At 70.4% G+C, this 56115-nt stretch carries 57 protein-coding genes, 1 tRNA gene and 1 pseudogene (1 of these 59 only partly in view); 24 read left to right on the plus strand and 35 right to left on the minus strand.

Annotation, left to right across the window (positions count from 1 at the left end; translation table 11 throughout):
* A pseudogene (locus tag GH740_RS13860) lies at positions 1–208 on the plus strand (HNH endonuclease); the annotation flags it as partial.
* A 217-nt stretch (positions 209–425) separates the two neighbouring features.
* Here the strand turns inward: GH740_RS13860 and GH740_RS04810 are convergent.
* Positions 426–1169: a class I SAM-dependent methyltransferase gene (locus tag GH740_RS04810; RefSeq protein WP_153745011.1), complete on the minus strand. Its 744-nt coding sequence runs from the start codon at positions 1167–1169 to the stop codon at positions 426–428.
* Between the two features lie 72 nt (positions 1170–1241).
* Here GH740_RS04810 and GH740_RS04815 point away from each other — a divergent pair, with 72 nt between their 5' ends.
* Positions 1242–1847, plus strand: a complete 606-nt coding sequence (locus GH740_RS04815; RefSeq protein ID WP_367640699.1) for an exonuclease domain-containing protein — start codon at positions 1242–1244, stop codon at positions 1845–1847.
* 8 nt (positions 1848–1855) lie between these two features.
* On the opposite strand, the gene GH740_RS04820 is transcribed toward GH740_RS04815, so the two are convergent.
* Entirely contained in the window at positions 1856–2482 is a 627-nt protein-coding gene (locus GH740_RS04820; RefSeq protein ID WP_367640701.1) for a LysE family transporter, read from the minus strand.
* A gap of 61 nt (positions 2483–2543) precedes the next feature.
* Between GH740_RS04820 and GH740_RS04825 the strand changes: the two genes are divergently transcribed.
* Complete coding sequence (locus GH740_RS04825; RefSeq protein WP_153745012.1) at positions 2544–3857, plus strand: DNA recombination protein RmuC; 1314 nt, start codon at positions 2544–2546, stop codon at positions 3855–3857.
* On the opposite strand, the gene GH740_RS04830 is transcribed toward GH740_RS04825, so the two are convergent.
* Together GH740_RS04830 and glpX are read right to left on the minus strand one after the other, a co-directional pair.
* Positions 3838–4080, minus strand: coding sequence for a UDP-N-acetylmuramyl pentapeptide phosphotransferase (locus GH740_RS04830; RefSeq protein ID WP_153745013.1), 243 nt, complete (start codon positions 4078–4080; stop codon positions 3838–3840). The two genes, GH740_RS04825 and GH740_RS04830, sit on opposite strands and share 20 nt — an antisense overlap.
* Before the next feature lie 207 nt (positions 4081–4287).
* Positions 4288–5304: a class II fructose-bisphosphatase gene (glpX, locus tag GH740_RS04835; protein WP_153745014.1), complete on the minus strand. Its 1017-nt coding sequence runs from the start codon at positions 5302–5304 to the stop codon at positions 4288–4290.
* 182 nt (positions 5305–5486) lie between these two features.
* Here glpX and fbaA point away from each other — a divergent pair, with 182 nt between their 5' ends.
* On the plus strand, positions 5487–6515 hold the full coding sequence (fbaA, locus tag GH740_RS04840) for a class II fructose-bisphosphate aldolase (protein ID WP_153745015.1): 1029 nt from the start codon (positions 5487–5489) through the stop codon (positions 6513–6515).
* Positions 6516–6518: 3 nt separating this feature from the next.
* On the opposite strand, the gene GH740_RS04845 is transcribed toward fbaA, so the two are convergent.
* The 5 genes from GH740_RS04845 to GH740_RS04865 are packed head-to-tail and all read right to left on the minus strand — an operon-like array spanning position 6519 to position 9795.
* Entirely contained in the window at positions 6519–7205 is a 687-nt protein-coding gene (locus tag GH740_RS04845; protein ID WP_153745016.1) for an anti-sigma factor, read from the minus strand.
* On the minus strand, positions 7202–7705 hold the full coding sequence (locus GH740_RS04850) for a sigma-70 family RNA polymerase sigma factor (protein ID WP_153745017.1): 504 nt from the start codon (positions 7703–7705) through the stop codon (positions 7202–7204). Before GH740_RS04850 ends, GH740_RS04845 begins: the two co-directional genes overlap by 4 nt.
* A 57-nt stretch (positions 7706–7762) precedes the next feature.
* Positions 7763–8221, minus strand: coding sequence for a hypothetical protein (locus GH740_RS04855; RefSeq protein ID WP_153745018.1), 459 nt, complete (start codon positions 8219–8221; stop codon positions 7763–7765).
* Between the two features lie 12 nt (positions 8222–8233).
* Positions 8234–8761: a DUF6264 family protein gene (locus GH740_RS04860; protein WP_153745019.1), complete on the minus strand. Its 528-nt coding sequence runs from the start codon at positions 8759–8761 to the stop codon at positions 8234–8236.
* A complete protein-coding gene (locus tag GH740_RS04865) occupies positions 8758–9795 on the minus strand; it encodes a 4-hydroxy-3-methylbut-2-enyl diphosphate reductase (protein WP_153745020.1) in 1038 nt (345 codons plus the stop codon). Before GH740_RS04865 ends, GH740_RS04860 begins: the two co-directional genes overlap by 4 nt.
* A gap of 48 nt (positions 9796–9843) precedes the next feature.
* On the opposite strand from GH740_RS04865, the gene xseA reads away from it, so the two are divergent.
* From xseA to GH740_RS04900, 7 genes are read left to right on the plus strand one after another with little or no spacing between them, the layout of a single operon-like run.
* The gene (gene xseA, locus GH740_RS04870) at positions 9844–11145 is read left to right on the plus strand and encodes an exodeoxyribonuclease VII large subunit (RefSeq protein ID WP_153745021.1); all 1302 of its coding nucleotides are present in this window, start codon (positions 9844–9846) and stop codon (positions 11143–11145) included.
* A 3-nt stretch (positions 11146–11148) separates the two neighbouring features.
* Positions 11149–11379 (plus strand): exodeoxyribonuclease VII small subunit, encoded by a 231-nt coding sequence (locus GH740_RS04875; RefSeq protein ID WP_153745022.1) that lies wholly within the window; start codon positions 11149–11151, stop codon positions 11377–11379.
* On the plus strand, positions 11379–12014 hold the full coding sequence (locus GH740_RS04880) for a DUF4245 family protein (RefSeq protein WP_153745023.1): 636 nt from the start codon (positions 11379–11381) through the stop codon (positions 12012–12014). The genes GH740_RS04875 and GH740_RS04880 overlap by 1 nt, the downstream gene beginning before the upstream one ends.
* Complete coding sequence (locus tag GH740_RS04885) at positions 12011–12667, plus strand: carbonic anhydrase (RefSeq protein ID WP_153745024.1); 657 nt, start codon at positions 12011–12013, stop codon at positions 12665–12667. The genes GH740_RS04880 and GH740_RS04885 overlap by 4 nt, the downstream gene beginning before the upstream one ends.
* 35 nt (positions 12668–12702) lie before the next feature.
* Entirely contained in the window at positions 12703–14097 is a 1395-nt protein-coding gene (locus GH740_RS04890; protein WP_367640707.1) for a class II fumarate hydratase, read from the plus strand.
* A 47-nt stretch (positions 14098–14144) separates the two neighbouring features.
* Positions 14145–15677, plus strand: coding sequence for a sensor histidine kinase (locus GH740_RS14035; RefSeq protein WP_367640709.1), 1533 nt, complete (start codon positions 14145–14147; stop codon positions 15675–15677).
* Complete coding sequence (locus GH740_RS04900; RefSeq protein WP_153745025.1) at positions 15674–16330, plus strand: response regulator transcription factor; 657 nt, start codon at positions 15674–15676, stop codon at positions 16328–16330. The genes GH740_RS14035 and GH740_RS04900 overlap by 4 nt, the downstream gene beginning before the upstream one ends.
* 82 nt (positions 16331–16412) lie before the next feature.
* Here GH740_RS04900 and GH740_RS04905 read toward each other — a convergent pair whose 3' ends face one another.
* From GH740_RS04905 to GH740_RS04920, 4 genes are all read right to left on the minus strand, one after another.
* Positions 16413–17015 (minus strand): hypothetical protein, encoded by a 603-nt coding sequence (locus GH740_RS04905; RefSeq protein WP_153745026.1) that lies wholly within the window; start codon positions 17013–17015, stop codon positions 16413–16415.
* 144 nt (positions 17016–17159) lie between these two features.
* On the minus strand, positions 17160–18497 hold the full coding sequence (locus tag GH740_RS04910; RefSeq protein ID WP_367641044.1) for a PhoH family protein: 1338 nt from the start codon (positions 18495–18497) through the stop codon (positions 17160–17162).
* A gap of 215 nt (positions 18498–18712) precedes the next feature.
* Entirely contained in the window at positions 18713–19837 is a 1125-nt protein-coding gene (locus tag GH740_RS04915) for an aminotransferase class V-fold PLP-dependent enzyme (protein ID WP_367640712.1), read from the minus strand.
* A 42-nt stretch (positions 19838–19879) separates the two neighbouring features.
* Positions 19880–20665, minus strand: coding sequence for an isoprenyl transferase (locus GH740_RS04920; protein WP_367640714.1), 786 nt, complete (start codon positions 20663–20665; stop codon positions 19880–19882).
* A gap of 134 nt (positions 20666–20799) precedes the next feature.
* Here GH740_RS04920 and GH740_RS04925 point away from each other — a divergent pair, with 134 nt between their 5' ends.
* On the plus strand, positions 20800–21492 hold the full coding sequence (locus tag GH740_RS04925) for a hemolysin III family protein (RefSeq protein WP_153745465.1): 693 nt from the start codon (positions 20800–20802) through the stop codon (positions 21490–21492).
* A 4-nt stretch (positions 21493–21496) separates the two neighbouring features.
* Here the strand turns inward: GH740_RS04925 and GH740_RS04930 are convergent, their stop codons facing one another.
* Entirely contained in the window at positions 21497–21760 is a 264-nt protein-coding gene (locus tag GH740_RS04930) for a hypothetical protein (RefSeq protein ID WP_153745027.1), read from the minus strand.
* 77 nt (positions 21761–21837) lie between these two features.
* On the opposite strand from GH740_RS04930, the gene GH740_RS04935 reads away from it, so the two are divergent.
* Both GH740_RS04935 and greA read left to right on the plus strand, forming a co-directional pair.
* A complete protein-coding gene (locus tag GH740_RS04935; protein ID WP_153745028.1) occupies positions 21838–22233 on the plus strand; it encodes a DUF4307 domain-containing protein in 396 nt (131 codons plus the stop codon).
* 75 nt (positions 22234–22308) lie between these two features.
* Complete coding sequence (gene greA / locus GH740_RS04940; RefSeq protein ID WP_367640717.1) at positions 22309–22794, plus strand: transcription elongation factor GreA; 486 nt, start codon at positions 22309–22311, stop codon at positions 22792–22794.
* A gap of 2 nt (positions 22795–22796) precedes the next feature.
* Here greA and ilvA read toward each other — a convergent pair whose 3' ends face one another.
* From ilvA to GH740_RS04980, 8 genes are all read right to left on the minus strand, one after another.
* The gene (ilvA, locus tag GH740_RS04945; RefSeq protein WP_153745030.1) at positions 22797–24023 is read right to left on the minus strand and encodes a threonine ammonia-lyase; all 1227 of its coding nucleotides are present in this window, start codon (positions 24021–24023) and stop codon (positions 22797–22799) included.
* Positions 24020–25207, minus strand: coding sequence for an AI-2E family transporter (locus GH740_RS04950; protein WP_367640719.1), 1188 nt, complete (start codon positions 25205–25207; stop codon positions 24020–24022). The genes ilvA and GH740_RS04950 overlap by 4 nt, the downstream gene beginning before the upstream one ends.
* Positions 25208–25251: 44 nt before the next feature.
* Positions 25252–26148 (minus strand): M48 family metalloprotease, encoded by an 897-nt coding sequence (locus GH740_RS04955; protein ID WP_153745031.1) that lies wholly within the window; start codon positions 26146–26148, stop codon positions 25252–25254.
* Between the two features lie 10 nt (positions 26149–26158).
* Complete coding sequence (locus GH740_RS04960; RefSeq protein ID WP_153745032.1) at positions 26159–26725, minus strand: LemA family protein; 567 nt, start codon at positions 26723–26725, stop codon at positions 26159–26161.
* Between the two features lie 82 nt (positions 26726–26807).
* Positions 26808–28121 (minus strand): D-arabinono-1,4-lactone oxidase, encoded by a 1314-nt coding sequence (locus GH740_RS04965; RefSeq protein WP_367640722.1) that lies wholly within the window; start codon positions 28119–28121, stop codon positions 26808–26810.
* A complete protein-coding gene (locus GH740_RS04970; RefSeq protein ID WP_153745033.1) occupies positions 28118–29353 on the minus strand; it encodes an alanine racemase in 1236 nt (411 codons plus the stop codon). Before GH740_RS04970 ends, GH740_RS04965 begins: the two co-directional genes overlap by 4 nt.
* Positions 29354–29421: 68 nt before the next feature.
* Positions 29422–29709 carry a hypothetical protein gene (locus tag GH740_RS04975; protein ID WP_153745034.1) on the minus strand — a complete coding sequence of 96 codons (288 nt, stop codon included), beginning with the start codon at positions 29707–29709 and terminating at the stop codon, positions 29422–29424.
* 406 nt (positions 29710–30115) lie between these two features.
* Positions 30116–30697 carry a pyridoxamine 5'-phosphate oxidase family protein gene (locus GH740_RS04980; protein ID WP_172978299.1) on the minus strand — a complete coding sequence of 194 codons (582 nt, stop codon included), beginning with the start codon at positions 30695–30697 and terminating at the stop codon, positions 30116–30118.
* Between the two features lie 240 nt (positions 30698–30937).
* Here GH740_RS04980 and GH740_RS04985 point away from each other — a divergent pair, with 240 nt between their 5' ends.
* Both GH740_RS04985 and GH740_RS04990 read left to right on the plus strand, forming a co-directional pair.
* Positions 30938–31141: a hypothetical protein gene (locus GH740_RS04985; RefSeq protein WP_153745036.1), complete on the plus strand. Its 204-nt coding sequence runs from the start codon at positions 30938–30940 to the stop codon at positions 31139–31141.
* 50 nt (positions 31142–31191) lie between these two features.
* Positions 31192–32871, plus strand: coding sequence for an ABC1 kinase family protein (locus GH740_RS04990; protein ID WP_367640725.1), 1680 nt, complete (start codon positions 31192–31194; stop codon positions 32869–32871).
* A 68-nt stretch (positions 32872–32939) separates the two neighbouring features.
* Here the strand turns inward: GH740_RS04990 and GH740_RS04995 are convergent, their stop codons facing one another.
* From GH740_RS04995 to GH740_RS05010, 4 genes are read right to left on the minus strand one after another with little or no spacing between them, the layout of a single operon-like run.
* The gene (locus GH740_RS04995) at positions 32940–35378 is read right to left on the minus strand and encodes an HAD-IC family P-type ATPase (RefSeq protein WP_367640727.1); all 2439 of its coding nucleotides are present in this window, start codon (positions 35376–35378) and stop codon (positions 32940–32942) included.
* Positions 35379–35401: 23 nt separating this feature from the next.
* Positions 35402–36067: a BON domain-containing protein gene (locus GH740_RS05000; protein WP_153745038.1), complete on the minus strand. Its 666-nt coding sequence runs from the start codon at positions 36065–36067 to the stop codon at positions 35402–35404.
* A gap of 2 nt (positions 36068–36069) precedes the next feature.
* Positions 36070–36540, minus strand: coding sequence for a hypothetical protein (locus GH740_RS05005; RefSeq protein ID WP_153745039.1), 471 nt, complete (start codon positions 36538–36540; stop codon positions 36070–36072).
* Positions 36541–36575: 35 nt separating this feature from the next.
* Positions 36576–37988 (minus strand): MBL fold metallo-hydrolase RNA specificity domain-containing protein, encoded by a 1413-nt coding sequence (locus tag GH740_RS05010; RefSeq protein WP_153745040.1) that lies wholly within the window; start codon positions 37986–37988, stop codon positions 36576–36578.
* 186 nt (positions 37989–38174) lie between these two features.
* Between GH740_RS05010 and GH740_RS05015 the strand changes: the two genes are divergently transcribed.
* Positions 38175–39116 carry a 1-phosphofructokinase family hexose kinase gene (locus tag GH740_RS05015; RefSeq protein ID WP_367640730.1) on the plus strand — a complete coding sequence of 314 codons (942 nt, stop codon included), beginning with the start codon at positions 38175–38177 and terminating at the stop codon, positions 39114–39116.
* Positions 39117–39139: 23 nt separating this feature from the next.
* Here the strand turns inward: GH740_RS05015 and GH740_RS05020 are convergent, their stop codons facing one another.
* Both GH740_RS05020 and GH740_RS05025 read right to left on the minus strand, forming a co-directional pair.
* Positions 39140–40837: a GAF domain-containing protein gene (locus GH740_RS05020; protein ID WP_172978300.1), complete on the minus strand. Its 1698-nt coding sequence runs from the start codon at positions 40835–40837 to the stop codon at positions 39140–39142.
* A 179-nt stretch (positions 40838–41016) separates the two neighbouring features.
* The gene (locus GH740_RS05025) at positions 41017–41763 is read right to left on the minus strand and encodes an SDR family NAD(P)-dependent oxidoreductase (protein ID WP_153745042.1); all 747 of its coding nucleotides are present in this window, start codon (positions 41761–41763) and stop codon (positions 41017–41019) included.
* Between the two features lie 140 nt (positions 41764–41903).
* Between GH740_RS05025 and GH740_RS05030 the strand changes: the two genes are divergently transcribed.
* The 5 genes from GH740_RS05030 to GH740_RS14195 all read left to right on the plus strand — a co-directional run bounded on the left by GH740_RS05030 (position 41904) and on the right by GH740_RS14195 (position 48621).
* Positions 41904–42578 (plus strand): response regulator, encoded by a 675-nt coding sequence (locus GH740_RS05030; protein ID WP_367640733.1) that lies wholly within the window; start codon positions 41904–41906, stop codon positions 42576–42578.
* A gap of 136 nt (positions 42579–42714) precedes the next feature.
* A complete protein-coding gene (locus tag GH740_RS05035) occupies positions 42715–43140 on the plus strand; it encodes an Hsp20/alpha crystallin family protein (protein WP_216644903.1) in 426 nt (141 codons plus the stop codon).
* Between the two features lie 24 nt (positions 43141–43164).
* Entirely contained in the window at positions 43165–45072 is a 1908-nt protein-coding gene (locus GH740_RS05040) for a heavy metal translocating P-type ATPase (RefSeq protein WP_153745043.1), read from the plus strand.
* Positions 45069–47696: a magnesium-translocating P-type ATPase gene (gene mgtA / locus GH740_RS05045; RefSeq protein WP_153745044.1), complete on the plus strand. Its 2628-nt coding sequence runs from the start codon at positions 45069–45071 to the stop codon at positions 47694–47696. The genes GH740_RS05040 and mgtA overlap by 4 nt, the downstream gene beginning before the upstream one ends.
* 796 nt (positions 47697–48492) lie before the next feature.
* Positions 48493–48621 carry a hypothetical protein gene (locus tag GH740_RS14195; RefSeq protein ID WP_301538737.1) on the plus strand — a complete coding sequence of 43 codons (129 nt, stop codon included), beginning with the start codon at positions 48493–48495 and terminating at the stop codon, positions 48619–48621.
* A 49-nt stretch (positions 48622–48670) separates the two neighbouring features.
* Here the strand turns inward: GH740_RS14195 and GH740_RS05055 are convergent.
* From GH740_RS05055 to eno, 6 genes are all read right to left on the minus strand, one after another.
* Positions 48671–48743, minus strand: a tRNA-Leu gene (locus tag GH740_RS05055).
* A gap of 74 nt (positions 48744–48817) precedes the next feature.
* Positions 48818–50332: an NAD(P)/FAD-dependent oxidoreductase gene (locus GH740_RS05060; RefSeq protein ID WP_367640736.1), complete on the minus strand. Its 1515-nt coding sequence runs from the start codon at positions 50330–50332 to the stop codon at positions 48818–48820.
* A gap of 14 nt (positions 50333–50346) precedes the next feature.
* Complete coding sequence (locus tag GH740_RS05065) at positions 50347–51654, minus strand: S8 family serine peptidase (RefSeq protein ID WP_153745045.1); 1308 nt, start codon at positions 51652–51654, stop codon at positions 50347–50349.
* Complete coding sequence (locus GH740_RS05070; protein WP_153745470.1) at positions 51651–52133, minus strand: DUF501 domain-containing protein; 483 nt, start codon at positions 52131–52133, stop codon at positions 51651–51653. Before GH740_RS05070 ends, GH740_RS05065 begins: the two co-directional genes overlap by 4 nt.
* Before the next feature lie 81 nt (positions 52134–52214).
* The gene (locus tag GH740_RS05075) at positions 52215–52700 is read right to left on the minus strand and encodes a septum formation initiator family protein (RefSeq protein WP_367640738.1); all 486 of its coding nucleotides are present in this window, start codon (positions 52698–52700) and stop codon (positions 52215–52217) included.
* Positions 52701–52723: 23 nt separating this feature from the next.
* Positions 52724–54004 carry a phosphopyruvate hydratase gene (gene eno, locus GH740_RS05080; RefSeq protein ID WP_367640740.1) on the minus strand — a complete coding sequence of 427 codons (1281 nt, stop codon included), beginning with the start codon at positions 54002–54004 and terminating at the stop codon, positions 52724–52726.
* Between the two features lie 152 nt (positions 54005–54156).
* Between eno and GH740_RS05085 the strand changes: the two genes are divergently transcribed.
* A complete protein-coding gene (locus GH740_RS05085) occupies positions 54157–55524 on the plus strand; it encodes an HNH endonuclease signature motif containing protein (protein ID WP_172978301.1) in 1368 nt (455 codons plus the stop codon).
* Positions 55525–55545: 21 nt separating this feature from the next.
* Here the strand turns inward: GH740_RS05085 and GH740_RS05090 are convergent, their stop codons facing one another.
* On the minus strand, positions 55546–55995 hold the full coding sequence (locus tag GH740_RS05090) for a YdeI/OmpD-associated family protein (protein WP_153745048.1): 450 nt from the start codon (positions 55993–55995) through the stop codon (positions 55546–55548).
* 85 nt (positions 55996–56080) lie between these two features.
* Between GH740_RS05090 and GH740_RS05095 the strand changes: the two genes are divergently transcribed.
* Positions 56081–56115, plus strand: the 5' portion of a protein-coding gene (locus tag GH740_RS05095) for a DUF4442 domain-containing protein (protein ID WP_253941265.1). Its footprint extends 433 nt past the window's final position; the window shows 35 of its 468 coding nt (coding positions 1–35); its start codon is at positions 56081–56083; the stop codon falls past the right edge of the window.

Below are 56115 nucleotides of genomic sequence, written 5' to 3' on the forward strand. Positions count from 1 at the left end.
CGACATCGACCGCGGCATCCTGCTGTGCCGGTTCCACCACATGCACCTGCACCACGGACGCTGGCGAATCACCCGGGACGGGACACGCGACTTCGTGCTGCACCCACCCGGCGGGGCGCCACCCATCGTCCTGACCACCCGGCTGGCCCGCCAATACCTCTGGCGCACGACCCCACCGCCGCCACGCTTCCGACCCGCCGCCGCGTGACCACGGGGTAAAGACGCGACTTCACCGCAAGAGCTCGCCACAATCGACGGACGCGTCCCGGCCGTTGCTTCCTGGCTTCATCGTCAGCCCTCCGTACGACCGGGACGCACGGTACGCGAGAGCGCCAGACGGATCAGCTTCGAACGCCGTCTCAGCAACTGCCGTCCCCGCCGGAGTGAGCCCGCCGGAGCAGCGCCCCAGGCCGTCGGGCCGCGCCTCAGGGCCGGCGCGCGCGGAACGCGGTCGTCACGTACGGCAGCTCGATCACGGCATCCCCGACCGCACCGATCCGGTCGAACACCGCGCTCAGCTCCCGATCGATGCGCTCCCGCTCGTCCTGCTCGGCGGTGATCACGTAGCTGCGCGAATGCACCATGTCCAGCAGTCCGGCACGCGTCATCGCGCGACGCCACGGCCATGACCGCGACTCGAGCCGACCGAACGGCGCCGTCACGGTCGGTCCGCCCGACGCCATCATCACCTCGGCCGCGCTGCCGTGCATGATCGCGCTCATCTCGGCGACCCACTCCACGCTCTCGTCGCGGATGTTCCAGATGAGCCCGAGCACTCCCCCCGGCCGCAGCACGCGCGCCGTCTCGGCGCTCGCCGCCGGTGGGTCCACCCAGTGCCACGCCTGCCCGAACACGACAGCGTCGAATCCGCCGTCCGGCAGCGGCAGCTTCTCCCCCGTGCCCACGAACGTCGGCACATCCGGCAGCGCCACCAGCTCCAGCATCGCCGGGTCCGGATCGATCGCCACCACGTCGGCATCCATCTCCACCAGCACCCGGGTCAGCTTTCCGGTGCCCGCGCCGACGTCCGCCACCCGCGGCCGACGATCCGCACCGCGCACGGGCTCCAGCATCCACGCCACCGCCTGGGCAGGGTACTCGGGTCGCCCCGCGTCGTACACACCGGCGGCGCTGCCGAACGAGCGGGACATCTCTTCGCGTGTGGCCATGCGTCGACCTTACGACCGGCGCTTCCGGCGCGCCTCCCTCCGGCGCCGAGCCCCGCGCGCGAGAGTTGTCGCGTGCCCCTGGATTTCACCGCCATCGACTTCGAGACGGCGAATTCCAGTTCTGCCTCGGCGTGCGCGGTAGGACTCGTCCGCGTCCGGGCCGGGCACGTCGTCGCCCGTGCCGGCTGGCTGATCCGTCCCCCGGACGGATACGACCGCTTCTTCGACGTGAACATCGGCATCCACGGCATCCACCCCGAGGACGTCGTCGATGCGAAGACGTGGAGCGAGCAGCTCGACGACATCGCCGCGTTCGCCGGCGCCGACGTGCTCGTCGCCCACAACGCCGGCTTCGACATGGCAGTGATCCGCCGCGCCTGCGACGCGACCGGCGACGCGTGCCCGCCCTATCGCTACCTGTGCACGCTGCAGCTGGCCCGCAAGGCGTACACGCTCCCCTCGTACCGGCTGCCCGTCGCGGCCGCCGAAGCCGGATTCGGCTCCTTCGCGCATCACGAGGCGACAGCGGATGCCGAGGCCTGCGCGCACATCGTCATCGACACCGCGCGCCGCGCCGGGGCCGCCGACATCCACGACCTCGCCCGCACGCACGGCATCGCCGTCAAGGCGCTCGACGCCGGTGCGGACCTCCACGAACCGGTGTTCACCGCGGCCTGACGGCCGCCTCAGTGCACGAGCAGCAGGAGCCCCGCTACGGCGATGAACAGGCTCCCGAACACCATGTCGAGGATCTTCTGGCCGCGCGGAGTGCGCACGAACCGCCGGAACGGCTTCGCGGCTGCGGCGAAGAAGAACCACATCACGAGCACGTCCACGACGATCACCGTCGCGATGAGGATCAGGTACTGACCCAGCGCTGGACGATCGAGCCGGATGAACTGCGGCACGAACGCGAGGAAGAACACTATCGCCTTCGGGTTGAGAAGGTTCACCCAGAAGCCACGACGCACCATCGACATCGCGCCCTCGCGGCGCCGTGACGGGTCCGCGACATCCGCCGCCACGACGGGGCGGGTGACGATCATCCGCACCCCGAGGAACACCAGGTAGGCCGCGCCCAGGTACCGGATGATCTCGAACAGCACCTCGGACCGCGCCACGAGCAGTCCGACCCCGGCGGCGACGATCGCCACGTGCACGACGAGTGCGAGCTGCTGACCTATCACACCCCAGATCGACCGGCGCCATCCCTCGTTCAGCGCGTTCGACATCGTGTTGATGGCCCCGGCACCCGGGGTGAAGCTGATCACCACGCAGGCGGCGAGCAGAGAGAGCCAGACCGTCCACGTCACCGGAATATCCTATGGGGCGCGTCGCGGGCTCGATGTCGGAGGGTCCCGCCATGCTGGGCGCATGGATGTCATCACCGTGCTCATCGCCATCGTCGCCCTCGCCGCCGGCGCCGCCGCCGGCTGGGTCGTGCGCGGCGCGCGTGCCGCGCAGGCGACCGCCGACCTGGGCTCTCGGGCATCCGCCGCTGAGGCCGCGACGCGTGTGCTGCAGCAGCAGCTGGAGCTGCAGGAGCACCGCCTGGACGAGGCGGCCGACCGTGCCCGGGCCGAGCGGACGGAGCGGGAGGAGCGCGAGCGCCGCGAGCAGGCCGTCCTGCGCGCGCTGGCGCCGGTGCGCGAGTCCCTGCAGGCGATGCAGCGCAAGGTCGAGGACCTCGAGCGCGACCGCCACGTCCAGTTCGGATCCGTCGCCGAGCAGCTGCAGCGCACCGCCGAGACCGGGGAGGCGCTGCGCGCCACGGCTGAGTCCCTCGCCGGGGCGCTCCGCTCGGGCACCACGCGCGGGGTGTGGGGCGAGACGCAGCTGCGGCGGGTCGTGGAGGCGGCGGGCCTCACGCAGCACGTGGACTTCGAGCTGCAGGCCTCGATAGCGACGGATGCCGGAGCCGGACGGCCCGACATGGTGATCCGCCTGCCCGGCGCGAAGTCGCTCGCGGTCGACGCGAAGGTGCCCCTGGACGCCTATCTGGAGGCCGCGGCGATCCCGGTCACGGCCACCGGCGACGAGGCCGCGCGGCGGCAGACGCTCCTGCAGCGGCACGTCAAGGCCGTGCGCACACACATCGACGCCCTGGCCAAGAAGACGTACTGGGCAGGACTGGACTCGAGCCCCGAGTTCGTGATCTGCTTCATCCCCAGCGAGTCGCTGCTGGCCGCGGCGCTCGAGGAGGATCCGGCGCTGCTGGAGTACGCGTTCGGCAAGCGCGTGGCGCTGGCCTCGCCGGTGAACCTCTGGGCGGTGCTGAAGACCGTCGCCTACACGTGGACGCAGCAGGACGTCTCACAGGAGGCACGGCGGCTCTTCGACCTCGGCAACGAGCTGTATGGCCGCCTCGCCTCGCTGGCCGGTCACGCGGACGACCTGCGCCGCGCCATCGAGCGCACTGTCGACAGCTACAACAGGTTCGCCGGATCACTCGAGTCGCGGGTGCTGGTCAGCGCGCGCCGCTTCCCGGGCATCGACCAGACCAAGCTCGACGCGCTGGAAGGCCCTGCGGTCATCGAGAAGGGCACGAAACGGCTGACGGCGCCCGAACTCCTCGGCACCATGTCAGCCGAGGGCGAGTCTCTGCTGGACGATCACGCCCTCACCGCGGACGTGGGCGACGTGCGCGGCCGCGCCGAGGCGCCGGAGGTCAGTGACCGCCGGGGATGAAGCTGAGCAGCGCGATGACACCGCACGAGACAGTCGCGAAAGCACCGATCATCCACCAGGCCGAGATCTGCTCGCCGTCCTCGTGACGCACGCGGAACAGGACGTCCGGGCGACGCGCCGGGTCCAGCTCGACCTTCTTGTGCGCTCCGGTGCGGGACAACGCATCCGCGACAACGGCGTGCGCACCCGTGCGGGGCTGCGTGTCACCGGCCTGTACTGCCATCGTGCGCCTCCTGTTCGGTCGGCGCCCCCGCCCAGGGACAAGAAGCACAACGACCGGCACGATTCTGGCACGACAGACTGAGAATGCGACGCATTTCACGCAACATGGGACCCAATCGTCACATTGGCCACGCCAGTCACGGAGATGAGCGGGCTCTCACGAAGCCGTTGTCGCCCGCTCAGCGTCGGCAGGCGCCCGCCGACGCCCTCAGAGCCACTTGGAGACCAGGTGCTCCGACGAGATCCGCCGCAGCGTGCCGGACGCCCCGCGCAGCACCACGCTCTCGGTGTAGACGTACCCCGCGTCGCGGCGCACACCGGCCACGAGCTCGCCGTTCGTGACACCGGTTGCGACGAAGATCGTGTTGTTTCCGCGCACCAGCTCGTCGGCCTCGTACACATAGCCGTCGAGGTTCAGCCCGGCGTCGACGCCGCGCTGCTTCTCGTCGTCGTCGCGCGGCCACAGCCGCCCCTGGATGTGCCCGCCCAGCGCCTTGATGGCGCACGCGGTGACGATGCCCTCGGGGCTCCCGCCGACGCCGACGCAGATGTCGGTGAGACCGTCGTGCCGTGCCGCGTTGATGCCGCCCGCGACATCCCCGTCGCTCATCAGCCGGGTGCCTGCGCCGGCCTCGCGGATCTCCTCGATCAGCTGATCGTGGCGCGGCCGATGCAGGACCGAGACCACCATCTCCTCGACGGGCTTGCCCAGCGCCTTGGCCAGGCGGCGGATGTTCTCGCCGATCGGGAGCCGGATGTCGACGACGCCGACGCCGGCGGGCCCGGTGACGAGCTTGTCCATGTAGAACACGCTCGACGCGTCGAGCATCGTCCCGTGATCGGACACCGCTATCACCGACAGCGCGTTGTTGCGCCCCGCCGCCGTCAGCGACGTGCCGTCGATCGGGTCGACGGCGACGTCGCACTTCGGCCCGGTGCCGTTGCCGACCCGCTCGCCGTTGAACAGCATGGGCGCGTGATCCTTCTCGCCTTCGCCGATCACTATCGTCCCGTCGAAGCTGACCGTGGTCAGGAACGCCCGCATGGCGTCGACGGCCGCGCCGTCCGCGGCCTCCTTCCGGCCGCGGCCGATGAACGGCACCGCGCGGATGGAGGCGGCCTCCGTCGCCCGCACGAGCTCGAGCGCCATGTTGCGATCGGGGCGCAACGGGGCTCCGGTCGCGCCGTCGGCGTGCGAATTGATGTCGGCCGTGAGACTCACCATGCCGCCACGATATTCGACCCGACGGCAGGATTCCGTCCCATCCGGCCGCTCGTGCGGCGAAGGATGCCGGATTCTTTCGTCCTGGTCATCTCACACCCTCTCGGGGCCCCGTCCCGCGCCTCGCCGGCGCGAAGACCGCTTCGCTAGAGTTGACACGATCCTAACGAGAAGGAGCGCCCGCCATGCCCGTCGCCACCCCCGAACAGTACGCAGAGATGCTCGACCGTGCGAAGGCGGGCGGCTTCGCCTACGCGGCGATCAACGTGTCCAGCTCGCAGACGATCAACGCGGTGCTGCAGGGCCTGACCGACGCCGGCTCCGACGGCATCCTGCAGGTCACCACCGGCGGCGCCGACTACTTCGCCGGCCAGTCTGTGAAGGCCCGCGCGACCGGCGCGCTCGCGTTCGCGCGCTACGCCACCGAGGTGGCCAAGAGCTACCCGATCACGGTGGCCCTGCACACCGACCATTGCCCGAAGCCGGCCCTCGAGGACTTCGTCCTGCCGCTGATCGCCGCCTCCGAGGAGGAGGTCAAGGCCGGGCGCAACCCGATCTTCCAGTCGCACATGTGGGACGGGTCGGCGGTGCCGCTGGATGAGAACATCCAGATCGCCAAGGACCTCCTGCCCCGCATGAAGAACATCAACGCGATCCTCGAGGTCGAGATCGGCGTGGTCGGGGGCGAGGAGGACGGCGTCAAGCACGAGGGCGCCAACGAGGCGCTGTACACGACGGTCGGGGATGTCACGAAGGCGGTCGAGGCGCTCGGTCTCGGCGAGAACGGCCGTTACATCGCCGCGCTGACGTTCGGCAACGTGCACGGCGTGTACAAGCCCGGCAACGTCAAGCTGCGCCCCGACCTGCTCGGCGAGATCCAGGCGGGCATCGCCGAGCGCTTCGGACACGGCCCGAAGCCGCTGGACCTCGTCTTCCACGGCGGCTCCGGCTCCTCCGACGAGGAGATTGCGGTGGCCGTCGGCAACGGCGTCGTGAAGATGAACATCGACACCGACACCCAGTATGCGTTCACCCGGTCGGTCGCCGGCTACATGTTCACGAACTACGACGGCGTCCTGAAGGTCGACGGCGAGGTCGGCAGCAAGAAGCAGTACGACCCGCGCGCGTGGGGCAAGGTCGCCGAGTCGGCGATGGCCGCTCGCGTCGTGGAGGCCACGAAGCAGCTGGGTTCGTTCGGCAAGAGCCAGTCCTAGCCCTCAGCGCCGCAGCGTGTGCTGCATCAGCACGGTGCCGGTGTCGGACCGGATCTCGACGGCGCGGATGTCGCCCATCGGCGTGGCGGTCGCTGCGCTGAGCCGCGCGTCGGTCCCGGGGCCGGCGCTCCACGTGGACACCGTGGTCGCCGTGCCCTGCCCGTCCACCACGGCGAGCGAGTACCGCCGGGCGTACCCCGCAGGTCCGGCCGGGTAGCGGCAGTCCAGGTCGATCCGGGTCCCCCAGTCGGCCGCGCTCAGGCGCACGGATGCCACGAGCGGCACGTCCGCGACGTCCTGCAGCGCGAACGCGGTGACCGGCGCCGAGATCGACGCCATCGTCACGGGCACCGCCACCGCGCCGGCGACCAGGGCGGCCGCCGCGACCGCGGCGACCCATCGGGTGCGCCGGCGGCGTCGCCGCCGGGCGCGGTCGAGCACCGCGAGGCCCGCGGCAATGGCGGCGTCCGCCTGCGCGTCGGATGGCGCCTGTTCGGCGCCGAGGCGCCCGGCGTCCTCTGCGCTGATCCGCGGCAGCAGGGCCACCGTGGACGCGAGCTCGGCGAGAGCCTGCCGGCACGACACGCAACCCTCCAGGTGCGACTCGTATTCACGCCGCTCCCCGGCCGTGAGGGCGCCGATGGCGTACGCGGCATCCCAGTCCGCATACTGCACATGACCGGTGGTCATCGCGTCACCCCCCGCTCCTGCAACGCGAGCCGCAGCGCACGCAGCCCGTAGTGCAGCCGCGACTTCACGGTCCCCTCCGGGATGTCCAGCTCCACGGCGGCTTGCGCGACGCTGCGGCCCCCGTAGTACGCGGTGACGATCACGGCGCGATGCTCGGCGCTCAGCGCCCGCAGCGCCTCCTCGATGAGGATCGCCTCGAACAGCCGCTCCGTGTCGTCGGCCGCCTCGCGCTCAGGCGGGTCGGCGACCGGGTTCTCGTGACGGCGCCGGGCACTGCGGGCCTCGTCGACGACGAGGTGACGGGCGACCGTGATCATCCAGGCGCGGGCGGTAGACGGGTCCTGTTCGAGGATCCGCGGACTGCGCCAGGCGCGCAGCAGCGTCTCCTGCACTATGTCGTCGGCGCCGGCGCGGTCACCGGTGAGGGACACCACGTACCGCCACACCGGTCGGGCGTGGGCGTCATACAGCGCCGTGAGCCGTTCGTCCACCTCCCGCATCCCCACCTCCTCATCAGGGAAACGACACGGGGCCGTGCGGGGTTCACTCGGCGCCGGTCACCGTCCTATCGTGGTCACCCGCTGCCCGTCCGGCGACAGCAGCCACCACACCCCGCCGATCCCCTGCCCCTTGATCATGCCCGCGCCGGTGTCGCCGTCGAAGTAGTACAGCGGCCGGCCGTCCAGGGTGACCTGGTAGCCGCCGCCCTCGGCGGGGATCTCGCCGACGGTCGCGGTCAGGCCCTGCCCCTGCGGCGTCCGGGACACCGTGGTCACCGCCGGCCACGCGGCCAGGCACGATCCGGTGCAGCTGCTGCGCGCCGCGCCCGGTGCGTCCTCCGTGTACAGGTAGACGGCACGGCCGGCGGCATCCACCACCACGTCGCCGGCGCTGGTCGTCACCGCCTTCAGAACCACGGCGGGTCCGTCATCGGGCGCGCATCCGACGACGATGCCGGCGGCTGCGCACAGCAGCGCCGCAAGAGCCAGGGCCGAGAACACACGCGTCACTCTCATGCGACAAGTCTGCTACCTCAGGTAGCCCAGGAACGCGGGATCGGCCATCAGCGGGACCGACACGCACGCCGACACGACGACATACGTGAGGATCGCGCCCACCACCGGGATCCACCACGCCCGGCGTCCGCGGCGCAGCGTGCGCACCGACAGCCACGCGGTGGCCGCGTACCCGAGCAGCAGGACGACCGCCGCGATGACCCCCCACACCCGCGCGGCCGGGGTGTCCGTGAACGTCCCGGCGATGCCCATCATCCGGTACGTCATGTCGGCGACCGCCGGCAGGTCCAGGAACGACACGAGCGACAGCGCGACGTTGACGGCGCCGTAGACCAGCAGCGCGATGGTGACGATGCGGTCGACGGGATGCTGCGTGCGGACGGGCTGCGGGACTCCCGCCGCTCCCCATGTGGGGGCGGGCGGGGCCGCGGTCGGCGCCGGGGCGTCGTGCACGGGATGGCCGATCCGCGCGCGCTGCTCCTCCGGGGTCGCGTACTCGCCGTACCGGGGCTGCTCCCGGTCGGGTCCCTGGCCGCTCATCGGCGTCCGCCTTTCGTGCGCAGCGGACCGGGCAGGGCGAACGAGACGTCCTCCTGCGCGGTGTGCACCTCATGGATGTCGCGGTAGCCGGCGGCGGCGAGGTCGGCGAGCACGCCCTGCACGAGCACCTCGGGAACGGACGCGCCGCTGGTCACGCCCACGGTGGCCACACCGTCCAGCCACTCCTGCCGGATCTCGCCGGCGTCGTCCACGCGGTGCGCCGCGCGCGCCCCCTGCGCGAGGGCCACCTCGACGAGGCGGACGCTGTTGGACGAGTTCGCCGAGCCGACCACGATGACGAGGTCCGCGTCCGCCGCTATCGCCGTGACCGCGGTCTGCCGGTTCTGCGTCGCGTAGCAGATGTCGTCCGAGGGCGGGTCGTGCAGTTCGGGGAACCGGGCCCGCAGGCGCTGCACGGTCTGAAGCGTCTCGTCCACCGACAGCGTCGTCTGCGACAGCCACACGAGCCGCGATGGGTCGCGCACCTGCACGGTGTCGGCCTCGTCCGGCGAGCCCACCACGGTGACGCGCTCCGGCGCCTCCCCGGCGGTGCCCTCCACCTCTTCGTGCCACGCATGGCCGATCAGCAGGATGTCGTATCCGTCGCGCGCGAAGCGGACCGCCTCGCTGTGCACCTTCGTGACCAGCGGGCAGGTGGCGTCGATGGCCTGCAGACCCCGCCGGGCCGCAGCATCCCGCACCGCCGGCGCGACCCCATGCGCGCTGAACACGACGTGCGCGCCCTCCGGCACTTCGTCGACCTCGTCGACGAACACAGCGCCCTTGCCCTCCAGCTCGGCGACGACGTGGAGGTTGTGCACTATCTGCTTGCGCACGTACACGGGGGACCCGAACCGCTCGAGTGCCCGCTCCACGGCGACGACCGCGCGATCGACGCCGGCGCAGTATCCACGGGGCGCGGCCAGCAGCACCCGCTTGTGTCCGGGGACCGGGATATCCTGGAGCGGCTCGCGCCGCTGCGCCCGTGGCACCGGGATCCGGGGCACGGGCAGGCGGACGGCAGAAGCGCTCATCCCACCGATTCTAGGGTCGCGCCCTGGGTACCGCCCCGGAAGGACACCATGACGACGTTCCGCCCCGAGACCGTGCCCGGCCAGGCACCGCCTCCGGACGCCGTCCACCCGCGGGACTCGCGAAGCGAGGCCCCCACGTCGGTGTCGCGTCTGAACGAGACGATCAACGGCTTCGTCCAGCGCTGGGGCTCGGTGTGGGTCGAGGGCGAGGTGACGTCATGGAATCTGCGCGGCGGCGCCGTGTACGGGCGCCTGAAGGACCTCGGCACCGACGCGACGCTGTCGTTCCGGCTCTGGTCGAGCGTGCGCGCGCGGATGTCCGACGCCATCCGGGTCGGGGACCGGGTCGTGGCGTGCGTGAAGGCCGACTATTACGTCAAGGGCGGCGACTTCACTTTCGCGGTGTCGCAGATGCGGCATGCCGGGTTGGGCGACCAGCTCGAGCGGCTGGAGCGCCTGCGCGCGCAGCTGCGCCGCGAGGGCCTTTTCGATCCCTCCCGCAAGAAGCCGATCCCATTCCTGCCGCAGTGCATAGGCCTTGTCACCGGGGAGCGCAGCGACGCGGAGAAGGATGTGCACCGCAACGCCGAGCTGCGCTGGCCGCAGGTGCGGTTCCGCACCGTGCACGCCGCGGTGCAGGGCGACCGCTGCGTGCCCGAAACGCTGGCCGCGCTGAAGAAGCTCGATGCCGACCCCGAGGTGGACGTCATCATCATCGCCCGCGGCGGCGGCGACCCGCAGGCGCTGCTGGGGTTCAGCGACGAGCGGCTGCTGCGCGCGGTGGCGGCGACGCTCACCCCGGTGGTCAGCGCCATCGGCCACGAGAACGACCATCCGCTGCTGGACGACGTGGCGGACCTGCGGGCGTCCACGCCGACCGACGCCGCCAAACGGGTGGTGCCGGATGTCGGCGAGCAGCGGGCCCTCGTCGGCCAGCTGCGTGCGCGCCTGACAATGCGCCTGACCACCCGCGTGGGCCACGACATGGCGCAGCTCGAGCAGCTGCGCTCACGCCCGGTGCTGCGCGAGCCGGAGTCGCTGCTGTCCGGCCGCACGCACGACCTGTTCCTGCTGGCCGCGCGGGGGCGCGAGGTCGTCGACCGCCGGATGGACGTGCAGGCCCGGCGCGTGGCCGAGCTGCGGGCGACGCTGCGGGCGCTCTCCCCCGGCGCGACCCTTGCCCGCGGCTACGCGATAGCGCACACCGGGGATGGGCGGATCCTGCGCGACGCCGGCCAGGCGCCGGCGGGCACCCCGCTCACGGTCACCCTGGAGCGCGGATCGCTCGCGGCGACCTCCGACGGCGAGGTGCCGGAATCGGCGCCGGCGGACGGCGGAACTAAGCTATAAGGCATGACCGAACCCAGCGATGACGTGGCCGACGTCGCGTCTCTGTCGTTCGAGCAGGCGCGCGACGAGCTCGTCCGCGTCGTCACCGAACTCGAGCAGGGCGCGCCCACCCTGGAGCAGTCGCTGACGCTGTGGGAGCGGGGCGAAGCCCTCGCGAACCGCTGTGAGCAGTGGCTGCTGGGCGCCAAGCAGCGCCTGGACGCCGCGCGCAGCCAGGCCGAGGCGGGATCCTGATGGCCGGCACCGGGCGGGTGGTCGCCGAGCTCGGGCGCCCCGAGACCCCCGACGAGGCTGCGGCGCGCAAGGCGGAGTCCTCCCGCGTGTACCGGTCCAGCCAGACCGTCCGCAATCTCGTGGCGGCGCTGCTGGCGACCCTGGCCGTCGTCGCGGTCATCGTGTTCATGGTCCCGCGCGGATCGTTCGCGCCCGACCGCTCCATCGACGTCGCCGCCGTCGCGAAGGACGCCGCCGCGGCGTACGGCCACACCGTCGTCATCCCGCAGGTGCCGTCGGACTGGCACGTCAACTCCGCGGCCGTGGCCGGAGACCAGACCCCCACGTGGACGATCGTGTACGCGACGCACGAAGCGAGCGGCTTCCTCCGCGTCGCGCAGGGCTTCGACGCCGACACCGCGTGGGACGCCCGGCTGCTTCAGGGCGCGGCGCCGCAGGGCACCGTCGACGTGGACGGCATCGCCTGGACCCGGTATGCGACGACCGCGGGCAGCGGCAACATCACGTATGCGATAGCCACCGCCGCCGGCGCCGACCGCATCCTCGTCTACGGCGACACCGATGCCGCCACCGCCGCGAAGGCGGCGGCGGGACTGACCGACCAGATCCGCAGCATGCGGGAGGAGAACAGATGACAACGACGCGCGTACGGCTGACACCGCAGCAGGCGTGGGATCGACTCGCGGAGGGCAACACGCGCTTCGTGGAGGGCACGGTCCTGCACCCTCGCCAGAGCCCCGACCGACGTCGTGAGCTCACCGACGGTCAGCACCCGCACGCGGTCGTCTTCGGCTGCTCCGACTCCCGGCCCGCGTCCGAGATAGTGTTCGACGAGGGCCTGGGCGACATGTTCGTGGTCCGCAACGCCGGGCAGGTCGTCTCCCCCTCGGCGGTGGGCAGCATCGAGTTCGCCGTCGCCGTCCTCGACGTCCCGCTCCTAGTCGTGCTCGGCCATGAGGCCTGCGGCGCCGTGCGCGCCGCGATCGACAGCACCCGTCCCGACGCCCCGGAGCTGCCCGCGCAGATCTGGCGGCTGATAGCCCCGATCGTCCCCACCGTGCACCGCGTCGCCCGCAGCACCCGCAGCGACCCGTCCGGCGTGGATGCCGCCGTCGTCGGCCGCGAGCACCTCAGCGAGACGGTGCAGGAGCTGCTGCAGGCTTCCCCGCTCATCGCCGACGCGGTCGCCGCCGGCCGCCTCGGCATCGTCGGCGCCGTGTACCAGCTCGGCGAGGGCACCGTCGTGCCGCATGTCGTCGAAGGCGCCCTGACCGTCGCCGGCAAGTAGCGACCCGAACCCTGTTTTCCCAGAGGAGCCACACAGTGACCGACACCGAGTACCGCATCGAACACGACACGATGGGCGAGGTGCGTGTGCCCGCCTCCGCCCTGTACGGGGCGCAGACGCAGCGCGCCGTGGACAACTTCCCCATCTCCGGCAAGGGCCTGGAGCCCGCGCAGATCGCCGCGCTGGCGCGGATCAAGAAGGCGGCGGCCCGCGCCAACGCGGAGCTCGGGGTCCTCGACGGCGCCATCGCCGACGCGATCGCCGACGCCGCCGACGAGGTCATCGCCGGCGACCACGACGACCAGTTCCCGGTGGACACGTACCAGACCGGCTCGGGCACCAGTTCGAACATGAACATGAACGAGGTGCTCGCGACCCTCGCCGGCCACCACCTGGGCGCCGCGGTCCACCCGAACGACCACGTGAACGCGTCGCAGTCCTCGAATGACGTGTTCCCCACGTCCGTGCACATCGCCGTCACGCAGGCGCTGATCGACGACCTCATCCCGGCGCTGGACCACCTCGCTGTCGCGTTCGAGGCGAAGGCGGAGCTGTGGAAGGACGCCGTCAAGTCCGGCCGCACGCACCTGATGGACGCGACGCCGGTCACGCTCGGGCAGGAGTTCGGCGGCTACGCCCGCCAGATGCGCCTGGGCATCGAGCGGGTGCGCGCGGCGCTGCCCCGCGTCGCGGAGGTGCCGCTGGGAGGCACCGCCGTGGGCACCGGCATCAACACGCCGGTCGGGTTCCCGCAGAAGGTCCTGGAGCTGCTGGCCGCCGAAACCGAGCTGCCGATCACCGAGGCGAAGAACCACTTCGAGGCGCAGGCGAACCGCGACGGCCTCGTCGAGGCATCCGGCGCCCTGCGCACGATCGCGGTGTCGCTGACGAAGATCAACAACGACCTGCGCTGGATGGGGTCCGGGCCCAACACGGGCCTGGGCGAGCTGCACATCCCCGACCTGCAGCCGGGCTCGTCGATCATGCCCGGCAAGGTGAACCCGGTGATCCCCGAGGCCACGCTCATGGTGTGCGCACGCGTGATCGGCAACGACGCGACCGTCGCGTGGGCCGGCGCCTCCGGCGCGTTCGAGCTGAACGTGGCGATCCCGGTGATGGGCACCGCGCTCCTGGAGTCGGTCCGGCTGCTCGCCAACGCCATGCGGGTCCTCGCCGACAAGACCGTCGACGGCCTCGAGGCGAACCTGGAGCGCACCGCCGCTTTCGCCGGGATGTCGCCGTCGATCGTGACGCCGCTGAACAAGGTCATCGGGTACGAGGCGGCCGCCAAGATCGCCAAGCACGCGGTGGCGGAGGGCATCACCGTGCGCGAGGCCGTGATAGCGCTCGGCTACGTCCAGCGCGGCGAGATCACCGAGGAGCAGCTGGATGCCAAGCTCGACCTGCTGTCGATGACGCACGCGGGGTGACGGGGCGGGATCTCGTGCCGCCCGACGCGTCGGGCGATAATGGCCTCGTGCAGCGCACGCATCGGCCCATCTCGGCTCGCACCCGCATCCTGGGCGCGATCCTCGCCGTGGCGTGCGTCGGCCTGTCCGTCGTGGGCGGCGTGACGTTCCTGGTCCAACGCGAGCGGGTGCTCTCCGGTATCGACGAGCGGCTCGTGGCGCAGGTCTCGATGCTGCGCACGGTGGCCTCCGGATCCCCGCAGGCCACGCCCCCGCCGGGAAGCTCCGACGAGGCGACGACGGCCACCGAGGACATCGACATCGACGACTACACGTCGGTGGCTGACTACCTGCACGCGGCTGTCGCACGCCTGGTCCCCGCGCAGAACGAGGGATCGGTCGCGGTCGTCAACGGCACCCCCCGTTTCCAGCCGGAGACCCTCAGCGGCTTCGACGTGTCGGGCGACACCGACCTCATAGCGCGCGCCGTCGGCGAGGCGCAGACGGCGGGGACGGCGGTGATGGGCACCGCGACGACGTCCTCCGGGTCACTGCGGTACATCGCCGTCCCGGTGACGATGACCGGCGACACCGACACCGGCGTGTACATCCGCGCCGTCGACCTCGACGCGGAGCTCGGCCCGGTGACGGCATCCGTCATCACGTACGGGATAGCGGCGCTCGTGATGCTCCTGGCGATCGGCGGGGTGGGCTGGTTCGTCGCCGGCCGGCTGCTGTCCCCCATCCGCCACCTGCGCGACACCGCGGACGCGATCACCCTCGCCGACCTGGGCGCGCGCATCCCCGCGCAGGGCAACGACGACATCTCCGACCTCACCCGCACCGTGAACTCGATGCTCGACCGGCTGGAGGGCTCGGTCGACGTGCAACGGCAGCTCCTGGACGACGTGCGCCACGAGCTGAAGACGCCGATCACGATCGTGCGCGGACATCTCGAGCTCATGAACACCGGCGACCCGGACGACGTCGCGAACACGCGGGCCCTGGGCATCGCCGAGCTGGACCGGATGACACGGCTCGTCGAGGACATCGACATGCTGGCCACCGTCGAAGGCGGCGAGCAGTTCACGATGCGCGAGGTCGACGTGGCCGCGCTCACCCGCCGGGTCGGCGAGCTCGTGGCGGTAATCCCCGGCCACGCGTGGAGCACCGCCGCGACCGCCGATGTGCGCGTGCAGGGCGAGCCGGACCGGCTGCTGCAGGCGTGGCTGCAGCTGGCCGACAACGCCGCCAAGTACACGCCGCAGGGCGCTCCCGTGGAGGTCGGCAGCACCGCCACCTCCGACGAGGTGCGCCTGTGGGTCCGCGATCACGGCGCCGGCATAGCCCCCGCGGTCCGCCACCGCATCTTCCGCCGGTTCGACCGCGCGGGCGGCAAGCGCGCTGTGGGAGGATCGGGCCTGGGCCTGGCGATTGTGGACGCCATCGTCAAGGCCCACGGCGGCAGGTGCGAGGTGACCGACACGCCCGGAGGGGGCGCCACCTTCATCATCCGGGTGCCCGTGCGTGCCGGAGCAGTGACGCTCCCGATGCCGGTGCGCGCCGGGGATGTCGTGCTCCAACGAGAGGCAGCGGAATGACACGGATTCTCATCGCCGAGGACGAACCCCATATCTCGGCGTTCGTCCGCCGGGGCCTCGAATCGGCGGGGTACGAGGGCGTCATCGTCGAGGACGGCATAGCGGCGTTCGAGGCCGCGCAGGCCGGCGATGTGGATCTGCTGCTGCTGGACATCGGGCTACCCGGCATGGACGGGTTCGAGGTGCTGCGGGCGCTGCGCGACGCCGGCTCCACGCTGCCGGTGATCATGCTCACCGCCCGCACGAGCACCCAGGACACCGTGGAGGGCCTGGAGGCGGGCGCGAACGACTACGTGCCCAAGCCGTTCACGTTCGAGGAGCTGCTGGCCCGCGTGCGGTCACGGCTGCGGGAGGCGTCGCCGCACAGCACCTACCTCCTGTCCCGCGATGATGTCGTGCTGGATCTGCTGGCGCGCCGGGCGACCGTGGGCGATCGCGAGATCGAGCTGTCCGCGCGCGAGTTCACGCTCGCCGAGCAGTTCCTGCGCCACCCGGGCGAGGTGCTCACCCGGGAGTGGCTGCTGAGCGAAGTGTGGGGGCTGAACTTCGATCCCGGCTCGAACGTCGTCGACGTGTACGTGCGGTACCTGCGCGGCAAGCTCGGCCACGGACGCATCACCACGGTCCGCGGCGCCGGCTACCGCTGGGGCTGAGCGCTCCGGGTGCGAGAGAACCCCCGGCGCTGGGGGACGCCGGGGGTTGAGGCGGGAGGCGGCAGATGCCGGCCGGTCCCGGTCAATCGCCTCTGTCCGGGGAACGGTGCGATTGTTCTCTGTCCCATCCGAATCGGGTACGGGGAATATCCAGGCGGGATGGGTCTTCCGCGTCATCCGCGGAAGTCCTGGGGGCGACGCTGCGCTTGAGCTGCGTCTGCACACGGTCGCGCCACTGCTCGATGAGCTTCCGCCACTGACCCCGGTTGCGGGCGCTCTCCCGCAGCGGGTGCTCGAGGTCGGCGGGCGGCGTGACAGCGGGATGCCGGAACGCGGGGTACCGGTTCTCGCCCGCGGCGGGGGTTTGCCCCGGCCCCGGCGCCACCGGCGACGGGGCGGCGGAATCGGAGGTGCGCGTCGCGGTGGACGGCGCCTTCCGCGCGGTAGGCGGGTTGAGCTCCTTGGGCTCGGGGGCCGCGACGGTTTCCGGGGCGGTGGATGCCGGTGCCTGCGCCCGCGGCGCCGGGGATGCCTGCCCCTGCACCACGACGGCGGAGTCGGCGAGCGCGCGACCGGGACGGTCCGTGAGCGCCGCGGCGCTGGTCAGCGCTATCACCGATGCGACGGCCACCGAGGCCGCCACCGCGGTGGTGCTGCCGATCAGCAGTGCCCCTCGCGCGTCCATTCCACCGTCCGTCCTCCCGCTTTCACGCGGGTACCTCCATGGTGCCCCGTGTCCCGGCGCGGATCACCTTGGTGAGACTTTCCTCATTCGCATTCTCATGGCACCGTCATGGGCCGGGACGTCACCATCCCGGCCCATGCGCGGTCAGGACAGTTCGCCGCCTTCGAGCAGATCCGTCACGAGCGCCGCTATCGGCGAGCGCTCGGAGCGGGTCAGCGTGACGTGCGCGAACAGGTCGTGCCCCTTGAGTGACTCGATCACCGATGCGACCCCGTCGTGTCGCCCCACGCGGAGGTTGTCCCGCTGCCCGACGTCGTGCGTGAGGACGACCTTCGAGTTCTGGCCGATCCTGCTGAGCACCGTCAGCAGCACGTTGCGCTCAAGGGACTGCGCCTCGTCGACGATCACGAACGCGTCGTGCAGCGAGCGTCCGCGGATGTGCGTGAGCGGCAGCACCTCCAGCATCCCGCGCGACATCACCTCCTCGAGGACGTTCGCCGAGACGACGGAGCTGAGCGTGTCGAACACCGCCTGCCCCCAGGGGTTCATCTTCTCCTGCTGGTCGCCCGGCAGATATCCGAGCTCCTGCCCGCCGACGGCGAACAGCGGCCGGAACACCATGATCCGCCGCTGCTGCTGACGTTCCAGGACCGACTCGAGCCCCGCGCACAGGGCGAGCGCGGACTTGCCGGTGCCGGCGCGTCCGCCCAGTGACACTATCCCGACGTCCGGGTCCAGGAGCAGGTCGATCGCTATCCGCTGCTCGGCGCTGCGGCCGTGCAGGCCGAACACCTCGCGGTCGCCGCGCACGAGCCGGTACTGGCCGTCCCCGACGACGCGCCCGAGCGCCGAGCCGCGCTCGGAGTGGATGACGAGCCCGGTGTTCACCGGCAGTCCGCGCACGTCGTCGGACAGCGCCAGCTCGGTCTCGTAGAGGTCGCTGATCTCGTCCCCGGAGACATCCAGCTGGGAGATCCCCGTCCATCCCGAGTCCACCGCCTGCTCGGCGAGGTACTCCTCGGCGTTGATGCCGAGGGACGCCGCCTTCACCCGCATCGGCAGGTCCTTGGAGACGACCGTCACCTCCTGGCCGTCCTCCATCAGGTGCATCGCGACGGCGAGGATGCGGGTGTCGTTGTCGCCGAGCCGGAGACCGGCCGGCAGGACGGTGGCGTCGGTGTTGGCGAGCTCGACGCGCAGCGTCCCGCCCTGGCCCACCGGCACCGGGAAGTCCAGGCGGCCGTGCTCGATGCGCAGCTCGTCCAGGTGACGCAGGGCCTGGCGCGCGAAGTAGCCTATCTCCGGGTCGTGGCGCTTGCCCTCCAGCTCCGTGATCACCACGATCGGGATCACGACGGAATGCTCGGCGAAGCGGAAGAAGGCCCGCGGATCGCTGAGCAGGACGGACGTATCCACGACATACGTGCGCAGGTCGGTGTCCGGCTCGTCGATGACCTGCTCGGCGGAGGCCGCGAGGTCGATGTCGCTTCGGTGCTGCGCTGCTCGTGTGGTCACAACCCGCTCCCCGTCCCGGGACATCGTCCCGGCCGTCACGAGTCGACCCAGGGCCACGAGTCGTGATCCGGTTGGCCGACTCGATCGGACGCCTTGTCCGATGCCATGACCGTACGACGCGGGGGTGTCAGCGCCGGCGCTCGACACGCCGACGCTGTGTGAACGCGCGGTGACGACTCGGGTCACCAGGTGCGGGATGCCGCGAACCCGGCCAGCGCGTCGCCGAGCAGCCGCATGGTGTCCTCGCCGGTGCCCGCGTGCGCGGCCAGGCGGATCTGCCCGGATCGGGCCGTGAAGGTGAGCCCGCCGTTGACGAGCGCGGCGGCAAGCGCCGCGGCATCCCGGGCGTCCGGGACGAGCGCGACGATCCCCGCGCGCCGATCCCGCTCACGCGGTGTCAGCAGCGGCACGCCGTAGCGCTCCGCGTAGTAGATGATCTCGTCAGCGCGGTCTGCGACGGCGGCGGCCACCGCCGCCACTCCCACGTCGCGCAGCTCGTCCAGGGCCGTCGCGAGCCGTCCCGCGGCGAGGAAGTCGTCGCCGCTCACCGTGAAGGCGCGGGCGGAGGATGCCGCGGCCGGCACCGCGTCCAGCGGCAGAGACTCGCCGGCGGTGCCGGCGAACCCCGACAGGACGGGGGTGATCCGCTCCAGCGCCCGCGGGCTGTAACGGCCCCACCCGGTGCCACGGCCGGCCCGCAGCCACTTGTAGCCGTTGCCGCAGACGACGTCCGCGGCGGCGTAGTCGGCCTCCACGACGCCGAAGCCCTGCACGGCGTCCACGATCAGGAGGCGGTCGCCGATGACGTCGCGCAACGCCGTGAGGTCGACGGTGTAGCCGGTGCGGAAGTCGACAAGGCTCACCGCGACCGCCGACGTCTGGTCGGTGAGCGCGTCGCGCACGGCCTCGGGGGTCACGAACCCGCCGGGCGGGTCGATCCACTGGGCGTACAGCTCGCCCCGCAGTGCGGCCGCCCGCGTCACCGCGACGGGAAGGCTCGGGAACTCGGCGCGGGACAGGACGATGCCGCCGGACAGCCCGTACACCGCCTGCATGAGGCCGTACGCGGTCGACGGCTGCAGCGCGATCTCCTCGTCGGGGACGTCGAGCAGCTCGGCGAGCGTCGCACGGGCGTGTCCGGCGCGCCCGGCGACGAGGTCTATTCCGGACCGGCGTCCGCTGCCGAGAAGTTCCGCGTCGGCGTGGGCCTCGGAGCGCACCGCCGGGGACAGCGGACCGAAGGCGGCCCAGTCCAGGTAGCCCGGTTCGACGTCGAACGAGGCCAGGTACTGCTCCGGATCGGTCACCGTGACATTCTGGCACGCCCGGTGACCGGGGGACCTGCGGCGTCAGCCCCCGTACCGCCGGTCCCGGCCTGCGTAGTCGCGGATGGCGCGCAGGAAATCGACCTCGCGCAGGTCCGGCCCGAGCGCCTCCACGAAGTAGAACTCGCTGTGCGCGGACTGCCACAGCAGGAAGTCGCTCAGCCGCTGCTCCCCCGATGTGCGGATCACGAGGTCGGGGTCGGGCTGACCACCCGTGTACAGGTGCTCCGCAATCTGCTCGGGGGTGAGGCTCGCGGCCAGCTCCTCGAGCGTGCCGCCGCGCTCATCGTGCTGCTGGATGATGCTGCGCACCGCGTCGACGATCTCGCCGCGCCCGCCGTAGCCCACGGCCAGGTTGACATGCAGTCCGGTGTTGCCGAGAGTGCGCTCCTGGACGTCGGCCAGCACGTGCGACAGCTCCGGCGGCAGTCCCTCGCTGCGGCCGACGTGCTGCACACGCCAGTCACGCACGTGCGAGAGGCTGTCGGCGAGCTCGGCGATGATCTCGATGAGGGCGTCCAGCTCCTGCGTGGGGCGCCGGCGCAGATTGTCCAGCGAGAGCAGGTACAGCGACACGACGCTCACGCCGACGCTGTCGCACCATTCCAGGAACTCGCGCATCTTCGCCGCGCCCGCCCGGTGGCCCTCGGCCGCGGTGGCGTACCCCAGCTGCCGCGCCCACCGGCGGTTGCCGTCGATCATCATGGCGACGTGGCGCGGCACCGACTCGGGCGCTATCTGCCGGCGGAGTCTGCCGATGTACAGCCGATAGAGGGGCCCCTGCCCCTGGGTCGACCGCGCGGACGTCACGTTCTCACGCTACCCCGCCGAGGAGTCCTGACCCTATGTACGCGCCCCGGAATGCCGGCGGGCCTAGGCTCGATGCTGTGAGCCCCCGCGATCCCGCCCACCCCTCCCGCCCGGAACCCGACGCGGGCTCCGAGATGCCGCGGCTCCCGCTGCTGGACGCCGCCGCGCGGGACGCGACCGTGGAGATACGGCCATCGTGGCGCGGCTGGATTCACGCCGGGACGTTCCCGGTCGCCCTTGCGGCCGGCATCGTGCTGATAGTGCTCGCGCACGGGACGCCCGCGAAATGGGCGGCCGCCGTGTTCATGGCGACATCCCTGCTGCTGTTCGGCAACTCCGCCCTGTACCACCGGTTCCAGTGGAAGCCGCGCACGAAAGCCGTCCTGAAGCGCATCGACCACGCGAACATCCTGCTGCTGATAGCAGGCACGTACACCCCGCTGTCGGTGCTGGCCCTGCCGACGTCGCAGACGGTGCTGCTGTTGTCGATCGTGTGGACCGGCGCCATCCTCGGCATCCTGTTCCGGGTGTTCTGGATCAACGCGCCGCGCTGGCTGTACGTGGCGCTGTACGTGGCGCTGGGCTGGGCCGCGGTGATGTACATAGTGCCGCTGTTCCAGGCGAACGCCGCGATGATGGTGCTCGTGTTGATCGGCGGCGTGCTGTACACGCTCGGGGCCGTCGTCTACGCGGTCAAGCGCCCGAATCCGTGGCCGCGGCGCTTCGGCTTCCACGAGATCTTCCACGTGTGCACGGTCCTCGCCTTCCTGTGCCACTGGACCGCGTCGCTGCTGATCTCGCTCGCCCCGGCGTACCACGCCGGCTGATCGATCAGCCCCGCGGGTGGTCGTCGCCGGCGGCGTCCTCCGCCGCCTGCGCATCGAGGTCCTCGCGCACCTGGGCACGGTACCGGCCGCGGCGGATGCGCCGCATCATGTCCCACAGCAGGAGGACGACGGCCAGCGCGATCAGCGCGACGGCGACGAAGCCCCAGGGGCCGGGCGTGACCAACTCGGCCGCGGGCCCGGTGGGGCTCGGACTCGGCGTCGATGTCACGTCGGCGAGGACCGCGGCCGCGGCGATCGCAAGGTGCATTTTCCCTCATTCCACGAAGAGCGCATAACCTGGAGTCCAGCCTATTCCCCCGCCCACCCTGTCCCGATGAAGGCGCGATGACCACCCAGCAGATGCTCGACGAGCGCTACGGGCGCACCCGGTCGCTGCGCAGCCGCGTGACCGCGGGCGTCGCCATCGGCGCGGTCGCCGCCGGGGCCGTGGGGTTCATGGTGTGGTCCTCGTTCGCGTCGTCCGCGGACGCGGTGGATGCCGTGGCCACCGGCTACCAGGTGGTCGACGCCCGCACCGTCCGCCTGGACTTCCAGCTGACCGCGCCGGTGGGCTCGGCGATCGTCTGCGTCCTGGAGGCCGACGACACCGATCACGGCGTCGTGGGCTGGAAGGTGGTCTCCCTGCCCGCATCCACGTCTCACACCCACGCGTATGCGGAGACGATCCCGACGGTGGGCGAGGCCACCACGGGTTTGGTGAACACCTGCTGGGTGTCATAGGCTGACCGCCGGAGTACAGACGCCCTGGCCGGTGCCGGGGCGTCTTGCCTTACCTGCTACACGAAGGGGGATGACGTGTCTGGAGAGGTGACCTTCCTCACCCAGGAGGCCTACGACCGTCTCACTGCCGAGCTCGAGCTGCTCTCGACCACGGGTCGGGAGGAGATCGCGAAGCGCATCGAGGCGGCACGCGAAGAGGGCGATCTGAAGGAGAACGGCGGCTATCACGCCGCGAAGGACGAGCAGGGCAAGCAGGAGGCGCGCATCCGCACGCTGCAATCGCTGCTGAAGAGCGCCGTGGTCGGCGAGGCTCCCGAGAGCAACGGCATCGTGGAGCCCGGCACTGTCGTCACGGCCGTCGTCGCCGGCGGCCAGGAGGTGTTCCTCCTGGGCAGCCGCGAGATTGCCGCCGACAGCGAGCTCGACGTGTACAGCGAGGCGTCACCACTGGGGTCGGCGATCCTCGGCCTGAAGGAGGGCGCGACGACGTCCTACACGGCGCCGAACGGCCGCCAGATCGACGTCGAGGTCGTCAAGGTCGAGACGTACGCGGGCCAGTAGCCTCAGTCCTCGACGACCTCCGGGTCGAAACCGGCGTCGTGCAGCGTCTGCATCACGAGGGCGCGGTGCTCGGCGCCGCGCGTTTCCACGCTCAGCTGCAGGATCACCTCGCTGATCTGCAGTCCCTGCCCGTGCCGGGTGTGCAGCACCTCGATCACGTTCGCGCCGGCCTGCGCGAGCAGCTCGGAGACCTGCGCAAGCTGACCCGGGCGGTCCGGCAGCGGTATCCGCAGCGTCATGTACCGGTCGGATGCCGCCAGCCCGTGCGCGACGACGCGCTGCAGCAGCAGCGGGTCGATGTTGCCGCCGGACAGGACCGTCGCGGTCGTGCCGTGCGCCGTCACCTTGCCCGCGAGGATGGCGGCCACGCCCACCGCGCCGGCCGGCTCGACGACCTGCTTCGCGCGCTCCAGCAGCGTCAGCAGTGCACGCGCGATGTCGTCCTCGGTGACGGTGACCACCTCGTCGACGAGGTCGCGGATGATCTCGAACGGGATGTCGCCGGGCCGGGCCACCGCGATGCCGTCGGCGATCGTGGGCGTCGTCGGGATCTCGAGGGGATGCCCGGCGGCCAGGGATGGCGGGTACGCGGCGGAGTTGGCGGCCTGCACGCCGATCACCCGCACCGTGCGTCCCGCGGCCGCGGCGCGTGCCTTCACGGCCGCGGCGACGCCGGCGATGAGTCCTCCCCCGCCGATGCCGACGATGACGGTGTCCAGGTCCGGGATGGCGTCCCACAGCTCGAGGCCGAGGGTCCCCTGCCCGACGATGACGTCCCGGTGGTCAAACGGAGGGATCAGCACCGCCCCGGTGCGCTGCGCGAACTCGGCGGCCAGCCGCAGCGGCGTCTCGACGGTGGCCCCTTCCAGCACGACGTCCGCGCCATAGCCGCGGGTGGCCAGGAGCTTCGGGACCGGTACACCCAGCGGCATGAAGATCGTCGCGGGGATGCCCAGCTGCTGCGCCGCGAGCGCGACGCCCTGCGCGTGGTTGCCGGCGGACGCCGCCACCACGCCGCGGGCGCGCTCGGCCGCGGTGAGCCGGGACAGCCGGTATGTGGCGCCGCGGATCTTGAACGACCCGGTGCGCTGCAGGTTCTCCAGCTTCAGGTGCACGGGCACGCCGAGCAGCTCCGACAGGTACAGCGACTGGTCGATCGGCGTGCGGGTGATGACCCCGGCAAGGGTCGCGGCGGCATCGTCGAAATCGGCGAGGGTGGGAGTGCTCATGCACCGCCCTTCCTGGTGCGGGGCACCGTATTCCAGATCAGGTCGTCGGGGGCGAACGTCGCCGGGTGCTCCCAGCCGCGCCGGCTCAGATACACCGCGACCACGTTCACGAACGCCGCGAGCGGCACCGCGAACAGGGCGCCGGGGATGCCGGCGATCAGCGCGCCGCCGGCGACCACGAGCACGACGCCCAGCGGGTGCACCTTGACGGCGGATCCCATCAGCAGCGGCTGCAGAACGTGCCCTTCCAGCTGCTGCACGCCCAGGACGACCACCAGCATCCACAGCGCTATCCACCAGCCGTTGTACGCGAGCGCGAGGAACACGGCGACGGCGCCGGTGAGCACAGCGCCCACGATCGGGATGAAGGAGCCGAGGAAGACCAGCACGCCGACGGGGACCGCCAGCGGCACACCGAGCAGGAACGCCCCGACGCCGATCCCGATCGCGTCGATCGTGGCCACCAGCAGCTGCGTGCGGGCGTAGTTGACCACGGTGCGCCATCCGGCGCGGCCGGCGCCGTCGACCGCGGCCCGCGCCTGCAGCGGGAACAGCCGCACCGTCCACCGCCAGATCCCGGCGCCGTCGGCCAGGAGCGTCAGCAGGATGAACACGGCCAGCAGGAACCCGGTGGCGATGTGCCCGACGGTGCTGCCCAGGGCCAGCGCCCCCGACCACAGCAGCTGCGCCTGCTCCTGCACCACGCCGACCGCCTGCTGCAGGAACGCGTCGATCTGCGCCGCGGTCAGGTGCAGCGGCCCGGCGATGAGGTACTCGCGCAGCTGCTGCACGCCCTGTACGGTCTTGTCCCGCACCGACGTCCACTGCAGGCCTATCTGCCACACGGCCAGCCACAGCAGCCCCGTGACGATGGCGAGCGTGCCGACGACCGAGACGATGATGGCGAGCCACCGCGGCACGCGACGGGCGAGCATCCAGGAGAACGCGGGCCACAGCAGCGCCGCGACGAGGACGGCGATCAGCAGCGGGATGACGAGCAGCTTCAGCTGGATGATGAGCCAGACGGCCAGGCCCACCGCCCCGGCCACGACCACAAGCCGCCATGAATAGGCGGTCGCGACGCGCAGCCCGCGCGGGATCGTCGTGCCGATCTCGGTGTCGACGGTGCGCTGGCGGAACGCGTCACGCAGCGACGCGCGAGGCTTGCCGTCGGTCTGTGCCACCCGGCCAGTCTATGGCCGCCGCCTGCGGCACACCGGCGGGATGACTAGAAGGAGCCGCCGATGCGGTGCAGCCGCTCGATCCGGTCCGGGATCGGCGGGTGTGTGGAGAAAAGGCGCGCCAGGGCGTTCGGCCGGAGCGGGTCGGCGATCCACAGGTGCGCCATCGACGTGTTGGCCTTGCGCAGCGGACGGCCCTGCTCCTGCAGCTTGGCCAGCGCCGACGCAAGCCCGTCCGGGTCCCGGGTCGTCAGCGCGCTCGTCGCGTCGGCGAGGTACTCCCGCTGGCGGGAGATGGCCGCCTGCACGATGCCGGCCAGCAGCGGCGCGATGATGGCGGCGACGATCCCGAACACCAGGAACAGGAGCTGCGCCTGCCCGCCGCCGCTGTTGTTGGAGCGGCGCCCGCCGCCGAAGAACGTCATCCGCAGCATGATGTCGGCGACGAGCCCGACCGCGACGACGAGCCCGAACACTATCATCGCGACGCGGATGTCGTAATTGCGGATGTGCCCGAGCTCGTGCGCGAGGACGCCTTCCAGCTCCCGGTCGGTCATCGTTTCGAACAGTCCGGTCGTGACGGTGATGGCGGCGTGGTCGGGGTCGCGTCCGGTCGCGAAGGCGTTGGGTGCGGCGTCCTCGACGACGAAGAGCTTCGGCATCGGTGTGCCGGTGGCTATGCACAGGTTCTCCACGAGCCGGTGATAGCGGGGGGCGGTCTGGTTCGTCACCTCGAAAGCGCCGGACAGGGCCAGCGCCTCGCGGTCCGCGCAGAAGTACTGCACGGCGGCGTAGCCGCCGGCGCCGATCAGGATGAACGCGGTGATCCACCAGTTGCCGGACGCCAGCCATCCTGCCAGCGCCCCCAGGGCGCCCAGCAGCAGCATGAATCCGATCAGGATGAACCAGGTGTTGCGCTTATTGCGCGCGATGGCCGAATACAACGCTCACGCATCAAAACTGCACGCGCGGCGGCTCGGCGATCGCCGCGCCGTCGACGACCTCGAAGAACTCCCGCTCGTGGAAGCCGAGGTTGCGCGCGAAAAGGTTGTTCGGGAACACCTTGATCTTCGTGTTCAGCTCGCGCACGCCGCCGTTGTAGAACCGACGCGAGGCCTGGATCTTGTCCTCGGTGTCGACGATGTTCTGCTGCAGCTGCAGGAAGTTCTGGCTGGCCTGCAACTGCGGGTACGCCTCGGCGACGGCGAACAGCGACTTCAGCGCCTGCTGCATGTGCCCCTCGGCGACACCGGCCGCGGCGGGGCCTCCGGCGCTCAGCGTCTCGGCGCGGGCCTGCGTGACGTTCTCGAAGACGGCCTTCTCATGCGCGGCGTAGCCCTTCACTGCCTCGATGAGATTCGGCAGCAGGTCGGCGCGGCGCTTGAGCTGCACGGTGATATCGCTCCACGCCTCGTCCACGCGCACGTTCAGCTGCACAAGGGAGTTGTACGTGGCCCACAGGTAGATCCCCACAATGAGGACCAGCGCGACCACGACAAGTACCGGGATCAACCATTCCATTGCGCGTGACTCCGTTCGATGATGAAACCATCCTAACCAGCGGGTCCGACGCCGCCGGGGATCAGGCCCGTACTCTCAGGCGTTACCCACCGAGCACGCGGGCCAGGTACGCGTTCTGGAACCGGCGGTCCGGATCGAGGCGGTCGCGCAGCGCCGTGAAGTCGTCGAACCGGGGGTATCGCGGGCGCAGCGCGTCCGCGTCCAGGGTGTGCATCTTGCCCCAGTGCGGGCGTCCGCCCTCCTGGGTCATGATCTGCTCGACGGCCTCGAAGTACTCGGTCGGGTTCTCCCGCCAGTACCGGTGCACGGCGATGTATCCGGTGGCTCGGCCGTGCGCCGTGGACAGCCACAGATCGTCGGCGGCGGCGAAGCGGATCTCGACGGGGAATGACAGCCGCCATCCGCGCTCGTCGATGAGCGCGCGCAGCGCGTCGAAAGCGCGGCGCAGATTCTCGGCGGGCAGTGCATACTCCATCTCGCGGAACCGGACGTCGCGGTTCTGCGTGAACACACGGTCGGAGCGGTCCGTGTACTCGCGGTTGCCGGTGAGGGTCACCGCGAGCCGGGAGAAGGAGGGGACGACGACCGGGAGCACGGTGCCGATGCCGCACACGGCGCGGTAGACGCCGTTGGAGAGGAGCTCCTCGTCGATCCACCGGCCCATTGCGGGCAGGGGATGCCGCGGCGCGTCTGGGGGCAGGCGCGTGTTCGTCTTGGTGAGGGCGACGTCCGTGTGCGGGAACCAGTAGAACTCGAAGTGGTCGGCCTCGGCCGCGGACCGCTCGAGCCCCTCCAGCGTCTCCGCCAGAGGGACCGGCTGGTCGACGGCGTGCAGGACGAACGCGGGCACGCACTGCAGCGTGACCTCCACGATCACGCCCAGGGCGCCCAGGCTCAGCGCGACGGCGGGCAGCAGCGCGCTGTCGTGGTCCTCGTCGACGGTGAGCAGCTCACCGTCCGCGGTCACCAGCGTCATCCCGACGACCTGGGTGGCGAGGCCCCCGAACCGTGCGCCGGTGCCGTGCGTCCCCGTGGAGATGGCGCCGGAGATCGTCTGCCGGTCGATGTCGCCGAGGTTCTGCATGGCGAGCTGGTACGGGGCCAGCAGTGCGGGTATGTGGTGCAGTCGCGTTCCGGCGCGCAGCGTCACCCGGCCGCGCTCGCGGTCCACCCCGACGACGCCGGTGAGGTCGCTCAGGTCCAGCAGAAGCCCCGGTGCCACGGCGATCCCCGAGAAGCTGTGCCCGGCACCGACGGCCTTGACCGCGAGCCCTTTGCGCGCCGCGGCCTGGACGGCGCGCCGCACCGCGTCGGTGCTGGTCGGGTATTCGACCGCCTGCGGCCGCACCCGCGCCGATCGTCCCCAGTTGCGCCATTCCCCGCCGGGTCGTGTCACAGGAACGCCTTCCCCTCACCGCGGTAGGTGGGCGCCTCGCCGATGATGCGGCCGGAGGCGACGAGGCGATACGCGTCGACGCGTTCGGCGAGCTCGCCGCTCTTCGCGTGGCGGAACCAGACCCGGTCGCCGACCCGCAGCACCCGGGCGGCCTCCCCCCGCAGCGGGGTCTGCACCTCGCCGGCGCCCTCGCGCCCGAGCAGGTGCAGGCCCGCTGGCCAGACCGGCAGCGGCTGCCGGGAGGCGACGGGCGGCCCCGACGCCACCCAGCCGCCGCCGAGCACCGTCACGATGTCGTCGGCCGGCTTGCGGACCACCTCGAGCCCGAACGCGGCGGCCGGCGCCGGGTCGAACGCGCGGTAACGGTCGAAAAGGTGGCCGGCCAGCAGCCCGCTGCCGGCGGTGATCTCGGTGACGGACTGGTCGGAGGCGGTGAACTCGAGCGATCCGGTGCCGCCGCCGTTGACGAACTCGAGCGGGGCTATCTCGCGGAGCGCGTCGACGATGCCGGCACGGCGGGTCAGCAGCTCGTCGGCGGAGCGGCGCTGCATCCAGCGGATGACGGGGTCGGACGGGCCTTCCTGGTCGGGCTGGCCCGCGATCTGCGCCTCGTACATCATCAGGCCGACGAGCCGGAAGCCCGCGCGAGCGGTGATCCGCCGGGCGAGCTCGGCGACCTCGGCGACGTCGTGCACCGGGGAGCGCCGGACGCCGACGTGCCCGAGTCCGGGGGCGCGCCACGACGCATCCGCGTCGATGCAGACGCGGATCGTCTCTCGTGCGCCGGGCGCGGCGACGGCGTCGACGAGGTCGAGCTGGTCGATCGAGTCGACCATCAGCGTGATCTGGGCGGCAGCCGCTGAGTCCGCGGCCAGGTCCGCTATCGCGGCGCGGTCCGCGGTCGGGTAGCCGACGACGACGTCGCGGTGGCCGTGCCCGGCGAGCCACAGCGCCTCGGGCAGGGTGAAGGCGAGGATGCCGCGGTATCCCGGGATCGCCAGCGTGGCATCGACGATCTCACGCACGCGCACGGACTTGCTGGCGACCCGGATCGGCACGCCGCCGGCGCGCACGACCATGTCCAGGGCGTTGTGGCGCAGCGCATCCACGTCGATCGCAGCGACGGGTCCGGACACGGCGGCGGTGGCATCCGTCATCGCCTGCCAGTACACGGCCGCGTCGCGCCAGCTCAGTGCGGCGGGTGCGGGCGCGGCCAGAAGGTCGAGACTCATCCGTGCGACTCCTTCGCGCATCGACGAATGCTCTCAGCATAGGGCCGCACTCCGCGCCGGCGATGGGGCTACAGAAAGTCGAACGAGCCGCCGAACGGGGACGTGTCGTCGGTACCCTCCCATGGGTCCAGCGCCACGGTCTCCACCAGGAACACGGCCTGCGTCCGCGCGGTGAACAGCACGCTGATCTGCCGGCTGCCGGCGACGGCGAACTCGACGAAGGCGCCGTCGGCGTGTACGGCGTCGACGATCCGGCGTTTCAGCGCGCCGACATCCTCACCCGGGGCGAGCGAGAACGTGGCGCCGTTCACCGCCACCTGAGTCTGGATCATCGTCTCCACGTCGGCGTCTCCCACGTCTTTCGCGTCTCCCGCACCTGTTTCGCGTTTCTCGTCTTTCGCGTCGGCACTCTACGTGCCGGGTGCCGGTATCGCGAGGGGGTTGCGCGCCGCCGACCGGTGAGGAACCCGTCCGATTGGCCGTTCGTGCGGCGGTCTCGCCTGGTCTCGGGCACGCGGGTGGGGTCACGTCGGTCATGCCCTCCCTGCACGGGGCGGCGCACGGGTCTAGGTTGAGCGTCGGGGCGCGGATCTAGGTCCCGTTTGACGCTGTCGGCGGGATCTGGCTGCTCGTGGACCTGTTCCTGGTCCCGTCGTTGACCCGGAATGCGAACGCTTCGGCGCAGTTTCCGCGGTGAGGTAGGTCAGTCGGCTCGCGGCAATGGTGTGTCGTGCCGTCGCCATCGGTGACCGGCGCAGCTCGTCAGTGGGGTCTGCGCCTGTCATCACCCATCGGCGGAAAGGATGGAATCGTCGTCGGCGGCACGCGACGTTCCGTCGATTTGGACTCATCGACGGATCCTGTGCGATCCACGGCACTACTGACGTCACCGGTCGGTCGCGCCCCGGCGACGATGAGAAATCGCCGACCAGTGATCGACGTCACTGTGAGGCGAATCGATCGCGTCTTGGTCCCGGGGAACCAGGAAGAGCCCGACGAGCGGTGCAGCGGTGAATCCGCGTCGTCCACGATCACTTCGGCCGTTGCGTGGACGATCACACTCCACCGCACTCTGAGGGTGCCGCCGTCGACTTCGATGGCGACGTGAGGACGTGCGGTGATCGCGTGCGCCTTCGTGTCATCGGCCGATCGGATGACGACGGTACCTTGAGCGGTCTGGATGTTCACCGGATAGATCTCGGGGTCGCCGCTCTCATTGACGAATGCCAGGCGGGCGAGAGAGGCCTCTTGCAGCAGCCGCCAGCATTCGTCTGTGTTGAGCTGCTCTACGTGCAATTCCCCTTCGAGGCCGAGCCGACTTCTCGTGCTGTCATTCGAATCCATTGTGGTCCCTCGTAGGTCGATCTCATACGCAACGAGTGCTCGCATCGACTTTGTCGATTTCACAGAAGTGCTTCGCCTCCACATCGTGCCTGAGCCTGCCGCACGACATGCGGGTCCTTAGTCCCGTCGAGGTCAGCCGCCGGCAGCTGTCCGCGGGACTTTGGACCCCATCGGTGCGACGCCATTCGGGCAACCTCTGTGCATGACCTTCCAGCCGACCGCGCCCGCCGGGAGCATCCGATGAGGGAATCTCGCCGCAGCACCAGAGTGGTGGAGAAGGCCGGGCCCTGGGGTTTCTTCTTCCTCCTGGCGTACATCGGTGCGGCGATCTACTTCATCTCGCACTCGGACGGCTCCTTCTGGGGCGTTGTCCTCGGGCTGCTCCAGGCGATCGTCTGGCCCGTGTATGTCATCTACAACACGCTCAGCCTGCTGCTGGCATGACGTCTGGCGGAGGCATCCGCGCCGGCGGGCGGCGGCGTAGGGTCGAGCCCGTGGACGGGGACCCAGAGGGCCGGCGTGGAGGGTCTCACGCCGCACGGTATCTTCAGATCGCGTCCGCGCTGCGCCGGCACGGCTTCAGCTTCGCGATCGGCCTGGTCGGCCTGGACCACGTGATTCCGTGGTGGCGCCGGACGGCGGCGAAAGTACAGCGGCAGCCGTCGGGCGCAGCCTCATCGCACTTGCGCGCCGCGCTGGAGGAGCTCGGCCCGACGTTCATCAAGCTGGGTCAGGTGCTGTCCACAAGGTCGGACCTGCTCCCGCCGGCGTTCATCACCGAACTCGCCAAACTCCAGGACGCCGCTCCCCCGGTCTCGGTCGAGGAGATCCGCGCGGTGATCCGCAGCGAACTCGGCGCGGATCCGGAGGTGGTCTTCGCCTCGTTCGAGGACAAGCCGCTGGCGTCGGCATCCATCGGTCAAGCGCACGCGGCGACGCTCGCTGACGGCACGTCGGTCGTCGTGAAGGTGCGCAAGCCCGGAGCAGTGGCGCAGGTGCACACCGATCTGGAGATCCTCCACACTCTCGCGGTACACGCGACGCGGGCGTGGGCTTTCGCGCGGGACATCGACGCGGTGGGAATGGTCGAGGAGTTCGCCCAGTCCTTGCGGGCCGAACTCGACTATCTGCAGGAGGGCCGGAACGCCGAGAGATTCGCAGACAACTTCCGAGACGACCCGACGATCGTGATGCCCCGGGTCTATTGGCCCCACACCACCCCGCGTGTCCTCACCCTCGAGAGGATGCAGGGTATGAACGTCGCCGACACCCGCGCCCTCGAACGGACAGGGGTGGACCGTGATCTTCTCGCACGGCGTGGTGCCGGCATCGTGCTCAAGATGATCTTCGAGGATCGCTTCTTCCACGCCGACCTGCATCCCGGGAACCTCTTCATCCACCCGGACGGCACGATCGCCCTGATCGATTTCGGTATGGTCGGCGTCGTCTCGGACGAGCTGCGCGGACATCTGAGCCGCCTGTTCATCGCGATCGTGCGCGGCGACGCGGCGCTTCTCACATCGGCCGTGATCGCCGTCTCGCTGACCAGCGGCATGATCGATCGGACGACCCTGCACGACGACCTGCGGGTCTTTCTCGCCCGGTACCGCCTCGGGTCGGTGCGGCAGACGCCCTTCGCCCGCATGATGACCGACCTGTTCGCCATCCTGCGGCGCAACCGCGTTCGGTGGCCCAGCGAGATGACCATGCTGTTGAAGTCGCTTCTGCTCATCGAGTCGCTTGCGATGAGGCTCGACCCCGACTTCCGACTCGGCGAGGCGCTCGAGCCCTATGCCGAGCGTCTCGCCCGGGAGCGGCTGCGGGCATCCGCGATCGCGAAGCGCATCGTGACGTCCTCGGCTGAGGTCGGCGAACTCGCTCTCGAGCTCCCGGGTATCGTCCGACGCCTGATGGACGCCGTGGACACCGCCGGCATCCAGGTGCACGTGCGAGCAGCCGAACTCGAGCCGCTCCTCGGGCGAGCCGAGCGCATCGGGAACCGACTCGTGGCCGGAATGATCGGCGCCGGCCTGATCACCGGTATCGGCGGACTGGTGGCCGCCGAGCGGCGATGGCGCTCCTGGGAGAGCGCGATGGTCGGCGCCGGGCTCACGACGATCGGTGCCTTGGGCGCGTACCTGACGTGGACGGCCCGACGTCGACGACGCGGCTGAGCCCTCGTTGACCTTCGCGCCGGCGTCGACGATCCGCATCCCCCGCGCTCGCCAGGATGAGCCGGCCCTCAGCCATGGGCGTCCGTGCGGCGCACCCATAACCGATGCACCATGAACACGAACCCGATAAGCACCGTTCCGGCGACCGCGATGACCGCGACCAGTGCGAGCAGCTCGGTCGAAAGCGGCTCGAGTTGGAAAAACCACGCGGTGAACGGGAGCCACCAGATGAGAAGACATCCCGCGGTCATGGCCGCCGCGATGAAGGACTTCAGCCATGTGATCGGCAGTGACACGAGGATGAGCACCCACAGCCCGAGGATCGCGACGAGCATCGTCGCCGCGGTGCGCGTCTGACTCATGGGCAACTGCCATGCCCCTCGTCCGATCAGCGCGAGTACCGTCATGCCGATCCCGATGACGGTGCCGGCCGGCACGGCAAGACTCAGTGTGCGGCGCAGGAACCCGGGGCGGCAGCGGCGGGCATCCGGCAGCAGCGCGAGGAAGAACGCCGGGATGCCGATCGTCAGCCCGTCCGTGATCGACAACTGCCGCGGCAGGAACGGGATCTGCACGACGAGCACTCCGAACAGCACGCCGATGACCGCCGCGTAGACCGTCTTCGTGAGGAACAGGACGGAGACCCGCTCGATGTTCGCTATGACGCGACGTCCCTCGTCCACGACGTATGGCAGGTGGGCGAAGCGGCCGTCCAGCAGCACGATCCGGGCCACGGCCTTGGTCGCCGCGGATCCGGAGTCCATCGCGATGCCGATGTCCGCCTGTTTGATGGCAAGGGCGTCGTTGATCCCGTCGCCGGTCATCGCCACGGTGTGTCCGCGGCTCTGCAGGGCGATTACCATCGCCTTCTTCTGTTCGGGCGTCACGCGCCCGAACACGATGCGCGCGTCGACCGCATCGGCCAGCGCGGCCGGGTCGACCGGAAGCGTGCGCGCATCGCAGCCGGTGCCGTCGTCGACTCCGACCTGCCGGGCGATCGCGGCCACTGTCTCGTGGTCGTCACCCGAGATGATCTTGACCGCCACGCCCTGACGGGCGAAGTACGCGAGCGTGGATGCCGCGTCCTCGCGCACGCGCTCACGCAGCGTGAGGAGGGCCACCGGATGGAGCATCGAAGGGAGCCGTTCACCGTCGACGTGGCCGGCGGTGAGTGCGACGTCACTGTGGGCGAGCAGGAGCGTGCGGTGGCCGGTGGAGGCGAGCTCGTGCACGGCGGCTGCCAGGGTCGCCTCCCCGTCGGCTGCAGCATTCCCGCCCCACGGGACGGTGCGGTACGCAGAATCCGGGACCACGAGCCCGGGCGCGCCGAGGACCCACGTCCCGGGCAGCCCCTCGATCGTGACGGCGCTCCACTTCCGGGCCGAGGAGAACGGGATCTCGCGCCCGGCGGTACGAGTCACCGTGTCGGGGTAGGCCGTGGCGAGGCTTCGCGCGGTGGCGTTCGCGTCGGGCACCGCCCCGAACCAGGCCAGCGCGGCGCGCCAGCCGGGTGCGGAGCGCGTGTCGAGGGGATGCTCCGCGTCGAACGCGATGTCGCCGTGAGTGAGGGTCCCCGTCTTGTCAAGGCAGACCACGTCGACGCGGGCGAGGCCCTCGACGGCGGGGAGCTCTTGGACGAGCACCTTGTCGCGCGCGAGGCGGGCGGCGCCCACGGCGAACGCGATGCTCGTGAGCAGGACGAGACCGAGCGGGATCATCGCGGTGATGACGGCGATCGAGTCCACCGCCGCGATCCGCCAGCCGTCGCTGCGCAGCGCGTGCCGCCAGCCGCCGTGGATCTGCACCTGGGCGTTGGTGACGAGGAGTGCGAGCGGGCCGATCCCCCAGGCCACCCACGCGAGGATGCGGTTGACGCTGCGGCGCAGTTCGGAGTGCGCGAGCCGGAACCTCCGGGCTTCGTGGGCGAACCGGTTCGCGTATGACGCGGCGCCGACCCGCACCGTGCGGGCGATGCCGTGGCCGGCGACGACGATCGAGCCCGACAGGACCTCGTCACCGGGATCCTTGTCGACCGCGTCGGCCTCGCCGGTGAGCATGGACTCGTCCACCTCGAGTCCGGAATCCTCGATCACCACGGCATCGGCGGCCACTTGATCGCCGACGCGCAGCACGAGCAGATCATCCAGGACCACGCCCCCGGGCTCGATCTCGGCCTCCACGCCGTCGCGGCGGACCCGCGCGTGCGGCGCGTGCAGCAATGCCAGCCGATCGAGGGCGACCTTGGCTCGGACCTCTTGAAAGCAGCCCACGAGCGTGTTGAAGATCGCGGCGAATCCGAACAGCGCATCCTGCCAACGGCCGAGGACGAGAAGAGCTGCAAAGCATCCGAAGACGATCGCGTTGAAGAGCGTGAACACATTCGCACGGACGATGCTCCACCACGTGCGGCTGGTGTCGGCCGTGAACGCGTTGACGTGGCCGGCGGCCACACGGGCGGCGACCTCTGCCGCGTGCAGCCCGACGGCCCCCGTGGACGCGGCATCCACGGTCGACCGTGTTGGCGGCGGGTTCACCCGGCACGGATCTCGAGGCGATTGTCGACCTCGGCGACGTGCGGCGAGCCCCACGCGGCGCGTTCGGCCTGCCGCTTCGCCGCAAAAGAGTTCACCGTCCCGGTGAGAATGACGGTGCTTCCGACCACCTCCACCACGATCGAGTCCGCCGCCAGCTGGGCGTTGCGCGCGAGGGCCCGCTGTATGCGCCTGTCCGTGTCTGCGGCGGACGGGCGGACGCCGAGCGCGATCTGGTTGTCGACCTCGTACACGCCACGCAAGTAGTGCACGGTCTTCTCTGCGGCCTCCCGCTGAAACGCCCAATCGACATCGCCGAGCAGCCGTACGGTGTGGCCTTCGATCTCGACCTTGACAGTCGCGGGCACGTTCACGGCGCCACGAAGAGCGCGCTCGACCTCTTTGGCGATATCCGTCTCGGTGATCGGGCGGTCGGCTCGCGGATGCACCGTCATGTCGTCGAGGACCGCCCGCACTCCGCGAACGCGCAGCGCGGCTTTCACCGCCGCGACGCGTTGGCCGTAGTTCGCCAGTTCGCCGGACAATGCGACCGTGCCGTGATCAACGGCGACGCCGATGCCCGCAGCATCCACATCCGGAGTCCACTCGAGTTCTTCGCGAACCTCCGTCTGGATCCGGAGATCACGGTCGTTCTCGGCACTCATCGTCAACTCCCCACTCGGGCGCGCCCACGGCGGGCACCTTCCCGACGTCTCAACGGCTCCCGCGGCAGCCAGGCGACGACCCCGGTCAATGCGAGCACGTTGGCCAGCTGCACCGTGCCGGTGAAGAAGAAGAGCCACTGCAGCCACGAAGAACCGGCGATGAGGGCGGTCTCTGCGAAGATCCAGATGACCATTGCGAATCCGGCCACCGCGGACCACACCAGGCCGGACTCTCGCCGGCTCAGCACCAGTGCGGCCGCTACGACCTGTGTCCCGCCGACAACGACCAGGAGGATCAGCGCGGGCGCGACGAACGACCGGAATGGAGCGGACGCGAGCATGGAGGCGGGCATGCCCAGTCCGCCGGTGACGAGCAATGCGACCCCGCCCGCGATCGCGGAAGCCGCCTGGAACACGCTCACAGCGATGAGCCCCCACAGAGCGATCGAATGCAGAGCGCGGTCAGAGCGCATCGGTGGCCTGTCGGTGCCGAACGGGCGGTCGCGCGTCATGATCGCACCGGCGGATCCGCGATCGCCTTCGTCGGCGCGGCCCGACCGCCAACCAGTTCGACCGTCTGTCCGAAGTCCGCGGCCCGCGCGTTCCACCCGAGCGTCCGTTGGATGCGGATGCGGAGGCTGTCGGCCGCGTCGGGCTCTCCGTGTGTGAGGTACACCGCCCCCGGGGGTCGTTCCGCGTGCCTCATCCAGTCCACGATCTGTGCCGCGTCGGCGTGGGCGGACAGGGTGTCGAGCGTGTGCACCTCCGCCCGCACGGGTACATCCTCCCCATGGATCCGCAGCGTTCGCTCGCCTCGCTGCAGCGCCGCACCCCTGGTTCCCCCGGCTTGGTAGCCGGTGAGGACGATCGCGTTGCGGGGGTCGCCGCCGTAGGCGGCGATGTGATGGAGCACACGGCCTCCTTCCAGCATCCCGCTTGCGGAGATGATGACCGCCGGCCCACCGCGGAGGTTCAGAAGCTTCGAATCGTCGACGGTGCGCACGAGGGTCGCCAGCCGGTACATGCTGTGGAACTCGGACGCCGACACCCGGTGCTCTTCGGGGCGCCGCTGATAGATCTCGGTTCCGTCGACGGCCATGGGGCTGTTCAGGAAGACCGGCACGTCCGGGATGGACCCCTTCGAGCGTAGGCGGCTCAGGTGCAGCAGCAGAGTCTCCGCCCGGCCGATCGCGAAGGAGGGGATGATCACGACCCCGCCGCGCCCGCAGACCCGGCTGACGATCTCGGCGAGTGCCTGCGCAGCATCCTGCGTCGCATGGATGCGGTTGCCGTACGTGGACTCGCACACGAGGATGTCAGCGCCCGCGAACGTGCGCGGAGGGCGCATCAGGGGGTCGTCGACTCGCCCCAGGTCACCCGTGAAATGCAGGAGCCGGTGACCGACCGTCAGCTGGATCTGAGCCGCACCGAGGATATGCCCGGCAGGAACGAACCGAGCGGTGATGCCGCCCGCGTCGACGTCGGCGTCGAACGGGTGGCCCTGGAACCGCTCCAGCGCGTTCCACGCGTCCTCCACGGTGTACAACGGGCGCGGTTGAGAATGCCGCGAGAACCCGTGGCGCTGAGCGAACGACGCCTGTTCCTCCTGCAGGTGACCGCTGTCCGGGAGGACCAGCCGGCTCAGGTCGGCTGTGCCATCAGTGGCGTGCACGCGCCCGCGGAACCCGTCACGCACCAGAGCAGGCAGGTAGCCGGTGTGATCGAGATGGGCGTGGGTCACGAAGACCGCGTCGATCGTCTCCGGGGGAACCGGGAAGCGTGCCCAGTTCCGTTCCCGCAGGAGCTTGTATCCCTGAAAGAGGCCGCAGTCCACGAGCACCCTCGTCGTGTCGGTCTCCACCAGATAGCGCGACCCGGTGACGGTGCCGGTGGCTCCGAGGAATCGAAGACGAGCGCTCATGCCGCAATTCTGATTGACTCAGACGACGGGTCACGGGACCTTTGGCCCGCTCGGACGGCGCCGGATGCGTCAGCGTCCTCGCATGACGAACCTCCTCTGGGTCGCGCGCACGTCGGTGGCCGATCTCAGACAAAGCGGCCCGGCACCCGCAGACGCCTCCGCGGCGATCGTTCAAGGGACCATGGCGTGACGGCCCCCATCCTCACGCTGACGATGAACCCGGCGCTCGATCTGTCGACCTCGGTGCCTCGGGTCGCGCCCGAGGAGAAGCTCCGCTGTGCGCCGGCCCGCTTCGACCCCGGCGGCGGCGGGGTGAACGTCTCGCGGGCGATCCGGAGCCTGGGCGGGGACTCACGGGCGATCTACCCTCTCGGCGGCCCCACCGGCGAGGCCTTCCGGAGGCTGGCGGCGGACGAGGGCCTGACCGGTGAGGTGGTCACTATCGCGGAGAGCACTCGCGAGAACCTCGCCGTCACCGACGCGTCCACCGGCCAGCAGTTCCGGTTCGTCCTTCCGGGGCCGCAGCTGAGCGAGTCCGAATGGCGAGCATGCCTGTCCGCGGTGGTCGACAATCTGCCGCGCGGCGGCTACCTCGTCGCCAGCGGCAGCCTCCCTCCCGGAGTGCCCGAGGACTTCTACGGGGTGCTCGCCCGCACAATCGCCGGCGCCGACGTGCGCCTCGTGATCGATGCCGCCGGCCCGGCGCTCGCGCATGCGCTGGATGAGGGTGTGTTCCTGATCAAGCCGAGTCGAGACGAGTTCGCTGAGTTGATCGGCGACGGTCCCGAGATGACGGACGAACAGCGTCTGGACGGCGCGGACGGGATCATCCGGGCGGGACGCGCCGAGGTGGTCGCACTGACCATGGGCGCCGAGGGTGCGCTGCTCGTCTCGGCGGCAGGCGCCATACGTCTTCCGACACCGGCGGTTCCCGTGGCGAGCGCGGTCGGAGCGGGCGATGCGTTCCTCGCCGGGGTCGTGCTCCGCCTCGCGGAGGGCCGATCGCTTGCGGACGCGTTCCGCACCGCTGTCGCCGCCGGGAGCGCGACGGCCATGATTCCCGGGACCGGGCTCTGCCGTGTCGAGGATGTCGCGCGACTCGAGGAATCGCTGTCCGCACGGCGGTGAGGCCGCCGCCGCATCGGACCCGGTCACGTCGGCAGTGGCACGCTCCACTCGAGGCGGGTTCCGCCGCCCTGTCGCGGTTCCAGGGAGAACTCTCCGCCGCGGTTCTCCGCGCGGTGGCGGAGATTGGCAGTGCCTCCGGTCCTGGCCACCCCATCGACGACACCGTCGCCGTCGTCGTCGATCGCGACGGTGATCACCGTCTCACTCACCGTGACGTCGACGACGGCGTGCTCTGCGTGCGCGTGCCGGGCCACGTTGGCCAGCCCCTCACGGACGACGGCGATGACGTCGTCGGCGATCGAACCGGAGAGTGCGAGATCGATCGGGCCGGTGAAGGTGATCCTCGGGGCGTTCGGCAGCGCCGGTGTGAACTCGCCGATCACGTCGAGGATGCGATTCCGGGCGAGGGCGGTCCCTGTCGTCGCCGGACGACTGCGGAGCGTGAAGATCGCCGTCCGGATGTCGGCGATCGCCGCGTCGAGTTCTGCCACGTGCCTCTCCAGCCGTGACGCGAAGGCGGGGTCGATGGAGGCGAGGGCCTGCAATTCCAGACCGGTGGCGAAGAGCCGCTGGATGACGTGGTCGTGCAGGTCACGGGCAATCCGGCTGCGCTCCTCGATCACCTCAAGCTGCTGTCGATCCCTTCGCGCCCAGGCGAGGGAGATCGCGATCCCGGCCTGCGCGGCGAAATCCCCGATAGTCTCGAGCTCGGCGTGGGTGAAGGGTGCTCCCCCGCCATCCCGCGACACACACAGCGCCCCGATGGAGCGGCCGCCAGCGGTCAGGGGCACGGCCGCCGTCTGCCCGAATCCGGGCCGTCGGCCCCGTAGTCGCCGCTCGGTGCGGTCATCGGTGAAGGCGCCTGTGATCACCGCACCGGTGTCGACGGCCTTCGCAGCGAGGGCCGAGGATGCCGGGATCAGCGTGTCGTGAAGTCCTGTCGACTCCGCTCCGCGGGCGCTCGCGACACGCCAATTGTCAGCGTCGACAGGTATCACGATTGTCACGAGCTCGGTTTCGATGACTTCGGTCAGCCGGTCGGCGACCAGCCCGAGCACGTCGCCGGTGTTGGGATCCAGCAAGGCGGCGCTGATCTCGGATTGGGCTCTGCTCAGTCGTTCCCGACGGCGCGCGTCCTCGTACAGCCGCGCGTTGTCGATCGCGATGCCGGCGGCGGCGGCGAGCGACTCGATGAGCGCCTCGTCCTCGTCGGAGAACTCGCCCCCTTCGCGGTCCGTCAGATACAGAGTGCCGAATGCCTGCTCGCGTACGCGGATGGCGACGGCGAGGAACGAATCCATGGCGGGGTGGTTCTCCGGGAATCCCGCCGACCGGGGATCATCGCCGATGTGGGCGAGCCGCAGCGACTGCCCGCTCTGAAAGACGACGCCGAGCAGGCCGAGCCATTCCGGCAGGTGCCCGATCGCGGCGACCTGCTCGTCATCCATTCCCACATGGATGAAGCGCTCCAGGTCTCCTTCCTGATCTCTCACGCCGAGCGCGCCGTAGCGGGCGTGGACGAGGTGGACCGCCGTCTGCACGATCCGAGTGAGCACCTGGTCCAGGTCGAGGCGCTCGGTGATGACGCGTGTCGCCTCCAGCAGAGCGCGCAACCTGCCCTGAACGGTGAGCACGCGCTGTGCGCGGTCGACCAGTTCACGGATCGTCTTTTCGAGTTCTCCCCGCGGGATATCCGGGAATCGCAGATCAGCGTCGCCCATTCGGTCCACTTTCGACATCGATACCCGACCGGCAATCGGTGAATCCATGGTGCACCCGTCCCGTCGACGGTGGAAGCGCGTCGATCGCGGCGCCGGACGGCGCGAAAGGGCGCCGGGGACCGTGGAGCCGGCCCTGCGCGAGCACGATCGCCGGGTCCGACGGCTCCGGCGGGCATGGGTCAGATCGCCGCCCACCCGCCGTCGACGGGCAGGATCGCGCCGGACACGTCGGAGGCGTCGTCGCTGAGCAGCCAGGCGATGGCGGCGGCGATCGCATCGGGCTGCGCGACCGGGGGTACCGTGGCCTGGAAGATCGGGCCGAGTCGCTCCTGCGCGTGGGTGGATCGGAAATCCGCTTCGATGTTCGTCGCGACCGGGCCGGGAGCCACAGCGTTGCAGCGGATTCCCTTCGGCGTGTAGAAGAACGCGGTGCTCAGAGTGAACCCGTTCACCGCATGCTTGGACACCGTGTACGGAGTGCCGGCCGCGGACCCGCGCTGCCCCGCCTCAGAGCCGACGTTGACGATGGACCCCTGCCCTCGTTCGAGCATCAGGGACAGGACGGCGCGCGTCATCCTCATCATCCCCGTGAGGTTGACTCCGAGCACGCGGTCCCAGTTCTCGTCGGTGATCTCGGCCGTCGGCTCGAATCCGTCCATGATCCCCGCGACGTTCGCCAAGCCGTCGACCCGCGGGCGGGTCGCGGCCATCACCCGGTCGACGGTCAGCTGCCGGGACAGGTCACCGTCGATGGTCGCCGCGTCCGGTCCCAGTTCGGACTCGAGGTGCTGGAGCCGTTCTCGGGAGATGTCGACGCCGATCACCCGTGCGCCCTCTCGGGCAAGCCGGAGCGCCGTTGCGCGGCCGATGCCCGACCCCGCGCCGGTGACGATGATGGTGCGATCCTGGAATCGGCTCTCGGACATCACGATGCCTCTCGGATGGTCTGCTTGGTGGCACTTCCAGACAATCGCGGCCGGTCATCGGGGTCAGGGCCGAAAGTCCCGCTCCCTGCGTACCGCAGCCGGTTAGATTCGGTCGAGGGATTCCGCGCCGGGGACGCCGCGTGGCGGACACCGTGGATCGGGGTGAGATGGTCAGGATCTTCCTTGTCGACGACCACGAGGTCGTCCGTCGCGGGATTGCGGGAATCCTGGAGGCTCAACCGGATTTCCGGATCGTCGGCGAAGCCGGCACGGTTCGTGACGCTGCCGCCCGTATCGCGGCGACCGTCCCCGATCTGGCGATCCTCGACGTCCGGCTTCCCGACGGCAATGGAATCGACCTGTGCCGGCATATCCGGCAGGAGCACCCGACGGTTCGCTGTCTGATCCTCACTGCTTTCGACGACGACGCGGCGGTGATCGCCGCGGTCATGGCCGACGCGGCGGGCTATCTGCTCAAGTCGGTGCACACCGCCGATCTGGTCAATTCGGTGCGCGCCGTCGTCACCGGTCACAAGCTGCTTCATCCCTCGGCTCGGCAGCAGGCGACCCAGCTGATGCGCGCGGCACCGGCCGATGATCCCCGGTTCGGATCGTTGAGCCTCCGCGAGCGGCAGATCCTCAGTCTGATCGCGGATGCACTCACGAACCGGCAGATCGGCGAGCGTCTCGGGCTGGCGGAGAAGACGGTGAAGAACTACGTCTCGACGATGCTGAGCAAGCTCGGATTCGATCACCGCACGCAAGCCGCTGTCTTCGAGATCGAGCGCACCGGGGGCAGCGCGCACCAGCTGTGAGTGCTCAGATCACGGGACCTATGACCCTAGGTCTGTCCGGGCGTCATCCGGATCATTGGTGTCACGCCAACCCGCCTTGTCGGGATGACAACTACGCCGAGCAGTTCGTCGTAGCCGCAGCATGAGGAGCAGCATCATGGCACGCACAATCGTTCGTTTCGACCCCTTCGCCGGTCTGGACATGCTCCAGCGCGACCTCATGGACGACAGATTCTTCCGAGCACTTCGGGGCAACCGGATCCCGACGACCGACGTCTACACCGAGGACGACAAGGCCCTTGTCGTGGAGGCGCACCTTCCGAACTTCGAGGAGCAGGACGTATCGGTGGACGTCGACGAACGCACCCTCGTCATCCAAGCCGAGCGGCGCGAACGAGACGAGGACAAGAACAAGAAGTACGTCGTCAGGGAGAGCAGCACCAGCTTCTACCGCAGCATCGCCCTTCCCGAACTGGCTCAAGAGGACCAGATCACCGCGGTATTCCAGAACGGCGTCCTCAAGGTCACCGTGCCGCTCGGTCAGGCGTCCGCTCCGCGGAACATCGCGATCACCAAGGAGTGAACGCAGCGACGGAAGGCGGCATGCATGCGGCTCACCAGGATCCTCTGGGCCCACCCGATCATCGTGGTGACTGTCCTCGTTCTCGTCGGCGTGCTCGTCATGGATGGCGTCCGCCGGACCAGCGTCGCACGGTGGGCGGCAGTCATCTGGGTATCCCTGGTCGTCGCGTGGACCGTTGCGAGAATGATTCGCGACGTGCTCCGGGGACGGGTCGGCTTGGACATTCTCGCGGTGGTCGCGATGGTCGCCACGCTCGCCGTCGACGAGTACATCGCGGCTCTCATCATCGTGCTGATGCTCTCCGGCGGAGAGGCCCTCGAAGACGTCGCGGCCCATCGCGCCAAGCGAGATCTCACCGCGCTGCTGGACCGATCCCCCCGAATCGCACACGTTCTCCCCCATCCGCACGACACCACGTCGGATGTCGTCGTCGACAGCCCCGTGGAGGATGTCGCCATCGGGGACGTGATCCTCGTCCGCCCGTCCGAGGTCGTCCCGGTCGACGGCCGCCTGCTCGTCGAGGCGGCAGCGTTCGACGAGTCCTCGCTCACCGGGGAGAGCATGCCCGTCACGCGCAGAAACGGTGAGGAGGTCCTCTCCGGGTCGATCAACGGCGAGCGGGCAGTCCGGATCCGCGCGCTCCGTCGCAGTGCGGACAGCCAATTCCAGCAGATCGTCGCACTCGTGCACGCCGCCGAGAAGTCACGTGCTCCCGTCGTGCGCGTGGCGGACCGATTCGCCGTCCCCTTCACAGCCGGCTCGCTCGTGCTCGCCGCCGCCGCCTGGGCGCTGTCCGGCCAGCCGACCCGGTTCGCGGAGGTGCTCGTCCTCGCAACCCCGTGCCCTCTGCTGATCGCGGCTCCAGTCGCGTTCCTCGCCGGCCTGTCGCGGGCCGCAAAAGGCGGTGTGATCATGAAGGGCGGAGCCGTCCTCGAACAGCTCGCCCGGGTCCGTGTGGCCGCGTTCGACAAGACCGGGACACTGACGCGGGGCATCCCGACCCTTGCGGAGGTCAGACCGGAGCCCGGGTTCAGCGCTGACCACGTGCTGCGTCTGGCCGCGTCGGCCGAGCAGTACTCCTCACACGCTCTCGCTGCGGGCGTCCGCGCCGCGGCGCTCGAGCGTGGGCTCATGCTGGCCCGCTCCGAGGACGCCCGTGAGATCGCCACCAACGGCGTGACGGCCTGGATCGAGAACCACTCGGTCACCGTGGGCAAGCCGGCGTACATCGCCGCGCTGGCGTCCGGAATGCGACGGACACCGCTCGCGCCAGGACAGGCCGCGGCCTATGTGGCCGTCGACGGGCGATTCGCCGGGAGTCTCATCCTCGCCGACGCGCCTCGCCCCGAATCAAGCCAGGTGATCGCGTGGCTGCGCGAGCATGGCGTCGAACGCATCGTCATGCTCACCGGGGATGCGCGCCCCACAGCCGAGTCCATCGGGCGTGCGATCGGCATATCGGAAGTGCAGTCGGAGTTGCTGCCCGGCGAGAAGGTCCACTTCGCCTCCCAGCTGCGTCCCCGCCCCGTGATGATGGTCGGCGATGGAGTGAACGATGCCCCGGTACTGGCTGCCGCGGACGTCGGCGTCGCCATGGGGGCGAAGGGGGCTACCGCGGCCGGAGATGCGGCGGATGTCGTCATCCTCGTCGACTCGCTCCGCCCCGTGGCGGACGCGCTGGCAATCGGCCGCCACACCCTTCAGGTGGCGCTGACCGCCATCTGGATCGGAATCGGGCTCAGCATCGGTCTGATGCTCGTTGCGATGACGGGAATCATCCCCGCCGTCACGGGGGCGCTGATACAGGAGCTCGTCGACCTGGCGACCATCCTGTACGCGCTGCGGGCGCTCGGTCGCCCTGACCTCGAGCACCGACCTCTTGCGGCTCGGCCGGAAGCGCTGTTGCCGTCGACGGGAGGCGGTCGGTGTTGAGAACTCAGAACACCGCACCGCGCCCGGCTGCCGATGACATCAGCCCGGTGCGCAGGGCCGCCGGACAGGACACTGCCGGCGTCGTCTCTGCCCTGGGGACGACGTTCGAGGGGCTATCGCAGGCGGAGGCCGAGGCGCGCCGCCAACGGTTCGGCCCGAATGCGCTCCGCGAGCACCGTGCACGGCCGCTGCGCGTGCTCTGGCGGCAGGTGCGCAACCCGATTCTCATTCTCTTGTGCGCGACGGCGCTGGTGTCCGCATTCGTCGGCGAAAGCGTCGATGCGCTGACGATCGGCGTGATCCTCGCGATCAGCGTCGGGCTCGGATTCGTCAACGAGTTCCGCGCCGAGCGGTCGGCCGTCGCGCTCCATGAGCGACTGCGGCACACGGCGATCGTCCTGCGCGACCGTGCGCGAACCCGTATCGACGTCACGCAGATCGTGCCAGGGGATGTCATCGTTCTGTCGGTGGGCGCCGTCGTGCCCGCCGACCTGCGGCTGCTCGAGGTCACCGGGCTCGAATGCGACGAGGGCATCGTGACCGGTGAGTCGATCGCGGCGGTCAAGTCGACGGAGCCGGTGGACGGCGTGCCCGCCGTCGGGGATCTCACCTGCTGCGCCCTGATGGGAACGGTGGTACAGGCCGGAAGCGGGGTGGGTGTGGCCGTCGCGATCGGCACAGAGACCGAGTTCGGTCGCATCGCAGTCGGCCTGGACGCACAGGAACCGGTCACCGAGTTCCAGCGCGGTCTCGGTCAATTCTCGACCTTCCTCCTTGTCATCGCGGTCCTGCTCACATCCTCGATCTTCGTGGGCGCTCTGCTGCTGGGGCGGCCCGTGATCGACTCCTTGCTCTTCTCACTCGCCATCGCGGTCGGGATCACCCCCCAGCTCCTGCCGGCGGTCGTCAGCGCCAGCCTGGCGGCGGGGTCACGGCGGCTCGCGCTGCGTCGCGTGATCGTCAAGCGGATTGTGTGCATCGAAGACCTCGGAGATCTCGACCTTCTCGTCACCGACAAGACCGGGACGCTGACGACCGGCACCATCATCTTCGAACGGGCTGTGCCCATCGGCGAGGCGACGGACGATCGCCTGGTCCTCCTGGGGTTGCTCGCCACCGAGGTAGACCTGCAGTCTCCCTCAGCCGTCGGACTCCCACCGTTGGACGCGGCCCTGTGGAGCGCGGCCGCTCACGTGCCTGCGCCAGTCTCGGGTTATCACCGACGTGACGCCCGACCCTTCGATCACGAGAGACGAATGATCGAAACATTGGTCAGCGACCCGGATGGCATGCCGCTGGTCGTGGTGAAGGGTGCTGCGGAGTCCGTCATCCCGATGTGCGTCCCGGTCAGCGACACGGATCGGTCACGGCTGACATCGCTCTACCAGACGGGGGCGCGCGTCGTGGCGGTCGCGTCGCGCCCGGCCCCTGGGGCGACGAGCCTCGCGGACGACGAACAGGGGCTGAAGCTGGATGGATTCCTCGTCTTCTCCGACGGCGTCAAGGCAGATGCGGCCGCGTCGCTCGCTCGTCTGGCCGCGCTGGAGGTGAAGGTGAAGGTCGCCACGGGTGACAGCGCCGCCGTCGCCGTCCACGTCTGCACGGAGATCGGCATGGACGTGCAGGGCACCTTGACGGGCGACGAGATCGATGCCTTCAACGATGGCGATCTTGCCGACGCGGCGGTGCGCACCACGATCTTCGCGCGCGTCTCCCCCGAGCAGAAGGCACGCGTCATCCGCGCACTGCGGCAGAAGGGCCGGGCCGTCGGCTTCCTCGGTGATGGTGTGAACGATGCGCTGGCGCTCCATCGCGCAGATGTCGGGATCTCTGTCGATTCTGCGGTGGACGTGGCGAAAGACGCTGCGGACATGATCCTGCTCGACAAGGATCTCGGTGTGCTGGCCGACGGGGTCAGCGAGGGACGCCGGATCTTCGCAAACACCATCAAGTACGTGCTGATGGGCACGTCCAGCAACTTTGGGAACATGTTCAGCGCCTCCATCGCCTCCATGATCCTGCCGTTCCTGCCGATGCTGCCCGGGCAGATCCTCCTCAACAACCTTCTCTACGACTCCAGCCAGCTCGCGATTCCAACCGACAACGTCGATGCCGCCCAATTGCGCGCTCCCTCGCACTGGGACATCGCAGCCATCCGCCGGTTCATGCTGTTGTTCGGGCCGATCAGCTCCGTGTTCGACTTCGCCACGTTCGCCCTCATGCTGTTCGCCTTCCGCGCCGCACCATCAGAGTTCCGGTCCGGCTGGTTCATCGAATCGATCGCGACGCAGACGCTCATCGTCTTCGCCGTGCGCACGCACCGGGTTCCATTCACGCGCAGCAGACCCTCGCTCGCGCTCGCCGTGTGTGTGCTGGCCGTCGTCGCCGTGGGCGCGTGGCTTCCCTATTCGCCTCTCACGAGGCTCCTCGGCTTCACTCCTCTGCCGGCGCTGTTCTTTCTCGCCCTGGTCGCAATGGTGATCGCCTACCTCGTCCTGGTCGAAGCGGCGAAGATCCTCTACTACAGACGCCTCGAACGTACACAGGCGAAGACAAAGCGCCATCGCGCGTATCCACATCGAATTGCCCGCCGTGCCGCGCGATTCTCGGTACGTGCGCCGTGAGATGAGTCACCAAGGCGACTCTGCCAGTTCCACCCGACTCTGTCCAGCCAGACCTGGACTCGCGCGTTCTTCCCCTCGATGTGCGAGGTGAAGTCGAGAAGCGGCGAGTGCACACCGTCACCCGCCTGCAGCTCGTCGACAGCGTCCTTGCTCTCGACCGCGGATCCACCGCCGCGCGGTCGGTTCTGATCCGTCCACGCGTTCCCGTCCCAGTACGTCTCCCACTCTTCGCCGTTCGGGTACCAACCTGCAGGTGTACTCATGCGCTGATGGCAGCGCCGCCCAGAGGCCGCCTAGGCTGATCCGCATGGATGACCTGCGCGACCCGCTGACTTGCCCCGACTGTAGGACGGTGCTGGTCGACGGTCGCGGCGGGTGAGCCTGCCGGCACTGCGGCGTGCTCCTGGTGCGGGACGAGCACGTGCGGATACCGCGCGACCAGACTCTGGGCATCCGCGGCGGGCTGAGCGTCGGCTGCGGGAGCCTACACTCCTCCGCGTGGCTGAGCAGTGGCATCCGTGAGCAACGAAAGCGTCAAGGCTCGCGACACCCGCCGGCGATTCGAGCAGCCGGCGGCCGATGGGCACCCACCGGATGAACGTCCCCAATGACCCACCCGCCAGGCGGGTGCCCCGTGTCTCACGTTCCCCCAGAACGCTCGACCATGCCCCACCCTACGGCCATGTCCCCCAGATGGAGGACATGCCCTTGAGTCTTGAGCCAACCCTGAGGTTGACCGTCTTCTGGGAGGCACCCGCTGGCGCTGACCCTGCACGACCTGCGCCACACCGCGGCGATGACGCTCGATGTCTACGCGGACCTCTTCGACGACGACCTGAACGTCGTCGCCGAGGCTCTCGACACGGCCCGCGCGACCGCGCTCGCGCGAGATGTGGGCAGGACGTGGGCAAACCCTCGAACCTGAGAGCCCCGAAGCGCCCGCGATCCCAGGCGGGAGTAGCACTCGCGCGATGTGCCCCCACTGGGACTCGAACCCAGACTGAAGCGATTTTAAGTCGCCTGCCTCTGCCGTTGGGCTATGGGGGCCCGTGCAGCGGCCAGCCTAGCCGGGAACACGGAACGCCCGCGCACGAGCGGTGCGCGGGCGTTCCGGGACCGGGTCAGGCCGAGGCGGATGCCTTCTTGGCCGCGGGCTTCTTGGAGACCGGCTTGCGGGCGGTCTTCTGCTCCACCTCGCCGGCGCGCGTCTCGACCGGCTTGGGCGCGGCATCCTTCGCCGCGGCGGCGGCCGGCGCCGATCCGCCCTTGGCGGGAGCGGCCTCGGCGGGCTGCGGAGGACGCGGGCGCGCGGCGAACTGCTCGAACGCGGCACGCGGCGCCTGCACGGCCTCCAGGCTCACGATGTCACGGCCGAGCCACACGTTGTTCCACCAGCCCCACAGCACACGCCACTTGCGCTCCCATGACGGCATCGCCAGGCCGTGGTAGCCGCGGTGCGCGAGCCACGCCACGAAGCCCGTCATCGCGAAGTTCCCGGACTGGAACACGCCGTTGTACAGGCCTAGGCCCGCCACGGCGCCGATGTTCTTGTGGAAGTACTCCTGCGGCAGCTCACCGCGCATGACGGCGACAAGGTTCTTCGCGAGCAGCTTCGCCTGGCGCACGGCGTGCTGCGCGTTGGGCACGCAGTAGCCTCCGACGCCGCCGCCGGACAGGTCCGGCACCGCGGCCACGTCACCGGCGGTCCAGGCGCCGTCGACAGCCTCGTCCGCGGTCCCGACGCGCAGGTCGGCGCGGGCACGGATGCGGCCGCGCTCCTCGACGGGAAGGTCGCCGCCGCGCACGACCGTCGGGTTGGCCATCACGCCGGCGGTCCACACGATGAGGTCGGACGCTATCGTGTCGCCCGTGGACAGCTCGACGTTGCCGCCCACGGCGCTGGTCACCTGCGTGTCCAGGTGCACGTACGCGCCGCGCTGGGCGAGGTCCCTGAGAACCCACTCGCTGGTCTTCAGCGACACCTCGGGCATGATGCGCCCCATCGCCTCGATGAGGTGGAAGTGCGTGTCGTCGAACGTCAGCTGCGGGTAGTCCTTCAGGAGCGCCGAGGCGAGCGAGCGAAGCTCCGCGAACGCCTCGATGCCGGCGAACCCGCCGCCCACGACGACCACGGTCAGCAGCCGGTCGCGCTCCGGTCCGAACGGCATCGCCGCGGCCCGGTCGAAGTTCGTCATCAGCCGGTCGCGGACGGCGACGGCCTCCTCGATCGTCTTCAGCCCGATCGCGTTGTCGGCGATCCCCGGGATCGGGAACGTGCGAGACACCGCGCCGGCGGTCACCACGATCTGGTCGTAGGGATGCTGCCAGGTCTGCCCGTCGGGACCGGTGATCGTCGCGCTCTTGTGCGCGTGGTCGATGCCGGTCACCTTCGCGGTGATCACCGTGGTCCGCTTCAGGTGCCGGCGGTGGGCCACCACCGCGTGGCGCGGCTCGATCGACCCGGCGGCGACCTCGGGCAGGAACGGCTGGTAGGTCATGTACGGCAGCGGGTCGACCATCGTGACCTCCGCCTCTCCCTTTCGCAACCGCTTCTCAAGCTTCCAGGCGGTGTAGAAGCCGGCGTACCCACCACCGACGATGAGGATCTTGGGCGCAGCGGTGACAGCGGTGTTCACGGTGTGGAGAACTCCTAGGGATGTTGACGGCGGGGCGTGCGAGTGGCGCGCGCCGAACGGATGCGTCGGGCAGCAGCGGTGACGCCGAGCCCTACCAGTATAGCGGGCAGTGTGACGGCCAAGAGCGGGAGCGTCCCGTACAGCAGCCGCTCCCGATCCGGCAGCACGACGGACACCGGCGGGGTGACGGCATCCGCCCTCGGCAGCGGCGGCACCTGCACGGCGTTCTCGGTGGGCGTGGGCTGAGGACCCGCCGGCGCCCGGCGGTACAGCCGGACCCACTCCCTCAGGTCCCCCATCGGATTCGCCGCCACCCGGGGCACGTCGGCCGAGACGGCGGCGGCGGCATCCACGATCCCGTATCCGTACAGGGGGCTCGGCACCTGTGTGACACCGGGCGCCGGGTCGGCGGTCTTGATGATGCGCTCGATGACGTCGGCGGCGTCCAGCCCCGGGTGGGCCGCGCGCACGAGCGCGACGATCCCCGACACGATCGGCGCCGCGCCGCTCGTGCCCTTCCACACGTACACCTCGCCGTCCGGGGAGATGCCCAGGAGGTCCTCACTGGGCGCGGACACCCCTATCGTGATGCCCTGGGTGGATGCCTCGATGCTGGCGCGTCCCTGCGGGTCGACGCCCGCCACAGTCAGCACGCCCGGGATCGTGGCCGGCGCGCCCACCTTCGACGTGCCGCTGCCGCGGTTGCCCGCCGCGACGACCACGACCACGTCGTGGTCGAACGCGTACAGGAATGCGTCGTCCCAGCTGGTGTCCCAGTCCAGGGTGTTCGTCGTGAACGACAGATTTATCACGTCCGCGCCGTTGTCGACAGCCCAGCGCATGGCCTTCGCGACCTGCTCGCTGAACGGGATCTGGGATGCCGTGCCGAACCCGACCGAGATCGACAGCACGTCGGCCTTCGGCGCCACCCCGATCATCGCGTCGTCGTCGCCGTTGTCGCGCGCCGCGGCGAGGGATGCCACCCAGCTGCCGTGGTTGGCGTCCACGGCCCCCACCGGCGTGCGCCCGTCGGGGGTCCCCGCGCCGGACACGTCGGTGCCGCCGACGACGGCGGGATCCAACTGCGGCGTTCGTCCCACGCCGGTGTCGATGACCGCTATCCGCACGCCCTCGCCCCGCGTGACCGTCCACGCCTGGTCAATGTGCAGATCCTGCAGCCAGTACTCGTGCGCTCGCATCGTCTGCGGCGTCGGCTCCGGCACCGGCTCGATCGCCGGCGCGAAGGCCGCGCCCGTGCAGGCCAGGAGCGCGAACGCGCCGGCCACCGCCGCCGTCAGCACGCGCCGCGTGCCGCGGCTCATGCCGCGACCCCCGCCGGCCCGGGGTCCGCGCACGCGCAGCGCCGTGGCGACCAGTCCGCGCGTGCCAGCGCGGCATCCCCCACCGGGTTGACGCCCGGGCCCGCCGCCAGCGCGTGGCCGGCGAGGGCGTGCAGGCACTTGACGCGGGTGGGCATGCCGCCGGCGGAGACCCCGTCGATCTCCGGCACATCGCCGTACAGAGCCCGATCGGCGAGATACGCCTCGTGCGCGCGCCGGTACCCCTCCTGCAGCTGCTCGTCGGCGGCCAGCTCGTCCTGCAGCTCGCGCATGACGTGCTCGGCCTCCAGCCGTGACATCGCCGCGGTGGCGGCCGGATGCGTCAGGTAGTAGAACGTGGGGAACGGCGTGCCGTCGGGCAGCCGGGGCGCGGTCGCGACGACCGTCGGGTTGCCGCACACGCACCGGGCGGCCACGCCCACGACGCCGCGCGCGTCGCGACCGAGCTGTACGTGCAGCATGGCGAGGTCGGCCTCGGTCACGGGATCGAACGGCGGGGTCACGCGGTAAAGGCTAACCCGGGCCGCTGGGACGGCGCTGGATCAGGGCGTCGTGGGGGTGTCCGGCGCGGCCACCCGCGCGAGTCCCGCGTTCGCCACCGAGCGCACGAGCTGCGACATCCAGTCCGTGTGCGTCGCCTGCAGCGTGTCGCTCACGGGTGCGCGTTCGCGGGGCACGTCCGCGTCGGGGAGATCGTCGTCGACGAGGTAGACCACTTCGCCGGGGCGGAAGAAGTACAGCCGCTCCCGCGCCTGCGCGGTGATGTACGCCGGATCCTTCCAGCGCTCCCGCTGCCGCTGCAGCTCGGCGACCTGGTCCTTCGTGAGCTGCACGGAATGCTGCAGGGCCGTGATCTGCTGGCGCTGGTCGAGGTACGTGCCGATCGTCGGCACGAGCACGAACACCGCGAGCACCACAAGGCCCAGCATGATCACGGTGAAGCCGGAGATCCGGGAGCCGGCTAGCCACGCGCGGACATCGACCGCCCGCGCGCCGGGACGGGAGGGGGGAGTCGGTTTTCTCGCCACGACTCCCCCTCTCCGTAACGTCGTCAGCCCTTGTAGCGCGGGAAGGCCGCGCGGCCGATGAACTCCGCCGCGTCGCCCAGCTCCTCCTCGATGCGCAGAAGCTGATTGTATTTCGCCACGCGCTCGCTGCGCGCGGGCGCGCCGCTCTTGATCTGACCCGAGTTCACGGCGACCACGAGGTCCGCGATAGTGGTGTCCTCGGTCTCCCCGGAGCGGTGCGAGAACATCGTCGTGTAGCCGGAGCGGTGCGCGAGCTCCACGGCATCCAGGGTCTCGCTCAGCGTGCCGATCTGGTTCACCTTCACCAGCAGCGAGTTCGCGATGCCCCGGTCGATGCCCTTGGCCAGGCGCGCGGGGTTCGTCACGAACAGGTCGTCGCCCACGAGCTGGGTCTTCGCGCCGAGCCGGTCGGTCAGCAGCTTCCAGTTCTCCCAGTCGTCCTCGGCGAGGGCGTCCTCGATAGTGACGATCGGGTAGGCGTCGACGAGGCCGGCGTAGTAGTCGATAAGCTCGGGGCCGCTCCAGCCCTTCTTGTCGAGCGTGTACACGCCGTCGGCGAAGAACTCGGTGGCCGCGGCATCCAGCCCCAGGGCGATGTCGGTGCCGGGCGTGAACCCGGCCTTCTCGATGGCCTTCACGAGGAAGTCGAGGCCTTCGCGGTTGCTGGGCAGGTCGGGCGCGAAGCCGCCCTCGTCGCCGAGTCCGGTCGCGAAGCCGGCGGCCTTCAGCTCGCCCTTCAGGACGTGGTAGGTCTCTGCACCCCACCGCAGCGCCTCGGCGAAGCTCTCCGCACCGATCGGGGCGAGGAAGAACTCCTGCATGTCGATGCCGTTGTCGGCGTGCTCGCCGCCGTTGATAACGTTGAACAGCGGCACCGGCAGGATGTGCGCGTTGGGGCCGCCGAGGTAGCGGAACAGCGGCAGCTCGGCACTGTCGGCGGCGGCCTTCGCGACGGCGAGGCTCACGCCCAGGATCGCGTTCGCGCCCGCGCGGGACTTGTTCTCGGTGCCGTCGGTGTCGATGAGGATGGCGTCCACGAGCCGCTGCTCGGCGGCGTCCACGCCCTCGACGGCCGGCCCGAGCTCGTCGACGACGGCCGCGACGGCCTTCAGGACGCCCTTGCCGCCGTACCGGCTCTTGTCGCCGTCGCGCAGCTCGTAGGCCTCGAACGCGCCGGTGGATGCGCCGGACGGGACGGCCGCGCGCTGGACGACGCCGTCATCGAGCAGCACCTCGACCTCGACGGTCGGGTTGCCGCGCGAATCCAGGATCTCGCGCGCGTTCACAGCCTCGATAAGTGCCACGGGGACTCCTTGCATGGTGCGTGTGTGGGCAGGTCGGAGCGTCGTCGGTCCGCGCACGAGTCTACTCAGCGCCCGCGCGCGCCTTGGGCCGGATGGCGGACGTCGTCCCGTGCATCGGTTCGAGTGTCGCACCCCCTCCCTACAGTGAAGATATGGACTTCTCATCGATGGATCCCGGCGCCGACTGGTTCGGTCCGCCCATCGACGCCGCCGACCTGGAGTGGGCACTGGCGGGCGCCGACGACGAAGAACCGGCCTGGGGCTTCGACATCTTCACGTCGGGGGCCGCGCACGACGTGGCGGTGGACGACGTCGACGAGCTCACGCGCGAGCTGCGGCGGCTGACGGCGCGGCAGTACGCGCTGTTCGCGCAGGTGCTCGCCGATGCCGCGTCGTGCCCGGATCCGTGGTGCGGCCCGGACCCGACGCTGGATCCGGCGTGGACGAACCCGCGGGATCTGACCGTGGCGCAGGCGCGCGCGGAGCGGACGGAGATGGCGCAGCGGGCGGCGGTGTGCGACCTCGCCGTGCGCGTCCATCTGTCCGAGGTGATGATCCGCGCCCGCGCGGACGATGCGCAGACGCTGCGGGAGCGGTGCCCCGCGGTGTGGGACGCGTTCCTGCGGGGGACGATGGACGAGCGCAACGCCGACACCGCCGCCGGGTGTGCACGCTCCCTGCCCGCGGACGCCCCGGAAGCGTGGGCGATGTTCGACACGGCCGCCGCGGCGGCGGCATCCCTCCTGTCACCGGGGAAGTTCCGTACGTTCGCGCGGTCGCTCCGCGAGCGCGTACATCCGGAGTCGATCGAGGATCGGCACCGGCGCGCGCGAGGGGATCGCAGCGTGTGGCTGTCCCCGGAGTTCGACGGGATGGCGACGTGGAGCGTCTACGGGCCCGCCGCCGACCTGCACGCCGTGCACGTGCGGGTGGATGAGGCCGCGCGGCACCTGCGGACGCAGGAGGGGGAGGCGCGCACGCTCGCGCAGCTGCGGGCGGATGTCGCCATCGACCTGCTGCAGAACGCGGCCGGCCCGGCGGGCTCCGGGAAGCCGGCGGTCGCGGTCACGATCCCGGTGCTGACGCTGCTCGGGCATGGCGACGAGCCGGCGATCCTGGACGGGTACGGCCCGATCGACCGGGACACCGCGGCGCGCCTCGCCGGGGATGCGACATCCTGGGTGCGGGTCCTCACTCATCCGGTGACCGGGACGGTCCTGGACCTGGACCGGAAGACGTACCGGGTGCCGAAGGCGCTGCGCCGGTGGCTGGGCGTGCGCGATCCGGTGTGCACGTTCCCCGGGTGCGGGCGGCTTGTGCGCGACTGCGACATCGACCACCGGCGGGAATGGCAGCACGGCGGCGCGACGTCGGCCGGCAACACGGGTCCGCTGTGCGAGCCGCACCACAGGGTGAAGACCGAGAGCCGCTGGGACATCCAGATGGATGCCGCCAGCGGCGCCGCCCGATGGGTCTCCCCCACCGGCATCGCCGCCGACGCCGACCCGCCGCCGTGGTGAGCGGGCGAGACGGCGTGGATCTCACGCCATCCCGGCGCGCACCCTCTCGACGACCGCGGTGATGCGGCGTTCGCGGGTCGCCGGCTGCCTGGCCTCGACGACGGAGCGGGCATGCTCCTTGCGGTGCGTGAACGCGAGTGCGTCGAACGCGGCGCGCACGGCGGGATCGGCATCCAGAGCGGCGGCGAGGTCGTCCGGCACCTCGACGACGCGATCCGCCGTGTCGAGCTCTATCACGGCGTCCACGGCGTCGCCGATCTCCACCCCGAGTTCGGCTCGCGCGGCCTTCGAGATGCCGATGAGGTTCCGCCCGCCCATCACGGCCAGCCGCAGCCGCGCGGTCCGGCCGCCGATCGTGACGCGCACCGCCGGACGCCGGCCGCCGCCGAGGTCGGCCACCTGCGCGTCCGTCAGCTCGATGGCGGTCGCCGGCCCCACCGGCTCGAGTACCGTGCTCACCTGCAGCGTCATGGTGCGATCCTCCCGGAACGGCGATCGGATGTCACGCGTCGGCGTGCGCCACCGCACGAGATGCGGCAGGCTGGCGATCATGCGCATGACCCCGCGCCGACTCGCCATCGGCATGAGCCT

Source organism: Microbacterium sp. SYP-A9085 (genome assembly GCF_009649635.1).
In the GTDB taxonomy this organism is placed as follows: domain Bacteria; phylum Actinomycetota; class Actinomycetes; order Actinomycetales; family Microbacteriaceae; genus Microbacterium.

Coding starts and splice junctions, on each gene's coding strand:
- GH740_RS04830 (WP_153745013.1), bottom strand. CDS start 4,080: ATGGCAGTACAGGCCGGTGACACGCAGCCCCGCACGGGTGCGCACGCC.
- GH740_RS04825 (WP_153745012.1), top strand. CDS start 2,544: ATGGATGTCATCACCGTGCTCATCGCCATCGTCGCCCTCGCCGCCGGC.
- ilvA (WP_153745030.1), bottom strand. CDS start 24,023: ATGAGCACTCCCACCCTCGCCGATTTCGACGATGCCGCCGCGACCCTT.
- glpX (WP_153745014.1), bottom strand. CDS start 5,304: ATGGTGAGTCTCACGGCCGACATCAATTCGCACGCCGACGGCGCGACC.
- GH740_RS05010 (WP_153745040.1), bottom strand. CDS start 37,988: ATGAGCGCTCGTCTTCGATTCCTCGGAGCCACCGGCACCGTCACCGGG.
- GH740_RS04875 (WP_153745022.1), top strand. CDS start 11,149: ATGACCGAACCCAGCGATGACGTGGCCGACGTCGCGTCTCTGTCGTTC.
- GH740_RS04985 (WP_153745036.1), top strand. CDS start 30,938: ATGAGGGAATCTCGCCGCAGCACCAGAGTGGTGGAGAAGGCCGGGCCC.
- GH740_RS05070 (WP_153745470.1), bottom strand. CDS start 52,133: ATGCTGCACGTACAGCTCGGTCGCGACGCGCGCGGCGTCGTGGGCGTG.
- GH740_RS05090 (WP_153745048.1), bottom strand. CDS start 55,995: ATGACGCTGCAGGTGAGCACGGTACTCGAGCCGGTGGGGCCGGCGACC.
- GH740_RS04860 (WP_153745019.1), bottom strand. CDS start 8,761: ATGAGCGGCCAGGGACCCGACCGGGAGCAGCCCCGGTACGGCGAGTAC.
- GH740_RS05020 (WP_172978300.1), bottom strand. CDS start 40,837: ATGGGCGACGCTGATCTGCGATTCCCGGATATCCCGCGGGGAGAACTC.
- GH740_RS04850 (WP_153745017.1), bottom strand. CDS start 7,705: ATGCGGGAGGTGGACGAACGGCTCACGGCGCTGTATGACGCCCACGCC.
- xseA (WP_153745021.1), top strand. CDS start 9,844: ATGACGACGTTCCGCCCCGAGACCGTGCCCGGCCAGGCACCGCCTCCG.
- GH740_RS04905 (WP_153745026.1), bottom strand. CDS start 17,015: ATGGACGCGCGAGGGGCACTGCTGATCGGCAGCACCACCGCGGTGGCG.
- GH740_RS04925 (WP_153745465.1), top strand. CDS start 20,800: ATGCCGCGGCTCCCGCTGCTGGACGCCGCCGCGCGGGACGCGACCGTG.
- GH740_RS04855 (WP_153745018.1), bottom strand. CDS start 8,221: ATGAGAGTGACGCGTGTGTTCTCGGCCCTGGCTCTTGCGGCGCTGCTG.
- GH740_RS05005 (WP_153745039.1), bottom strand. CDS start 36,540: ATGCGCTCTGACCGCGCTCTGCATTCGATCGCTCTGTGGGGGCTCATC.
- GH740_RS04865 (WP_153745020.1), bottom strand. CDS start 9,795: ATGAGCGCTTCTGCCGTCCGCCTGCCCGTGCCCCGGATCCCGGTGCCA.
- GH740_RS05035 (WP_216644903.1), top strand. CDS start 42,715: ATGGCACGCACAATCGTTCGTTTCGACCCCTTCGCCGGTCTGGACATG.
- fbaA (WP_153745015.1), top strand. CDS start 5,487: ATGCCCGTCGCCACCCCCGAACAGTACGCAGAGATGCTCGACCGTGCG.
- GH740_RS05000 (WP_153745038.1), bottom strand. CDS start 36,067: ATGAGTGCCGAGAACGACCGTGATCTCCGGATCCAGACGGAGGTTCGC.
- GH740_RS05040 (WP_153745043.1), top strand. CDS start 43,165: ATGCGGCTCACCAGGATCCTCTGGGCCCACCCGATCATCGTGGTGACT.
- GH740_RS04900 (WP_153745025.1), top strand. CDS start 15,674: ATGACACGGATTCTCATCGCCGAGGACGAACCCCATATCTCGGCGTTC.
- GH740_RS05085 (WP_172978301.1), top strand. CDS start 54,157: ATGGACTTCTCATCGATGGATCCCGGCGCCGACTGGTTCGGTCCGCCC.
- GH740_RS04810 (WP_153745011.1), bottom strand. CDS start 1,169: ATGGCCACACGCGAAGAGATGTCCCGCTCGTTCGGCAGCGCCGCCGGT.
- GH740_RS05025 (WP_153745042.1), bottom strand. CDS start 41,763: ATGTCCGAGAGCCGATTCCAGGATCGCACCATCATCGTCACCGGCGCG.
- GH740_RS04970 (WP_153745033.1), bottom strand. CDS start 29,353: ATGAGTCTCGACCTTCTGGCCGCGCCCGCACCCGCCGCACTGAGCTGG.
- GH740_RS04960 (WP_153745032.1), bottom strand. CDS start 26,725: ATGGAATGGTTGATCCCGGTACTTGTCGTGGTCGCGCTGGTCCTCATT.
- GH740_RS05065 (WP_153745045.1), bottom strand. CDS start 51,654: ATGAGCCGCGGCACGCGGCGCGTGCTGACGGCGGCGGTGGCCGGCGCG.
- GH740_RS04885 (WP_153745024.1), top strand. CDS start 12,011: ATGACAACGACGCGCGTACGGCTGACACCGCAGCAGGCGTGGGATCGA.
- GH740_RS04845 (WP_153745016.1), bottom strand. CDS start 7,205: ATGACCACCGGTCATGTGCAGTATGCGGACTGGGATGCCGCGTACGCC.
- GH740_RS14195 (WP_301538737.1), top strand. CDS start 48,493: ATGACGCTCGATGTCTACGCGGACCTCTTCGACGACGACCTGAACGTC.
- GH740_RS04880 (WP_153745023.1), top strand. CDS start 11,379: ATGGCCGGCACCGGGCGGGTGGTCGCCGAGCTCGGGCGCCCCGAGACC.
- GH740_RS04930 (WP_153745027.1), bottom strand. CDS start 21,760: ATGCACCTTGCGATCGCCGCGGCCGCGGTCCTCGCCGACGTGACATCG.
- GH740_RS04935 (WP_153745028.1), top strand. CDS start 21,838: ATGACCACCCAGCAGATGCTCGACGAGCGCTACGGGCGCACCCGGTCG.
- GH740_RS04980 (WP_172978299.1), bottom strand. CDS start 30,697: ATGGATTCGAATGACAGCACGAGAAGTCGGCTCGGCCTCGAAGGGGAA.